The organism is Actinomyces urinae, assembly GCF_900119695.1.
Lineage (GTDB): Bacteria > Actinomycetota > Actinomycetes > Actinomycetales > Actinomycetaceae > Gleimia > Gleimia urinae.
Genome location: NZ_LT632546.1, coordinates 1 through 57,671, shown reverse-complemented (window position 1 = coordinate 57,671; position 57,671 = coordinate 1). Strand labels below are relative to the sequence as shown.

Annotated in this window: 46 protein-coding genes, 1 tRNA gene, 1 rRNA gene and 1 pseudogene (1 of these 49 running past the window's edge); 31 read left to right on the top strand and 18 right to left on the bottom strand. The window is 57.4% G+C overall.

What is annotated here, in order from left to right; genetic code table 11:
• On the bottom strand, positions 1–446 hold the beginning of the coding sequence (locus tag BQ7114_RS00750) for a nicotinate phosphoribosyltransferase (RefSeq protein WP_072340653.1). 901 nt of this gene lie to the left of the window's left edge; only the first 446 of its 1,347 coding nucleotides appear in the window; its start codon is at positions 444–446; the stop codon falls past the left edge of the window.
• A gap of 58 nt (positions 447–504) precedes the next feature.
• On the opposite strand from BQ7114_RS00750, the gene clpS reads away from it, so the two are divergent.
• Genes clpS through BQ7114_RS00730 form a run of 4 tightly spaced genes read left to right on the top strand, consistent with a single transcriptional unit; the run spans position 505 to position 3,015 of the window.
• On the top strand, positions 505–810 hold the full coding sequence (gene clpS, locus BQ7114_RS00745; RefSeq protein WP_072340650.1) for an ATP-dependent Clp protease adapter ClpS: 306 nt from the start codon (positions 505–507) through the stop codon (positions 808–810).
• Entirely contained in the window at positions 800–1,402 is a 603-nt protein-coding gene (locus BQ7114_RS00740; RefSeq protein WP_072340648.1) for a DUF2017 family protein, read from the top strand. The genes clpS and BQ7114_RS00740 overlap by 11 nt, the downstream gene beginning before the upstream one ends.
• A gap of 3 nt (positions 1,403–1,405) precedes the next feature.
• A complete protein-coding gene (gene murI, locus BQ7114_RS00735; RefSeq protein ID WP_072340645.1) occupies positions 1,406–2,221 on the top strand; it encodes a glutamate racemase in 816 nt (271 codons plus the stop codon).
• The gene (locus tag BQ7114_RS00730; RefSeq protein WP_072340642.1) at positions 2,218–3,015 is read left to right on the top strand and encodes an MBL fold metallo-hydrolase; all 798 of its coding nucleotides are present in this window, start codon (positions 2,218–2,220) and stop codon (positions 3,013–3,015) included. Before murI ends, BQ7114_RS00730 begins: the two co-directional genes overlap by 4 nt.
• Before the next feature lie 78 nt (positions 3,016–3,093).
• Here BQ7114_RS00730 and rdgB read toward each other — a convergent pair whose 3' ends face one another.
• Both rdgB and rph read right to left on the bottom strand, forming a co-directional pair.
• Positions 3,094–3,714, bottom strand: coding sequence for an RdgB/HAM1 family non-canonical purine NTP pyrophosphatase (gene rdgB, locus BQ7114_RS00725; protein WP_072340638.1), 621 nt, complete (start codon positions 3,712–3,714; stop codon positions 3,094–3,096).
• A gap of 92 nt (positions 3,715–3,806) precedes the next feature.
• Positions 3,807–4,571 carry a ribonuclease PH gene (gene rph / locus BQ7114_RS00720; RefSeq protein ID WP_072340636.1) on the bottom strand — a complete coding sequence of 255 codons (765 nt, stop codon included), beginning with the start codon at positions 4,569–4,571 and terminating at the stop codon, positions 3,807–3,809.
• A gap of 32 nt (positions 4,572–4,603) precedes the next feature.
• Between rph and nudC the strand changes: the two genes are divergently transcribed.
• Both nudC and BQ7114_RS00710 read left to right on the top strand, forming a co-directional pair.
• Positions 4,604–5,551, top strand: a complete 948-nt coding sequence (nudC, locus tag BQ7114_RS00715) for an NAD(+) diphosphatase (RefSeq protein WP_072340633.1) — start codon at positions 4,604–4,606, stop codon at positions 5,549–5,551.
• 276 nt (positions 5,552–5,827) lie between these two features.
• Positions 5,828–7,954, top strand: coding sequence for an ATP-dependent DNA helicase UvrD2 (locus tag BQ7114_RS00710; protein ID WP_072340628.1), 2,127 nt, complete (start codon positions 5,828–5,830; stop codon positions 7,952–7,954).
• A gap of 90 nt (positions 7,955–8,044) precedes the next feature.
• On the opposite strand, the gene BQ7114_RS00705 is transcribed toward BQ7114_RS00710, so the two are convergent.
• Complete coding sequence (locus BQ7114_RS00705) at positions 8,045–9,058, bottom strand: hypothetical protein (protein WP_072340626.1); 1,014 nt, start codon at positions 9,056–9,058, stop codon at positions 8,045–8,047.
• Between the two features lie 692 nt (positions 9,059–9,750).
• Between BQ7114_RS00705 and BQ7114_RS00700 the strand changes: the two genes are divergently transcribed.
• Positions 9,751–10,506, top strand: coding sequence for a DUF981 family protein (locus tag BQ7114_RS00700; RefSeq protein WP_072340903.1), 756 nt, complete (start codon positions 9,751–9,753; stop codon positions 10,504–10,506).
• 880 nt (positions 10,507–11,386) lie between these two features.
• On the opposite strand, the gene BQ7114_RS00690 is transcribed toward BQ7114_RS00700, so the two are convergent.
• Positions 11,387–13,009, bottom strand: coding sequence for a zinc-dependent metalloprotease (locus tag BQ7114_RS00690; protein ID WP_072340623.1), 1,623 nt, complete (start codon positions 13,007–13,009; stop codon positions 11,387–11,389).
• Positions 13,010–13,560: 551 nt separating this feature from the next.
• Between BQ7114_RS00690 and BQ7114_RS00685 the strand changes: the two genes are divergently transcribed.
• Entirely contained in the window at positions 13,561–14,718 is a 1,158-nt protein-coding gene (locus tag BQ7114_RS00685) for a YlbL family protein (RefSeq protein ID WP_230205927.1), read from the top strand.
• A gap of 441 nt (positions 14,719–15,159) precedes the next feature.
• Here the strand turns inward: BQ7114_RS00685 and BQ7114_RS00680 are convergent, their stop codons facing one another.
• On the bottom strand, positions 15,160–15,861 hold the full coding sequence (locus BQ7114_RS00680) for a PPA1309 family protein (protein ID WP_072340621.1): 702 nt from the start codon (positions 15,859–15,861) through the stop codon (positions 15,160–15,162).
• 176 nt (positions 15,862–16,037) lie between these two features.
• Here BQ7114_RS00680 and BQ7114_RS00675 point away from each other — a divergent pair, with 176 nt between their 5' ends.
• From BQ7114_RS00675 to BQ7114_RS00665, 3 genes are all read left to right on the top strand, one after another.
• Positions 16,038–19,082, top strand: coding sequence for a UPF0182 family membrane protein (locus tag BQ7114_RS00675; RefSeq protein ID WP_072340617.1), 3,045 nt, complete (start codon positions 16,038–16,040; stop codon positions 19,080–19,082).
• Positions 19,083–19,559: 477 nt separating this feature from the next.
• Positions 19,560–20,144, top strand: a complete 585-nt coding sequence (locus tag BQ7114_RS00670) for an O-acetyl-ADP-ribose deacetylase (protein WP_072340615.1) — start codon at positions 19,560–19,562, stop codon at positions 20,142–20,144.
• Complete coding sequence (locus BQ7114_RS00665) at positions 20,126–20,443, top strand: DMT family transporter (protein ID WP_072340611.1); 318 nt, start codon at positions 20,126–20,128, stop codon at positions 20,441–20,443. The genes BQ7114_RS00670 and BQ7114_RS00665 overlap by 19 nt, the downstream gene beginning before the upstream one ends.
• A 63-nt stretch (positions 20,444–20,506) precedes the next feature.
• Here BQ7114_RS00665 and BQ7114_RS00660 read toward each other — a convergent pair whose 3' ends face one another.
• Entirely contained in the window at positions 20,507–21,613 is a 1,107-nt protein-coding gene (locus BQ7114_RS00660; RefSeq protein ID WP_072340605.1) for a hypothetical protein, read from the bottom strand.
• A 384-nt stretch (positions 21,614–21,997) separates the two neighbouring features.
• Positions 21,998–22,651 (bottom strand): TM2 domain-containing protein, encoded by a 654-nt coding sequence (locus BQ7114_RS08965; RefSeq protein WP_230205926.1) that lies wholly within the window; start codon positions 22,649–22,651, stop codon positions 21,998–22,000.
• A gap of 272 nt (positions 22,652–22,923) precedes the next feature.
• Between BQ7114_RS08965 and BQ7114_RS00650 the strand changes: the two genes are divergently transcribed.
• Both BQ7114_RS00650 and BQ7114_RS00645 read left to right on the top strand, forming a co-directional pair.
• Positions 22,924–23,532 carry a DUF6318 family protein gene (locus BQ7114_RS00650; RefSeq protein ID WP_143236758.1) on the top strand — a complete coding sequence of 203 codons (609 nt, stop codon included), beginning with the start codon at positions 22,924–22,926 and terminating at the stop codon, positions 23,530–23,532.
• 91 nt (positions 23,533–23,623) lie between these two features.
• Positions 23,624–24,358, top strand: a complete 735-nt coding sequence (locus BQ7114_RS00645) for a hypothetical protein (protein WP_195906685.1) — start codon at positions 23,624–23,626, stop codon at positions 24,356–24,358.
• A 152-nt stretch (positions 24,359–24,510) separates the two neighbouring features.
• On the opposite strand, the gene BQ7114_RS00640 is transcribed toward BQ7114_RS00645, so the two are convergent.
• The 3 genes from BQ7114_RS00640 to BQ7114_RS00630 form a co-directional block, all read right to left on the bottom strand.
• On the bottom strand, positions 24,511–24,873 hold the full coding sequence (locus BQ7114_RS00640) for a YchJ family protein (protein ID WP_072340589.1): 363 nt from the start codon (positions 24,871–24,873) through the stop codon (positions 24,511–24,513).
• Positions 24,874–25,350: 477 nt separating this feature from the next.
• Positions 25,351–26,307: a hypothetical protein gene (locus BQ7114_RS00635; RefSeq protein ID WP_072340583.1), complete on the bottom strand. Its 957-nt coding sequence runs from the start codon at positions 26,305–26,307 to the stop codon at positions 25,351–25,353.
• Positions 26,308–26,887: 580 nt separating this feature from the next.
• Positions 26,888–26,964: transfer RNA gene (locus BQ7114_RS00630), tRNA-Met, on the bottom strand.
• Positions 26,965–27,246: 282 nt separating this feature from the next.
• On the opposite strand from BQ7114_RS00630, the pseudogene BQ7114_RS09105 reads away from it, so the two are divergent.
• From BQ7114_RS09105 to BQ7114_RS00615, 4 genes and pseudogenes are all read left to right on the top strand, one after another.
• Positions 27,247–27,630: pseudogene (locus BQ7114_RS09105) on the top strand (TSUP family transporter); the annotation flags it as partial.
• 1 nt (position 27,631) lies between these two features.
• Entirely contained in the window at positions 27,632–28,003 is a 372-nt protein-coding gene (locus BQ7114_RS08960; protein ID WP_230205925.1) for a hypothetical protein, read from the top strand.
• A 175-nt stretch (positions 28,004–28,178) separates the two neighbouring features.
• Complete coding sequence (locus BQ7114_RS00620; RefSeq protein ID WP_143236755.1) at positions 28,179–28,670, top strand: hypothetical protein; 492 nt, start codon at positions 28,179–28,181, stop codon at positions 28,668–28,670.
• Positions 28,671–28,769: 99 nt separating this feature from the next.
• Positions 28,770–29,279 (top strand): dihydrofolate reductase, encoded by a 510-nt coding sequence (locus BQ7114_RS00615; protein WP_072340577.1) that lies wholly within the window; start codon positions 28,770–28,772, stop codon positions 29,277–29,279.
• Positions 29,280–29,892: 613 nt separating this feature from the next.
• Here the strand turns inward: BQ7114_RS00615 and BQ7114_RS00610 are convergent.
• The gene (locus BQ7114_RS00610) at positions 29,893–30,408 is read right to left on the bottom strand and encodes an NUDIX hydrolase (RefSeq protein ID WP_072340574.1); all 516 of its coding nucleotides are present in this window, start codon (positions 30,406–30,408) and stop codon (positions 29,893–29,895) included.
• Between the two features lie 220 nt (positions 30,409–30,628).
• Between BQ7114_RS00610 and BQ7114_RS00605 the strand changes: the two genes are divergently transcribed.
• The 7 genes from BQ7114_RS00605 (at position 30,629) to BQ7114_RS00575 (ending at position 41,593) form a co-directional block, all read left to right on the top strand.
• A complete protein-coding gene (locus tag BQ7114_RS00605; RefSeq protein WP_072340571.1) occupies positions 30,629–31,879 on the top strand; it encodes an MFS transporter in 1,251 nt (416 codons plus the stop codon).
• A 396-nt stretch (positions 31,880–32,275) separates the two neighbouring features.
• The gene (locus tag BQ7114_RS00600; RefSeq protein ID WP_072340568.1) at positions 32,276–34,207 is read left to right on the top strand and encodes a choice-of-anchor M domain-containing protein; all 1,932 of its coding nucleotides are present in this window, start codon (positions 32,276–32,278) and stop codon (positions 34,205–34,207) included.
• Positions 34,204–35,916 (top strand): metal ABC transporter solute-binding protein, Zn/Mn family, encoded by a 1,713-nt coding sequence (locus BQ7114_RS00595; RefSeq protein WP_072340565.1) that lies wholly within the window; start codon positions 34,204–34,206, stop codon positions 35,914–35,916. The genes BQ7114_RS00600 and BQ7114_RS00595 overlap by 4 nt, the downstream gene beginning before the upstream one ends.
• Positions 35,916–36,929 (top strand): choice-of-anchor M domain-containing protein, encoded by a 1,014-nt coding sequence (locus BQ7114_RS00590; protein ID WP_083431671.1) that lies wholly within the window; start codon positions 35,916–35,918, stop codon positions 36,927–36,929. The genes BQ7114_RS00595 and BQ7114_RS00590 overlap by 1 nt, the downstream gene beginning before the upstream one ends.
• Before the next feature lie 35 nt (positions 36,930–36,964).
• A complete protein-coding gene (locus tag BQ7114_RS00585) occupies positions 36,965–37,774 on the top strand; it encodes a metal ABC transporter ATP-binding protein (RefSeq protein ID WP_072340562.1) in 810 nt (269 codons plus the stop codon).
• Complete coding sequence (locus BQ7114_RS00580; RefSeq protein ID WP_072340559.1) at positions 37,771–38,679, top strand: anchored repeat-type ABC transporter permease subunit; 909 nt, start codon at positions 37,771–37,773, stop codon at positions 38,677–38,679. The genes BQ7114_RS00585 and BQ7114_RS00580 overlap by 4 nt, the downstream gene beginning before the upstream one ends.
• A gap of 121 nt (positions 38,680–38,800) precedes the next feature.
• Complete coding sequence (locus BQ7114_RS00575; RefSeq protein WP_072340556.1) at positions 38,801–41,593, top strand: choice-of-anchor M domain-containing protein; 2,793 nt, start codon at positions 38,801–38,803, stop codon at positions 41,591–41,593.
• Positions 41,594–41,621: 28 nt separating this feature from the next.
• Here BQ7114_RS00575 and BQ7114_RS00570 read toward each other — a convergent pair whose 3' ends face one another.
• The 4 genes from BQ7114_RS00570 to BQ7114_RS00555 form a co-directional block, all read right to left on the bottom strand.
• On the bottom strand, positions 41,622–42,416 hold the full coding sequence (locus tag BQ7114_RS00570) for a thymidylate synthase (RefSeq protein ID WP_072340552.1): 795 nt from the start codon (positions 42,414–42,416) through the stop codon (positions 41,622–41,624).
• A 175-nt stretch (positions 42,417–42,591) separates the two neighbouring features.
• A complete protein-coding gene (locus BQ7114_RS00565; RefSeq protein ID WP_072340549.1) occupies positions 42,592–43,374 on the bottom strand; it encodes a hypothetical protein in 783 nt (260 codons plus the stop codon).
• A 40-nt stretch (positions 43,375–43,414) separates the two neighbouring features.
• Complete coding sequence (locus BQ7114_RS00560) at positions 43,415–43,837, bottom strand: OsmC family protein (protein ID WP_072340545.1); 423 nt, start codon at positions 43,835–43,837, stop codon at positions 43,415–43,417.
• A 106-nt stretch (positions 43,838–43,943) separates the two neighbouring features.
• Positions 43,944–44,429: a DUF2505 domain-containing protein gene (locus BQ7114_RS00555; RefSeq protein WP_072340543.1), complete on the bottom strand. Its 486-nt coding sequence runs from the start codon at positions 44,427–44,429 to the stop codon at positions 43,944–43,946.
• Between the two features lie 131 nt (positions 44,430–44,560).
• On the opposite strand from BQ7114_RS00555, the gene BQ7114_RS00550 reads away from it, so the two are divergent.
• Positions 44,561–46,021 carry a sensor histidine kinase gene (locus BQ7114_RS00550; protein ID WP_072340887.1) on the top strand — a complete coding sequence of 487 codons (1,461 nt, stop codon included), beginning with the start codon at positions 44,561–44,563 and terminating at the stop codon, positions 46,019–46,021.
• Positions 46,022–46,082: 61 nt separating this feature from the next.
• Here BQ7114_RS00550 and ligA read toward each other — a convergent pair whose 3' ends face one another.
• A complete protein-coding gene (gene ligA, locus BQ7114_RS00545) occupies positions 46,083–48,515 on the bottom strand; it encodes an NAD-dependent DNA ligase LigA (RefSeq protein ID WP_072340540.1) in 2,433 nt (810 codons plus the stop codon).
• A 257-nt stretch (positions 48,516–48,772) separates the two neighbouring features.
• Between ligA and BQ7114_RS00540 the strand changes: the two genes are divergently transcribed.
• Entirely contained in the window at positions 48,773–51,544 is a 2,772-nt protein-coding gene (locus BQ7114_RS00540) for an FtsK/SpoIIIE domain-containing protein (protein ID WP_195906684.1), read from the top strand.
• Positions 51,545–51,690: 146 nt separating this feature from the next.
• On the top strand, positions 51,691–51,939 hold the full coding sequence (locus tag BQ7114_RS00535; RefSeq protein WP_034509141.1) for a WhiB family transcriptional regulator: 249 nt from the start codon (positions 51,691–51,693) through the stop codon (positions 51,937–51,939).
• Positions 51,940–52,072: 133 nt separating this feature from the next.
• On the opposite strand, the gene BQ7114_RS00530 is transcribed toward BQ7114_RS00535, so the two are convergent.
• Positions 52,073–53,338, bottom strand: coding sequence for a phospholipase D-like domain-containing protein (locus BQ7114_RS00530; RefSeq protein ID WP_072340534.1), 1,266 nt, complete (start codon positions 53,336–53,338; stop codon positions 52,073–52,075).
• A 382-nt stretch (positions 53,339–53,720) separates the two neighbouring features.
• Between BQ7114_RS00530 and gatC the strand changes: the two genes are divergently transcribed.
• The 4 genes from gatC to BQ7114_RS00510 all read left to right on the top strand — a co-directional run.
• Positions 53,721–54,017 (top strand): Asp-tRNA(Asn)/Glu-tRNA(Gln) amidotransferase subunit GatC, encoded by a 297-nt coding sequence (gene gatC / locus BQ7114_RS00525; protein WP_072340531.1) that lies wholly within the window; start codon positions 53,721–53,723, stop codon positions 54,015–54,017.
• Between the two features lie 2 nt (positions 54,018–54,019).
• Entirely contained in the window at positions 54,020–55,552 is a 1,533-nt protein-coding gene (gene gatA, locus BQ7114_RS00520; RefSeq protein WP_072340527.1) for an Asp-tRNA(Asn)/Glu-tRNA(Gln) amidotransferase subunit GatA, read from the top strand.
• 3 nt (positions 55,553–55,555) lie between these two features.
• Positions 55,556–57,046, top strand: coding sequence for an Asp-tRNA(Asn)/Glu-tRNA(Gln) amidotransferase subunit GatB (gene gatB / locus BQ7114_RS00515; protein WP_072340524.1), 1,491 nt, complete (start codon positions 55,556–55,558; stop codon positions 57,044–57,046).
• 507 nt (positions 57,047–57,553) lie between these two features.
• Positions 57,554–57,671: ribosomal RNA gene (locus BQ7114_RS00510) — 16S ribosomal RNA — on the top strand; the annotation flags it as partial.

The window sequence follows — 57,671 nt, the reverse complement described above, 5'->3', positions numbered from 1 at the left end:
GCTGCGATCGTCATACGCGAGGCGGCTGATGCAACCGCGCAGTCATGGTTCAAGATTGACAGAGCAAGCGTTTCCAAAAGCACGGCCTCGGCAAACGTACCCTCAACGGTCAGCAGGGGAGAACCCTCAAAGTAAACTTCGCCCTCGGCATACCCAAAAATGTCGCCCGAAAAGCGGAAATCCTTCAAATAGTCCAACGCCACATCAGACACGATCTTGTTCTTATGCAAGTAATCGATCTGGTGGGTAGAGAAAGTGAAGCGCTCCAGCGCCTCCAATATTCGGCCCGTACCCGCAACCACGCCAAACCTGCGCGTTGCGGGCAAACGCCGCCCAAAAAGTTCAAAAACGGACTTACGCTCCGCTGTTCCCGCTTTCAAAGCGGCGTCCAACATAGTGAGCTCGTACATGTCGGTTAACAGTGCTGTAGATGTAGAAGCAGGCATAAGTCGAGTTTATCCCCAAACCGGCACTTTGCGCGCCTCAATCTCTTAGGCTGAAAACATGAGTGCAACCCCCACAACCGCCACCCGCGTCAGGGCTGATGCCGCCACTACGCGCGAAAACCACGCGCAGTGGTGCACCGTGGTGTGGGATGACCCCATCAATACGCAGGCGTACGTCGTTGGCGTGTTCCGCCGCCATTTTGGCTATACCGAAAATCGCGCCCGCACCCTCATGCTCCAAGTGCACCACGCTGGTAAAGCCATCGTTTCAACCGGCCTTCGCGAACGCATGGAAGCCGACGTTTACGCAATGCATTCCTACGGCCTTAAAGCCACTATTGAGCCTGCGACTAATGCTACTTAGCGAATTCAGATCCACACCCGACGGTTACGAAACAACGATTGACGAGGACGTAGCTGTCTTATTGCAGACCCTGCTTGGCGAGACGATCCTCATCCTCGACGCGCCCACCCAGGAGCCTTTGTTATCCGCTCTTCTGTCGGAGGATGAGCGTGATGAGCCCGATGATCCCACGCTGAAGATCCTCCTGCCCTCGATGAGTAGCGATCCCGAAGAGGCCAGCATCCTACGCGCACTTACCGAAGATGCCTTGCGCACGCTCAAGACGGAACGCCTGCAGATAATCGGCCGCAAACTTGCCGAGTTAGCCGCCAGCGAATCGCGCACGTTCACCATCGAGCGTGAGGACGTGTGGCAGTGGCTGTCCGGCCTCAATGATCTCCGACTAGTTCTAGCTGGTCGCCTCGAGGTGAATTCTCCCGATGACACGCAACACTGGTACGAGCGCACCGCCACGCTCCTCGACCACGATTCTGCTAAGCCGCGCAAGATTAGTGCGGAAGAGCTTGTGGGCCTCGTATTCGTACTCGTATCTTGGTGGCAAGATTCACTACTTCAGGCGGTCCAAGAGGGAGATACTGCTAGTAACCTCTAAACTATGGATTCCGCTCCAATCGGCATACTTGACTCCGGCGTAGGAGGCCTCACTGTTGCCCGCGCGGTCATGGATAAACTGCCGGGTGAACAAATCCTTTACGTTGGTGACACGGCGCATTCGCCGTACGGTACAAAACCCATTGCCTACGTGCGCGAACTCGCGCTGGACGTCATGGACCGCCTAGCCGAGCGCGGCGTGAAAATGCTTGTAATCGCGTGCAATACGGCGTCGGCTGCCGTGCTTCGAGACGCGCGTGAACGGTACGAGGTTGACGCCGGTATTTCCGTAGTTGAAGTTATCCAACCGGCCGCCCGCCGAGCCGCCCGCACAACTCGAACTGGGCGAATCGGAATCATTGGCACCGAAGCCACAGTTACGTCCGGCGCTTATCTGGATGCGCTCGCGGCTGTTCCCGGCCTCGAAATAGTGCAACAAGCAGCGCCCAAGTTTGTTGAATTCGCTGAAGCTGGCATCACTACCGGCGATGAAGTGCTGGAAGTTGCCCGCGAATACTTAGAGCCAATTAAAGAGGCCGACGTTGACACCCTGGTGCTCGGATGCACGCACTACCCGCTACTGACCGGTGTTATCTCCTACGTGATGGGGGAGGACGTGCAGCTAGTGTCTTCGTCAGAGTCTGCGGCTCGCGACGTTTACCGCCGCCTCGTTGAAGAGGATAAGCTGCGTGACCCGGACCTAGGCGAGCCCGTCCCGGAGTTTTACGTGACCGGAGATGAGCGCAAGTTTGCCCCTCTGGCTAAGCGTTTCCTCGGCCCGCAGGTGGGAGATATTTCGCGCATGGAGGTGCACTCGTGAGGCTAACCGTGGTTGGATGCACCGGCTCCATGTCGGGGCCTTACTCCGCGGCGTCCTCATATCTGGTGCAAGCGCAAGGAGCAGACCCCCGCACCGGTCAGATGCGTACGTGGAACGTGATGATGGACCTCGGGCCCGGATCATTCGGTGCGCTGTGGCGCTACATTGACGCGCGGAAGTTAGACGCCGTCCTGTTTTCACACCTGCACGCCGACCACATGGGAGACGTCATTTCGCTGCAGGTGCACAGACGTTGGTATCCCACCGGTCCGCTACCGCCTCTACTACTTGCCGGGCCGGAAGGCATGATGGATCGTGTGCGCGGCATTGATGGGTACGCGCCTGAAGAAACCTATGACAAGGAGTTCGTGCCGGTGCAACTGGCCGACCGGGAGCCGCTTCAAGTAGGCCCGCTCACCATAACGCCGTACGCGGCCAACCACACGGTTCCCGCGTTTGGATTTCGCGTGGAAGGCCCCTCCGAGGGGGATCCTACGCGTCGCGTGGAGCTCGCCTACACCGGAGACACGGACACCTGCGACAGCATTCAAGACATGGCAAATGGGGTCAGCCTACTTCTGTCTGAGGCTGGCTTCACCCGTGCCGACACCGCCCGGGGCATCCACCTAACGGGCGGGAGGGCCGCGAAAATAGCGCGCGAGGCAGGCGTGGAGTCGCTTGTCCTCACCCACATTCAGCCCTGGACCGACCCGAAGATCGTCATTGCGGAGGCGCGTGAGGAGTGGGACGGCGCGATATCCACCGCATACGCGGGAGCCACCTACTCGCTGTAAGGATCGGCAGGGTGGGCCAAGGAAGCTGAGCGCACCTAGAGCGGGTTAGCGGGCCCCTAAAGCGAAGAAATCCCTGCTTTAGTTAGCTTTTAGGGCCTCAACGATTCGCGGTGCAAGGGCCGTGAAAGCCTTAGCCCGGTGCGAAATCTTATTCTTCTGTTCCGGGGCAAGCTGGGCGTTTGTCTGGCTCATACCCTCGGGCACAAAGATCGGATCGTAACCAAAACCATTGTGGCCACGCGGCTCGTCAAGGAGCGTGCCGCGCATAACCCCAACCTCAACCGTTTCACTTCCACCCGGCGTTACTAGCGCGGCAGCACACACAAACTGGGCGCCCCGATGCTCGGCATGAACGTCGTGTAACTGCCCCAATAAGAGGTTCAGATTCCCCGCGTCATCGCCGTGGTGGCCCGCCCAACGAGCGGAGAAAATCCCCGGTGCACCGCCTAAAATATCCACGGCCAGGCCTGAATCATCAGCAACCGTAGGTAGACCCGTTGCCGCAGCCAGCGCCCTCGCCTTAATGAGAGCATTGCCCTCGAACGAGGTCGCGTCTTCAACTGGCTCCGGCACATCAAAATCGCGAGTAGTGGCAATCTGATCCGCCGTGAGCGCAGGCATCAGGGGAGTGAGGATTGCGAGTAGCTCATCCACCTTATGTCTGTTCCCAGTAGCTAAAACCAGCTTAAAATCGGGCATCGTCTTGCCTCCTGCACATTTGTTTCCAGCTTCTACCGATCTTCGGCAGGGCCCTTTTCCTCTTTGGACGCCTGCAATTTTGCGTTGAACCGTTACAGTTCCTCAGCTAACGCAGCCAACTGGATCTCACGCAGCTGCTCACAGCCAACCTGGGCCAAACCAAGTAGCTGGTCAAGCTCACCTCGGTCAAACGGGGCGTGCTCGGCCGTGCCCTGCACCTCAATGAACTTACCCGACCCGGTCATCACCACATTCATATCCGTGTCAGCGCGCACGTCCTCCTCGTACGGCAAATCCAACATTGGCACGCCATCGATAATGCCTACTGAAATAGCCGAAACCGAATCCGACAACACCTTACGATTTGCCTTATCAGGCGCGATCAAGCCCTTTTTCTGCCCCCAGCTAATCGCGTCGGAAAGTGCCACAAAAGCACCCGTAATTGACGCGGTGCGAGTGCCCCCATCGGCCTGCAAAACATCGCAGTCAAGAACAATCGTATTCTCACCCAAAGCCGCTGTGTTCACAACCGCGCGCATACTGCGGCCAATAAGACGGGAAATCTCGTGCGTACGGCCCCCAATCTTGCCGCGCACAGACTCGCGCTGCGAACGCGACGAGGTTGCACGCGGGAGCATCGCATACTCGGCCGTCACCCAGCCCTCGCCACTACCCGTGCGCCAACGCGGCACGCCCTCAGTCAAAGACGCCACACAAAGTACGCGAGTATTACCAAACTCGATCAGGCAAGACCCCTCCGCATTATCAATCCAGCCGCGCTGAACCCTAACTGGACGAAGCTCGTCAAGCGCGCGCCCATCATGCCTGACCATTGAAACATTCTTCGAATCACTCATACTTCAACCGTACCGCGTAATAGCGTGGAAACATGAACATGCCACTACCGCTCTCGCAAGGTAACTGGAATCCCTGCACCTATGCGCGCCCATTCATTGATCCGCGAGCAGTCGCCAAACGTGCAATTCCAGCCAAAACAATGTACGACACCATTGCACAACACTGCGGCGGTCTCCAGGTTGAAACCACCTTTGCCTACCTGATCAGTGAACGAGGCAGATTCATTCCCAACTCCCAAGGCGGAGCAAGGCACGGCCTCGACGGCGTGGATCCGCACCAGATCAAACGAGTTTTCTTTCTCGGAGCGCAGGGCGGCGCGGCCCTCCTCGGCATTCAACTACACCCCACCGACAGTGACGGATACGCCGACCTGCGTCAAAACACCCACCTTGACTCAACGGATGTGCAACTTTTGGCAACCTGCTCGGGGCTGGCAAACTGGCACGACAACGGCGCTTTTTGTGCGCGCTGCGGCGAGCGTACAACCTACGCAGCCGCAGGGTGGGAGCGCAAATGTCTGGGCTGTGCACGCATCGAATACCCGCGCACCGACCCGTCAATAATCGTTGCGATTCATGATCAAAACGATCGCATTCTGGTAGCGCACAACACGCGGTGGCGGCCAACATACGCCTCCCTAGTAGCCGGATTCATGGAAATGGGCGAAGCACCCGAACAGACCGTCGCGCGAGAAACACTAGAAGAAGTTGGGCTACACGTAGATCGGATCGAGTACGTCGCATCCCAAGCATGGCCCTTCCCCCGCTCCCTCATGCTCGGCTACCGTGCGCGGGTTGTGGATGGAGCCGGGCTGGAACCGGTTGTGGACGGAGTAGAGATCGACTGGGCCCGCTGGTACACGCGTGAAGAATACGGCGTTGCCCTTAAAAATGGGCAGATAGAAGCACCCGGCCCAATTTCCATCGCCCGCGCCATCATTCGCCACTGGTACGGACAGCCCCTGCCCGGCGACGAGTAGCCTCGTTGCAGGCGCGCCGCTTTGGTGGGCAGGTGCCACCCAAGCCTGACAGCGGCTTTGGTTTCCTCTGCCCCGAGTAGTCACCCCGGTGCAACCCAGGGGCAATAAAGAGCACCTTCACCATCGCGCGGTCAATCTCTAAAACCGTTATCCAACGGCCTAAAAACCATGGAAAACCACGCGAATGAAGCAGGTTATGCAATCCACAATCAACGCGCCCACAATTTGCTGTCCGTCCCATAACGCATAATGGTTGAGGACAGGAGGTAACGCAGATTGGAACATAATCCAGACGCCCTACTTGAAGCGCTCGACCCGGAACAACGCCAAGTGGCCATGCAAGTTACTGGGCCGCTATCTGTGCTGGCCGGCGCCGGAACCGGTAAAACCCGAGCCATCACCTACCGGCTTGCCTACGGCAGCGCTATAGGTGCGTTTGATCCCGGATCCGTCCTCGCTGTCACCTTCACCCAACGGGCAGCCGCCGAAATGCGCACGCGCCTGCGAGACCTCGGCGTGCCCGGCGCGCAAGCCAGAACTTTCCACTCCGCCGCACTACGCCAACTTCGTTACTTCTGGCCACGAGCCATCGGTGGGCCCATGCGGCCCATCATGGACTACAAAGCTCCCATCGTCGCCAACGCCGCCAGGCACCTAGGGCTATCCATAGACAAGACTGCAATTCGCGACATGTCAGCAGAAATTGAATGGGCAAAAGTATCCATGATTGGGCCTGACGCATACGTTGACGCCGCCACCACGCAGCTACGCGAAGCGCCCGCCGACCTCGACCTTGAAACCATGGCAACCCTGCTGGCCGCATACGAAGATTCCAAAGACGAGCGGGGCGTCATCGACTTCGAAGACGTCCTCCTCCTGCTAACCGGCCTTCTGCAGGAACGCGACGACATCGCGCGAGCCGTGCGATCCCAATACCGCAACTTCGTTGTCGACGAATTCCAAGACGTGTCAGCCCTGCAGTTCGCGCTCCTCCAAGAATGGCTTGGCGGGCGGCACGACGTTTGCGTAGTAGGAGACGTGGCCCAAACAATCTACTCCTTCGCCGGAGCAGACCCGGCCTACCTCGTAAACTTCGAAAAACACCATCCCGGAGCGCGGCGAGTGCAACTAAACCGTGACTACCGCTCTACGCCACAAATCGTTTCAATCGCCAACAAAGTCCTCGAAGGAGCCACAAACGCCCGGCGCAGGAGCGCCCTTGCGAGCAAAGGCATGCCCGAAGGTGCCGTTCGACTTAAATCGCAGCGCCCCTCAGGGCCGGCGGTGTCTTTCGCCGCTTACGCCGATGACCAATCCGAAGCCGCCGGTATCGCCGCCCACATCAAATCCCTAACGGAAGACGGCATCCCACTTCAAGACATTGCGATCCTCTATCGCACCAACGTGCAATCCGAGGCCTTCGAGCAAGCGCTCGCGGACGCTGGCATAGGTTTCATCATTCGCGGGGGAGAGAAGTTCTTTGAACGCGAAGAAATTCGACGCGCGATGGTTATCCTGCGCCAGCTGGTACGCATTAACCTGCCCAGCGCTGCCACGAATTCTGGAGGAGGGAGTGAAGCCAGAAATCTAGACGCACCCGGTAAACCAGAACAGGTGGACGCTAGCGGGCTGAGCCTAGAAGAAAACACTGTTGAAGCAGTTAAAAACGTTGCCTCCGGGCTGGGGTGGACGGTGAAACCTCCATCGGGGCAAGGTGCGGTACGCGAAAAATGGGAGAGCCTTGACGCCCTCGTGAACCTTGCCATTGAGCGCGAAGATTTACCACTTGCCGAGTTTGTGCAAGAGCTCAATGAAAGAGCCGAAGCTCAGTTGGCCCCCACCATTTCTGGTGTCACCCTCTCATCACTCCACGCCGCGAAAGGCCTGGAATGGGAAGCCGTTTTCCTCGCGGGCGCATCCGAGGGACTACTACCCATCTCGCTCGCAAAAACACCGGAAGCGATTGAGGAGGAGCGGCGTTTGCTCTATGTGGGAGTGACCAGAGCGAAAACGCACCTCGTGGTTTCCTACGCCAAATCGCGCGGAGCAGGCAGAAACAAGACGCGTGAGAACTCGAGATTCCTCGACTCGATTTGGCCTGTCGAAGAGTACAAGCCCGTCAAACCTAAACGCGTTGCTCCCAAGTTAAAAGACGAGCTGGCCGATGCTCCCGAAGACGTAAAGCGCCTATTCGAAGAACTCAGGCAATGGCGCTTGCAGCTATCTCGGGAGATCTCCAAACCGACCTACACCACATTCACCGATCGCACGCTCATGGCCATAGCCGAGGCGAAGCCCGAAACGCTGATTCAACTGCGGACAATCCCCGGCATTGGAGCCACTAAGAGCGAAAAGTACGGCGTCGATGTTTTGAAGATTATTCGGGACAACGCGGGGGAGTGAAACGCGGGTGAGGGCCGCTTGGTCGTTGCGGTCTCGTTGCTCGCCAGGAGGCCGAGAGCGAAAACCCGCATTGCGCTCCCCGCTACCACATTAGCGAGTCCTCGATTTCGGTGACTTATCCTCTTCGGCTTGATCCGATTTCTTCTGCACCGGAACCTTCACGCTGGCAGGCAGGCCAGTGCATGAGCATTCACGGTGGACCGGCCAACTGAATCTGCCCACAACAAAATTCTCGTCAATGAACCGCACCTCGCCCGGCGGCAAACCATAACCGTCAATCTCATTCGCAACCAGGCGCGCGGTCATCATCGCAGAGGCCGTTATCAAGTCAGGGGAGAGGCTAGGAAATGGTTGATGGCGGCACTGAATCTGCAACGCGGGCCACTCCTCGTCTACATCGCGCAAGTTTCGGTCCACACATTCCAGGCACGGGGATCCGCCTGTGCGGACAAACGGGCCGACCTGGACGTTATCCTCGTTAAAAACCACTGGCAGCAACGGGATTCCTGAATCTTGCCACTCGCGGATTAACGAGTATGACGATGCCCTCGCGAACAACGCAATAATGAAATGTGGTTCAGATGCCAACGGTTTGCCCAAACCAACACTCTGATTTAACGTTGTGCGAGAAGAATTGCCCATGTCATCGCCCAAATACCGCAGGTCAAGTCGTTTGATCGACGCGCCGCGAAGCGACTTCACGAGGGCTGACAAATAGGTCCTCATCTTGAGGAACTGCGTGGGGTCGCCACAACTGTGCACCACTATGTCAACGCGGATCTGTTCGCGCTTACCAAGGGCAATGGTGGTGCCGTCTCTTCGCATTAGTCGCTTGCTGTCACTGGTTGACTGTGCTTCTGCGGCAAGCTGGGTTAGATGGCGCTGTTTTAGTAGATCTTCAAGCTTGTGGACGCGAGCTTCAGAAATGTTGCGCTTCTTCGCGCGTGCATGTGTGGCCGTGTTGGACGAGCGGAACTTCAAACTCTGCAAGTAGGACTGCTCTACGGGTTCAAGACCGGTGAGCAGTGTGCTCGCTGGCCCCATACCAACTTGTACGTCTCCGTTAGCGCGAACAAAAATGGCTGTTCCTTCACGAAGCTGCATTCTTCCTCCTTGGATCCGTGTGGGGCTCTACTTGTACCAACCGGGCAGCAGGTTGACCGAGCTTGTGTCTTTCTATGGCTCTCACGATTCCAGAATGTGATGGCAGGGTCCAGGGGTGGGCCGCCGCTGTGGAAAACCCGCTCTTTCATCGATTCAGACCCAATATGACGGAAAGTAGCCTCCGATCCGGTGCTTTCCCTCACGGATGTGGTGAGGGGTTTCCACTCTTGCCGGTATTCAGACCCAAAGTGGCCGAAACGGGGTGCTGTGTGGTCAGTTCCCCTCACGGATGTAGCTGTAGCCGCGGCCTCGTGCGTGATTCAGACCCAATGTGGCGGAAAGCAGCCTCCGATCCGGTGCTATCCCTCACGGATGTGGTGAGGGGTTTCCACTCTTGCCGGTATTCAGACCCAAAGTGGCCAAAACGGGGCGCTGTGTGGGCAGTTCCCCTCACGGATGTAGCTGCAGTTGAGCCGCGTTGCGGTATTCAGCGATGAGCTGGCGGCTAAAGAGCGCAAAGATTGTAGCTCGTCCCTATGTCAGGGATCACCAGCCGGTTTAGTAAATTTTTCTCTCTTATCTTTAGGAACTGATAACCCATAGGGCATTCACGGTTTTTAATTTTTCGGGCTAGCATTGAAGTTTAACCACGGAGGTAATCCGTTAAATCGATGTTTTTTGTAGGAGGCATCATGGATGAGTTCTTTTGGGGCGTTGAGAGCCCTGGCATGATCGACTGGGCGACTATGCCGACATACAACACGATTATGGCGGTGGCGGCAGGTGCCGCGCTGATCGCTTTGGCGATGATGCTGGGAGACTTGAGGAAGTCGCTGCAGGGCAAGCCGTTTAAGGCTGATGGCTACTCGATGGCGTTCGGTGCTCTTGGACTGATTCTGGTAACTACCGGGTTCCACATGACCACTACTTGGCCACTAGCAGCTGGCGGCTTCGCTTATGACAACATCATCTTCGGTGAGACCTGCCTCGGTTTCGGTGCGTTGCTGATCTTCGCTTCTTTTTACCTTTGGAAGCGTCGTAGTGATCTTATGGAGTCTAAGGACGCTTACTCAGATCTGCTGAGTACCGCGAAACCGCTTTCCATTTTCGCAGGTGGTTTGGGCTTGGGTCTTTGGGGTATCTCCCTGGCCGGCGTCATGTACAGGCTGTTCACCGCGCCGCCTCAGGAACCAATCTCCGGTTTCTTTGCTACCTGGCCTTGGTTCGAAGCAATCTTCTTGTCGGTTTTCTTCTTCGTCATCGGCCTGGCTTGCTTGCTGTTCCCGCTTGGCGTTTTCCGGGCCTCGAATCAGGCCAACAGCGAGGCTAAGGGCGGCGGTCTGATGGCTCTCGTGATGCGTTTGTGGATGATTTGCGGAATTCTGATCGGTCTGTTCGGTTGCTTGAACTTCTACACGCACATCGGACTCATCGTAAACACGATATAGCATTTCGTAACTTCAAAAATGTGGGAGCTTTAGCTCCCACATTTTCTATGTCAGGACTGATAAGAGAGGTCTCGTCGAGACGCACAGAAGCAGTAACGCGAAGATTCTGGTGAGCATATTTCCCTTGACCTTTCGAGACGCCGGAGCTCCAACCAATCCGCCCATCATTGATGCCAGGGCGAAGGCGATGATTATCGGCCATTCCGTGGTGAAATTTTTTCGATGCTCGAGATCAAACCTCTTGCAGATGAAATAACCATGGACAGAAGAGAGGCGCCTAAAGCGTCTGTGATGTTGAAGTCTAGCGCGAGAATCAGCATCGGAACGACGATTCCTCCGCCCACACCGAAGAAACTGGTCAACGGCCCTGTCGGCTTGCGTACGCGGTGAACGCCAAAACGCCCTTTTTAGATTCGCCTTTCAACACATCGGTTGCTAGCTTCTTGCTTTTGAAAGCACTGCGGAAAGGAAGGTGCCGCCGATGGTTAGCAGAATCCGCAGAACTAGCATCAGAAGATTAGCGCTGACAAGTAACGAAAGCCTGGAACCGAAAGGATGGCAACGGTAGACAGGGCTCCAAAGATGAAGCCCTCTTCGCGTTGCACCTGGCTCTACAAGGACTTGGGAATTAGCGCTATAAGCAAGGTGCTTCCCATGATGATCAAAGATCCAACTGATGCCTCATGCGGAGGTTACTCCAGCAGGAAGACACATGTGGGTATCGAGAGGATTCCTGAGTCAGCGCCTAGGACACCGACGACGAGGCCGATGAGGAGGTCGATGCCGAGAGGCGCTGAAGCATTATGCTTCAACGCCCTCTAAGGGGACACAACTAATTTCGGAAGTCAGAGATGCCCGGTATTGCCCCTCATTGTCGGTTCTAGTCATCGCGAGAGGTAGCGTCATCATCGGAGTTGTCGCCCGGACCTTGTCTATCATTATCCGAATCCGATCCTTCAACGCCGGACGCGGACCCTCTACCCTGAGAACTCGATCCGCTATTATCAGAATCTGACGTATCGGAAACGGCGCTGGCGGATCCGACGCGCTTTGCGTCGCCCTCCGAATCCTGGCCCGGCTCAAGCCCCTCAGCCCAGCCGAGGGTACCCTCCAATAACTGCTCCAGCGCCGCGTCAATGTCTGCATCGGCGTCAGCTTTTTGCTTACGAGAAAGAAGGAAAGCCTCCGGATTCGCAAGCTCCGTAGCTGTTGGAGCAAAGTCGGGGTGATTCCAAAGAGCATCGCGCTCACTGCGGCCTCGTTCACTTGAAACAATCTGCCAAAGCTGCGCCGCATTACGCGCCTGACGAGGACGTAACTTAAGGCCAATCAGCTTTTCAAGCATCTGCTCCGCGGCGCCACCCGAAACGCGCCGGCGACGCATCAACTCGCGCAACTGTTCAATGTGCGGCAGGTACGGGCGGCCAGCTTCGAGAGTGATCACCTCAACCCAACCTTCTACGAGTGCCAGTTGAGTCTCCAAATCCTCGAGTGCCTTTTCCTGCGCGGGAGTGGGCTCCCCGTTGAACGCCCCGGCTGTCATCGCATCCTGGAGTGCCGCCATGTCTGTCGGGTCAATCGAAGTGGCAGCCTCGTAAATCGCATCTGTATCAATGCGGATCTCGGCCGCGTAGTTCTGCACGGACTGCAAGATCTCTGACCGCAACCAGGACACGGAATGGAACAGCCTGGCGTGCGCGACCTCCCGCAATGCGAGGAACTGGTAAACCTCATCCGTTGGAATATCAAGACCATCCACGAATGCGTTCACATTAGGCACAACGAGGGCAGTGCTACCTCCGTCGGTTAGTGGAATGCCCACGTCGGTTGAGCCGAACGCCTCATGAGATAGGCCTCCGAGGGCCTCGCCGATCTGGCCGGCAAAAACCGCTGCGGAGAGACGCTCCATCATGGGTTGCGCCTGGGTGAACATGGCAGACAGCCCCTCCGGCAATTCGCCGATTCCCTGATTCGTCATCTGGTCCATCTGTTGTTTCAACGCATCCGAGAGGGCGCGCGCCGCATTCGCCGCAACCGGCTCGACCATCTGCTTCCATGTGTCAAGGGTGTTGTCCACCCAGTCAGAGCGGCGCCATGCGTGGCGTTCACCTTGCGGAGGAGTTAAATCCGTGACCGCATCCAGCCACAAATCGCCAACCTGTAATGCTTGGCGGATACGCTGGCCCTCCGCGGCCGAAATCTGCAAGTCACCATCACCCCATGCGCGGTGGCGAGCGATCTCATGCGCCATCTTCCAGTTGATTGGACCGCTGCTTGAACTCATCATGTAGTTCAGCTGCCCAAGCATCGAGCGCATCTCTTCGGGAGTGCCGGGGAACTTCATGCCGGCGCCCATCGACGCGGGGTCAACGCCGCTCGCGCGCATTGCCTTTATCATCTCGTCAGCAGCCTCACGGCCGAGCATGCTTCGCAGCATGTCCTCCCACGGCGACCTCTTGGAGTCGTCGTTCGAGTCAAACATGTCCGGGTTGTTTTCACTCATGCCTTACAAATTACCGCCTCTTCTGAACCGGTGCGCTGAGAGAGCGTGGGATGAGGCTGTTTTGGCTGGTATTTAGAGGTTTAGCCCATAGCGAACTGGTTCTATACGTGAAGGGAAGTGGTGGAGAAGGAGAGGCGTAACTGTCGGGAATTGAACCATGGCGTTCACGTGCGTGAGGGGAAGTGCGCCCGCGCGGCCGAAATTCTTTCCGACCGACGCTGCCGTTCACGTGCGTGAGGGGAAGTGCCTGGTTTCGTGCTTAGACCCGTCACTTCCGGTCTGAATGCCAAAGGAACGCTTGGATGGAATCAGCTGCGTGAGTGGAAGTGGTCAATCAGACTCCCTTTTCGGCCACTTTGTATCTGAATACTCGTAGGCGAGTAGAGGCTCAATAATATCCGTGAGGGGAAGTGACGGTTTTGGGTGCTGAACCTGCCAGCTCCCCTCACGCACGTAGTGAACCCGCACCTCCTCGCACTTGGACAAGTTCGAGCCATTCACGCAAAATGGTTTCGGCGGTCCAGACAGTGCTAGGCCGGTGGGAGGAACATATGGCTATCGAGGATTACAACGCCCCCTTGGAAATGAAAGAGGACGGCGAGAATCGGCCCGCCCATGCGCGTTCCCTCCGCAGGAAAATAGGTCGGTGGGGCACATTAATAGGTGCGTTAGTTCTGGTCGGAGTCATTGCATTCGCGGTGCCGATGCCGTACGTGATTACGTCTCCGGGGCCGACGTACGACGTCCTCGGTTCTATGAATGGCGATCCTGTAATCGAAATTACCGCCCCCGACGTCGCGAAGCAGTCCGAGGGGCAGCTGCGCATGGTCACCGTGTCGAGTTTAGGAGGGCCGGATGCACACGTTTCCCTGGTGGATTTTCTATTGGCGAAGCTAGATCCGTCGAGCAATGTGAGGCCGGTGGAGGAGGTCTATCCGCGCGATCTTACCCGCGAAGAATTGGATGAGCTTAGCAAAATCCAGATGACGTCCTCGCAATCGACGGCCGCCTCAGTGGCGTTGGAGGCGCTGGGATACGACGTGGACGTGACCATGACGATTGCGGGCGCAACATCGGGATCGCACGCTGAGGGCGTGGTTGAGGAGGGCGATGTGCTCCAAGCGATCATCACTCCGGATGGGGAGAGGCATGCGGTTGACCGGCCGTCGGTTCCGTTCGCGCTTCCAAAGACCCTCCCGCCAGAGACGCCCGTGAAACTGGAAATCTTGCGTAACGGTGAGAAGAAAACCCTTGCCATGCGCACCTATCTGCCTGAGGAGACGGGGCCGGACTTTATGGGCTCGCGGTTCGGTATCTACCTAAGCGCGGACGTGAAACTACCAGTCGACGTAACAATTCACCTGGAGAACGTCGGCGGCCCATCGGCCGGTTTGATGTTCGCACTCGGAATCATCGACAAGTTCACCGGCGGCGATTCAACCGGCGGTGCGATCATCGCGGGCACCGGCGCCATAGGATACGACGGTGAGGTGCAACCAATCGGCGGCATTGTGCAGAAAATGTACGGTTCAAAGCGCGATGGAGCCCAGTGGTTCCTTGCCCCGAAGTCGAATTGCGACGAGGTAGTGGGAAACATTCCCGATGGTTTAGAGGTTTGGCCGGTTTCGACGCTCGCCGAAGCACGCGAGGCGGTGCAAGCCATCTCTAAGGGAGCCACGATCGATCACCCGGTTTGCGAGGCCAAGTGAGCCCTCGCCGGGCTTAAAGGCGCTTCGGGTTCTCTTCCATAGGCACAGGGGCTCAGCGGCGTACACCATTCCGACCCAAACTGGCATGAATCGGGGGTCGATTAGGCGCTTCCCCTCACAGATCCGACAGGGCGACTCCTCACCTCCCAGTATTCAGACGCAAAGCGGCAAAAACAGGGGCGTAGTTGCGCACTTCCCCTCACGGATGTGGTTACGGAGGTATCGGTTTGCGGTATTCAGAGGGGAACTGGCGGGTTCAGCACCCAAAAACGCCACTTCCCCTCACGGATGTAGGAGGCGCTTTCACTTCTTTGCGGTATTCAGACCTGAAGCGGCGATTATTACGCCGCTTCAGGTCAGTTCCCCTCACGCACCTTAACTAGCGCGAGGAGTGTAGAAAAACTAGCGCGAGACGTGTGGAACCGCCGAGAGAGCGGGAGGCTAGCAGCCGCAGTCGCCGCCCCCACAGCCAGTGTCGCCGCCGTGTCCACCTCCGGACCCGCAACGTCCTCCGGACCCGCAGCTGCAACCGCTACCGCATCCTCCGGACCGGCGCTCTTCGGCGGGCATGAACGTGGTGAACAGGGCTTCAACCAGGCCGGGAACGAGGTTGGTGCCTTCGGCGACCTCATCATCGTTGTCATGGGAGCGGGCTCGCACAGCACACCAGGACTCGCCGGTGCGCAGAACACCCGCAACAATGCGGACTTCGTCACGGTCAGGGTGGTTAGCGAAGAACTCGACGGCCTCTACCGGATTGGCGGGCGCCTGCTCCTGCACGGCGGGCGGAACCATAACTCGTTCTGTGGCAACTGCTGCGCCCGCAACCGACTCGGGCCAGCCCAGTTGCGCGAGGGTTTCCTCAAGGTCCTCGCCGGGCAAATCCTCCTGAATGACTGCAGTGAGTGCGGTCTCGGTGCCGTCCCAACTGGCCTCGAGGTGTGCGCGCATGTCGGCGGGGAGTTCCTCCAAAGCCAATAGCTCGCCAGTGGGTACCAGTGCGTAAACAGTGGAGGCGTGATCCCAACCCAAGGCCGAGGCCGCCCGCTCAATCTCGTACACAGCGTGTGTGAGCCCCAGCTGAGCGCCGGTTACGCCATTTGACTTGGGGGAGGCTGCTGCGCCCCCGTCCTCGTTCAACATTGTTCACTTCCTTTGTCCGTAGCGCGCCCTACACTTATACCAGAACGTTCAGCTCCGATCGGTAGAGCGTAAGGCGGGTGTGTTAAGCACCATTATTCCCGTGTGCCTTATGCCTCGCCAATCGATACACTGGACGGACAATGTAAGCAAACTCGCTAGTTTTCGAGAGGAAAAACGTGAGCGGTTTTCCATTCCAGGGCTTTCCTGAGCCGCCCAGGCCAGAAAAGTCCAGTCATCCTAAGAAAGGGATGACGCCTTTCCGGATCACAATCCTGGTGCTTGTGATTCTTGGGGTGTTCATCTACGTTGCGTCCGATTTGTGGACGCAGGTCCTTTGGTTCGACCAGTTGGGAGCCCAACGAGTGTTGTGGACCAAGTGGCTGTCGATTCTAGCGATTGTTGCTGTGGCAACGGTTGTGAACGCCACTATCGTTGGCCTGAACATGAACTGGGCGCACAAGAAACGTCCGCGTTCAATGCTTGGAGGCCGCAGTGAAAGCCTGATGCAGTACCAGGAGAAAATGGCTTCGCTCCGGCGCGTCATTTTCTGGGGAGTTCCGCTGATTATCGGCCTGTTTACTGGCCTTGGGCTTGCCGCAGATTGGCGGCAGATCATCATGTGGATGAACCGTACTCCGTTTGGGGTTGCGGATCCGCAGTTCAACACTGACGTTTCGTTCTACGTGTTCACGTTGCCGCTCTTGAAGATGATCCTCTCGCTGCTTACAACGGTGTTTGTTGTGAGCCTTCTCGCTTCCATCGTGGTGCACTACCTTTACGGTGCTATTCAGGTGGCTCCTCGTTTTCGGGTTACGAGGCCGGCTCGGCGCCAGGTTGGAATCCTTGCGGCAATCCTGTCGCTAGTGGTTGGCCTGCGCTACTGGATTGCCCCTTACCGAGCGCTGGTTGAGACCACAGGATCGCCTTCGGATGGCGCCCTGTACGCGCAGGTTAATGCTTACATTCCGGCGCAGCTGATACTCGCGGTTATCTCGGTGCTTGTGGCGGTGCTCTTTGTGGTTGCGGCCTTCCGCGGCACGTGGCATCTACCCGTGGCGGGCGTTGCTGTAACGGTGGTTTCCGCCCTCGTTCTGGGCATGGCATATCCTGCACTGATCCAACAGTTCAAGGTGCGTCCAAACGAGCGCGCCCTGCAGTCGCCCTACATTCAGCACAACATTGACGCGACGCTTGCGGCATACGACCTCGAGAATGTTGAAGTGCAGACCTACGCGGCAAGGACTGACACCGCTACTGGCCAGCTCCGTGATGATGCGGCGTCAACGCAGCAGATTCGCCTTATTGACCCGGACATCATTTCACCGACTGTTCGACAGTTAAAGCAGTCGCGCTCGTACTATACGTTCGAGGATCAGCTGAATGTTGATCGCTACGAGATTGACGGTCAGAAGAGGGACACGGTGATCGCGGTTCGCGAGATTGACCTCGAAGGCCTCGATAACAACGAACAGAACTGGGTTAACAGGCACACCATCTTCACGCACGGTTACGGCGTTGTGGCCGCTTACGGCAACAGGGTTGACTCAAAGGGCGAGCCGCAATGGTGGGAGGACGGTATTCCCTCCACTGGTGACGTTGGCGAGTATGAGCAGAGAGTGTATTTCTCGCCGAACTCTCCCGAATACTCGATTGTTGGCGCTCCGGAAGGAACCGACCCGCTCGAATTGGACTACCCCGATGAGCAGTCCGGCGGCCAGGTTCCAACAACGTTTGATGGTGACGGCGGCCCGTCCATTGGCAACTTCTTTAACAAGCTCCTCTTTGCGATCAAGTTCCAGTCGACGAACATCTTCTTCGCATCACAAATCAACTCTGAATCCCAGATTCTGTACGACCGCGACCCGGCACTACGAGTTTCAAAGGTTGCGCCGTACCTCACGCTTGACCGTAAGCCCTACCCGGCAGTGGTAGATGTGGATGGCGATCCGTCCACGCCTAAACGCCTCGTGTGGATCGTTGATGCCTACACCACGTCGAACCATTATCCGTATGCGCAGCACGTGAACGTTTCATCAGCAACTGCGGATGCCTCAACACAGGATTCAGCACTGTACGCGGCGCAGCCGAACATCAACTACATGCGTAACTCGGTGAAGGCAGTGGTTGATGCCTACGACGGTTCAGTTTCCCTCTACCAGTGGGATGAGGAGGATCCGATCCTTAAGTCGTGGATGAAGACCTTCCCCGGTCAGGTGAAGCCGCTCGCGGATATTTCTGGGGATCTGATGGCGCACCTTCGCTACCCACAGGACCTATTCAAAGTTCAGAGGTCGCTACTTGCCGCATATCACGTGACCGAGGCCGGCGATTTTTACACGGGTGGTGACCGTTGGAGGCTGTCCGAAAACCCGACTTCAGTGCGAAATGTTGATGGCTCCACGCCGGTTCAGCCGCCGTACTACTTGACGATGCAGATGCCGGGTCAAGAGAGCGCGGAGTTCTCACTTACCTCGGTATTCGTGCCGGGCGGACGTGCGGATCGAGAGCCGATGGCAGGCTTCCTCGCTGTTGACTCCGAGACAGGGTCCGAGGCAGGCAAGGTGCGTGAGGGGTACGGTCAGTTACGCCTGCTCGCGCTCCCATCCTCGACCACTGTGCCAGGGCCGGGCCAAGTGCAGAACAACTTCAACGCGAACGCGGAGATCGCGCGTGAGCTGAACCTGATGGACCAGGAAGGGTCTGAGGTAATCCTCGGAAATCTGCTGACCCTGCCGGTTGGTGGTGGACTGCTATACGTGCAGCCGGTCTACCTGCAAGGTACGGGCTCAACCAAGTACCCGGTTCTGCGTAAGGTCATGACCGCGTTTGGCGATTCCGTTGGCTTCAGCGAGACACTTGAGGGCGCCCTCGATATGACATTCAAGGGTGACTCGGCTGCAGAGCTGGCTGAAGGTACGGGAAGCAAGGACGGATCCGGATCGGGTGACGGTGAAGAGTCCGACCTGTCGACCCAGCAGAAGCTGACAAGCGCCCTGCAAGGGGCACGTGATGCCATCATGGCGGGTGAGGATGCGATGAAGGTTGGCGATTGGGCCGAATACGGTAAGCAGCAGCAACGCTTGCAGAGTTACTTGACTCAGGCGCTGCGTTTGCAGAACGAGCTGGACACGCAAAGCCAGCTCAGCCCTGAGGAGCTCACGGTTGACGCGCCCGAACCAACGGCCGCGCCCACCGAGCCAGAGGGCACAGCCGCTAAGTAGTGGCGCAAACCTGAGGCCTCCCGTCGGTCGGTAACAAGCTGGAAGGCGGGAGGCCTTGCTCTACCGTGGGGTGAGAGCCGCGCGGTGTTAGATCCGTAGATGAGGAGCTGATGGGGTCGGCCGAGGCTTATGCGCTTTTGGTGTGCCAGGCCTCTGCATACGGCTCGGATGCTCGGTTGGTAACTGTAAACCGCGTGCCCGACGGGAAACGCCCATTTTCGGTGGTAACTGTGCCGGTTTAGGTCGGAATGCTGTCATATGCGGATCGGCGGACCATCCTGCGTGAGGGAAAACGCCCGATTTCCCGTTGTTCTCGACGTTTTGGGTCTGAAAGCCAGTGGAGCGCTCGCGTGCTGAACGGTTGTGAGATGGAGAATGCCTCCATGATCAGGATTCTGTGTCACTTTGGGTCTCGCACGCAATCGAGACGTGTATGACGTACGGTTGTAGCTGGTAGTTAGGGGATGGGAGGCCGTTTTGAACTTAATCGTCGAGGTTGCAGATATAACGCTGCTCGAAGTCGATGTGATTGTGAATGCGGCAAACTCCTCGTTGCTGGGAGGAGGCGGTGTTGACGGTGCAATTCATAGGGCAGCTGGTCCAGGTTTGCTTAAGGAATGCCGCAGGATACGGGACACGGAGTTGCCGGACGGACTACCAACTGGGCAGGCCGTAGCTACAAGGGCATACGATCTGCACGCACTTTGGGTCATCCACACAGTTGGGCCGAATCGGCATGCAGGCGAGGATGATCCGCATCTGCTCGAGTCGGCATTTCGAAACTCTTTGGAGCTGGCAACACAGTTAGGTGCTCGATCGGTGGCTTTTCCAGCTATTTCTGCTGGCGCGTACGGTTGGGAGATGGACGAGGTCGCGCGCGTCGCGGCTTCAGCTGTGATGGCCTGGAGCAGTGCAGAGAATGGTGCTTGCAGAGCTTTGCAAACGATTGTTTTTGCGGTTATGAATGAGAATGCTCGCACATTGTTTGAATCGGAGCTAACTTTAGCGGCGGGCTCGTTCGAAGTTGATCAAGGAGGACACCGATGGCGTGGGTGGTTCTAGTGGTTTCCGCGATGTTTGAGTCCATGTGGGCGAGTGCATTGGACCGCATGGCGGGTGGTGCGCTCACTTTGCTAAATGCATTGAGCTTTGTGGTCGGTTCGATAATCTCTGTGGGTGGCCTGTATTTTGCGCTACGTGACTTGCCGGTTGGAACATCGTACGCGATTTGGGTTGGGATTGGTGCGGCAACCACGGTGTTGTGGGCGGCATTCGCTGGGGTGGAGACGCTAACAGCTTTGAAATTGGTCTTCATAGGCATGATTGTTGCGGGCGTTGCCGGCTTAAAAATTGTGTCATAGGGAGCGCGCGCACGAGCCTTGAGATGAGTTTCAACACGTGTAGTAGCGCTTCGTTTTCAATGTTCAGATGAGGTGCCTCGTTAATACTCCGGGAAAGTATCTGGATCTAAGTTTGCCGAGCCGAGTGGCGAGGCTCCCAGATTTGAACTCTCCCCAGGTGAACCGTTCAAGGTGTGGCAGCTTTTTGCGGATAATCTCTTCGCGTTGGCGCTCGTCATGCAGGGCAGTCTCGGGGTTTGCCAGGCTACCGTCGTATTTGATGATGCCGTCAAATTCGAGCGCGAGCCCCTTGGAGGGGTACGCGAAGTCCGTGAAGTAGCGGCGTCTGCCTTCTCCGATTTCGAATTGTTCGGTGGCGGGAGGAAATCCGAAACGATGGAGTTCGAGTCTTAGCAGTGATTCGCCGATACTTTCCGACCAGGGTGAGATGAGACGCAGATTGCGCCGTGCGCGTCGTTTTCCACGGTGATCTTTGCGGCTTGCCAGGATTGTTTCGAGCCTCAGAAGGATGATCCGAAAGGCTGCCTCGACGGTGGCCCGGTCACGTTTGTGCTCACGGACTCGTTGCTGGATGAACCAGTCGACAATGGGCACACAATGGCGCGCGGGGTGGCGCGCCAGTAGTTCCACGCAGAGGTAGTCCCACCTCAGCGTCTTCATGCCATCGATTGTTGTGTAGGCGGAAGTGGGAAGGGTTCTGGAGCTTCGTTTGACCACTGCCTCGCGGATTTGAGGCAGGTTGTGGCTGCGCGTTGGCGCGGATGGCTCGAGGCTCGTTCCAGGCGAACCGGACGGTACTTGTGCTGGCAAAATACCGAGGGCGTTGCCAAACCACTGGTAAGCGGCCTCGCCTACGAAACGTAGCTTGCATTTGGAGTGGTGGCGAGAATGCTTGACTCCCGTGATGAGCTCGATATCCCAAGTGTTGTGTGGGATTGGTGCACCGTGGATGAGGGCGGCGATGATTCCGTCTAGGGCCGTGCCTTCGGCAGACATGTTAAGTACGCGGCGGGCGCGCTCCTTTTGGACGGCTTCCCAGATTTCCCAAGGAGGGCCAGGTTGAATTTGAGCCCAGAGCCCGTAGGCGAGTCTGACGCGGCTACTGTTTTTGCGCCTCGTGATGGTGCGACCTGATTGCGCCCATGTTGTGATGTTGTGAAGGTTCTCCATGCATGAAAGGGCATCATGATGGTGATGTTCGAGGAGTGTTCGCCGGCGAGGGTTGTGGACGCCATGTGCGGAGCGATGCCTGGGGAAACCTGTAGGTCATGGAGAGCATATGAGCCGGGGCCGAGCGGTGCCTAGGGATACCGAGTGCGGAGGATTAGCAGGGGAGGCTAGGTGAGGGCATTCGGAGGCAGACCGTGAGGGTTTGGAGAGACATTCAGACGGAAAATGCCGGAAACCTGAGCTAGCCACGGCAGTTTAGGTCGGAATCGCGACGAAATTGCCTCTGTATGATTGCGATTCCGACGGGAAGTGGCATGTCAGGGGCCATCTTGTGGCACTTCTGGTCTGAATCGTGATTCGTCCTGTACCGCAAAGGAGGATCACCTAGTTGGCGAGAGGACGTCCCCACCCGTCGACTTTCCATTTCGGGTCCGAACCGAAGAGGTACATGATCCCCTCGAAAATTCCCCACATAGCAACTATGGGAGCGAGCCCGAGCGCAGATAGCAAGGTGATCAGCAGCTGGATCACCGCTAGCTTGTATTTGCCTAGGTAAAAGTTGTGGGTCCCAAACGCGCCCAGCAAAATGGCCAGCATGCCAGCCACGATCCTGTCTTTCTGCGGCTTGTTGTCGGCATCTCGGCGATTGTTGAGGCTGGTATTTAGGGTCTGAAAAGCATGTTTTATCTTCGTAACCACATAGGTTTCCGAGGTCACCGCCATTTCACTTGTTGTATCTGGCGAAGGTTCGGGTCGCTTGCCCTGGATTCCCTCTGAGTCATCCGTCGGCATAGGCGCCCGGCATGAATTGCGGTCTGCCTGCGAGTGGCTGGTATTGGCATTACCGATCACCCGGGGAATGCGTGGTGCCCGTGGGGAAGTGGCGGATGCATGATCGATGCGTGCAGTGTCTCCTCGGAAATCGTTGTCTCGAAGCTGAGGGAGGCTATGTCTGCGGGCATTTGGGGTCTCAGACTCGTTGTCCGCGTCGTTCTCGTCGATGTTCCAGTCTTTTTCAGGTTGCGGAAATGCGCTCATCGGGGCACCTCCTCTCCAACCGGTGTTTGGCTTTCACTCGCGATTCAGATCCATAGTGCCAGAAGTTCTCATAAATCTTTTCAAGGCGTGCCTTCGACACGCATATTGCTATCTTTTTGAAAGTGGCATAACACCGAGCTGGACAAGCGCTCGTTCTGGTCCGAGTTATTCACAGTTTTTGAGACGGTCTATGAATTGGCGCGGTTATGTCGTACTTTCCTTGTACAGGTTTCACATGCGAGGAGTTCAGTGCGATGCGCCATCCCAAAACCATGACAGCTGTGGCCATACTAAGTTTGTTTAGCGTGGGCATCGTAGGGTGTTCTTCACCGGAGAAGAATGGGGCCGAGGATGCCCAAACTTCTCTTGCTTCCCAAACCGCAACTGAAGCGTCAAGCACGGCCCCGACAATCCCACCGGCAGACGTGCTCTACCCGCACCCCAAGCCAGAAATGCCGGCCGAGGCACACGAGCACTCCGTACTAGGAGCGCAGGCGTTTTCTGTGTATGTACTGGAAATGTTTGGATATACAGGCGCTACTCAGGATATTGAGGCATTTGCATCGTTATGTATTGAAGACTCTGCATCATGCAACAGCTTTTTAGATCGTATGAGGAAAGTCATCGAAGAAGGTTCGTACTATGAAGACTACGAGCTTCAGGTCACCAAGGTGAACGGAAGCTTAGACGGAGGGAGTCGCCCTGAGGCAGAGTATGGTACTCAGCTAGCAGCTTTTGTCCCGAAACACGTCCTTCACGAGGGCCCGACGGGTGAGATAGTCAGATATGAGGACGCAGACATCATAGGTGCTGTAGAAGTTGTCTGGCGCGACGGGTGGAAAGTCGTGGAGCTTCAAATGAAGGATGCAGATGATGATTAATCCAACGGTGAGAGTGCTCTTAGGTTTCATCTTGGTTATATCGCTAGGAGCGAGCAATGTGTCGTTTGCACAAACCAACGGAAGAGATCCCTTGACTGGAGCTACCGAGCCGGGAAATGCTCTTCCCTCGTTGTCGTCGCCAATTTTTCCGCATGTCGGCATCTATGATTTGGGTTTGGTTCCTGATGGTTCTAAGGGCGTTCGGTTTGATTCGGCTGGCAAGGCGGGCTGGGACACGCTTGAGGTGTGTGGTTTGCGCCGGTTCTCTAATGGCAGTCATGCGCATCAGCTGTGTTTTGATCCGGTTACTGGTCGAGTTCAGGCTCCAACCGGCGGTAGCACCTCCGATGGTGAGGTTGAGTATCGTCCGGTAGATCTGTCACAGATAGTTGCGAAAGCGGTCGATGATACGAACTTGGCAGGCATGCGAGTTAACGTTCAACCCAATAAGGGTTGGGTTTTTGCCACGGTGCCAACAATTGTGTATATGACTGGGGAGAAGCCGACTAACTCGGTAAACGTCGATGGGTTTGACGTTACCGTAAATTGGAGCGTTCGAGAGCACCAGATCCAGTTCAACGAACCTGGCGGAGGTGCCTCTGAGCTGGTTGTTTCCACCGATGGCGCGCCATATCCGAACGAGTCGATCACTTGGACCTACCGTAACGAAGGCCGAACTCACGTGTCCGTGACTACCGTGTGGGACGCGAAGGTTAGTGTGGCTGGTTCCAGTTTCGATATGCCAAGGCAGCGTACTACCACGTCTACCAGCAGCGAGTTCGAGGTGCGTAGGCCCATCATCTCACTTACAAAACCTAGCTACTAGACTCCAAGCGTCCGGATGAAACCCAGACCGTTGACAGGAGCCTACCGGGCCTCATTGATCCTCAGTATGCGCGAGGATCGTGCTGCCCAGGTTAAGCAGATCGCAAGCGAAACTGAGGCGTGGCGCGAGGGGGCCAGCTTCGTCCTCAAAAACTAATCGACGTATACCCAAGGGGAGCCATCCTCTGGGCGGATGAATCGTGAGCGTTCTTCCTGTACGCCCGGGCCTTGCGGGGTGAGGTAGTGCGCGCGGAAGTGGACCATGCCCATGGAGTCGGGTTGCTGTCCCCTCACGGTTTTGATGATCTCGAGGCCTGTCCATGTAATGGAGTCGTCGAAGGTGAGGGAGTTCGGTCTGGTTCTGGGATGCCAGGTGTGGAGCAGGAAATCACGGTCTTTACGCGCAAAGGCACTGTACCGGGCACGCATAAGGAGTTCGGCAGTGGGCGGGTTGCCTCCCCGATGGAAAGGGGCGCAACACTGATCGTAGGGTTTTTCAGAACCGCAAGGGCACATGGGTTTCTCTCTCTGCCGGCATTCAGACCTAAAGTGACTCTACCGAATGCTTTCCGCCCTGGAGGCCTTGACGAGGTGGAGCTGGTCGGCTTCTCGTCATGTCGAGCAGCATCTACCCAATAGCTTGTTGTGGGGAATCGATTCAGACCCGAAGTGGCTAAAACAGGCACCTAAACGGGCAGTTCCCCTCACGATCGGGACTAGAGCCTGCGACTTGCGCATGATTCAGATAGGAACTGCCAACAAACCAGCAGAAACAGGCGCTTTCCCTCACGGACGTGGTTGTGAGCCATGTCAAGAGGCCAAGCTGAGACGCCCTATGCCGTATGGTAGGTTCGGTCTCGCAACGGAGAGTACGCAAAGTGATGCGCATGCCAACGGCGCGCTCATATCGCTCAGGTACTGTCGTTAAAATAGAGGGAGTAGCGGGGAGGCAGGACTAAGTTACCAGCCTCCTCCAGGTAGGGCCGCAGGCCGTCAGTTGCTGCAAGGATTGCTGTCGGGTTTGATGCTGGCGCACCCTTCACTTTGCGCGTCCTGGATAGCGCTGTCCAGATCCCAACCGTTTGACGAAAGATACTGGATTTCCTTGTAGTTAGTACACTGCTTTCCAACTACGATGATGTCGTTGCAAGAGGACCTGCGTTCCTCTTCTTCGCGACGCTTCTTGGCCTCATCTTGCTTCTTCTGCTCTTCCTTTTTCTTGTCTAGCTCGTTGCTGTATTTGTCGATGGAGCCTTTGAGCGCGGCGGAGTAGTGTTCGGCATTAGATTTTATTTCGCTTATCCGGTCGAGCGTAGCGTTGGCCGTGCGCAGATCGGCAATACTGTTCAGCTCACTGGGCACCTCGGGTATTTCGGGCGGTGAGTCGACTAGGCGTTGCGCGTCCATCAGAAGGTTCAGTGATCCTTCGACTTTCCCGTATCCTTCGGAGGAGTTTGCTTTCGCTAGGCTCGCTTTCGCGCTAGCCAGAGCCTCGGTAATCGCGGTTCGGTATTCGCCGTTCTTCTCACTGATAACGGGCGCTGCGCAGTTTAGTACGCCTTCGGTGAGTTTTTGGACCGATTCGATGAGGGTTTTTGTGCGCGCTTCGACGTCGTGAGCAGTACGAGTGATTGCTTTCGCGTCGGCAGCGGAGGAACAAGTCGCAACAGCCTCGGGTGCTTCGTTCAACGCTTCTCGGGTTGCTTTGATGAGGGGAGCGGCTTCGTCGCTGGTGGCGTACCCAAAGGAGTTTTCATCGTTGAAAAAGTTTAGTAATTCCCGAGCTTTCGCGGCTTCGGTTTCGTACTGTTCTACAGCGGCGGCGTGGTTTTCGCTGGCCTCAGCGCAACTGTTTTGCGATTTTGTCAGGTAGTGAAATGCGATGAAGCCGAAGCCAAGCACCAGCGCCGCGACGAGTAGCGCTGAGACTAAAATCTTTCCCGTTTTCATGGTCTTGACCCTTGGCCGCCACCTTTCTGTGAGCGTTCTTAGCACAAGGATAAACAGTTTTCGCGAGGAACGGTACATCTTTAGATTCCTCGCGAGGACGGCGTGCTGATGATTAAGCGCTGAGATTTCCTCTAATTCATTGCGCGAACGGCGGGGCGGAGTGAAGAGGATCGGGCCGAGGGAGCGTGATCGGGCGCTGCGGCGGAGGAGCGGTGCTACGACCGTCCGTGAGGGGAACTGATCATCTGGGAGGGTGTTTCAGGCACTTTGGGTCTGAATACTGCTCGAACCCGACAGGTGGATGACCGTTTGTGAGGGGAACTGCCCGTTTTGTCTGCCGGTTTCGCCACTTTGGGTCTGAATCGCGCTGGAGGTGGTAGATAAGAGCCTAACCGTGAGGGAAACTGGGGTTATAGGACCTGTTTTAGCCACTTTGGATCTGAATCGTTGACGAAGGAGGAATGAGCTCCGGTTGGGATGCGGTTTGATCGGACCGCCCGTTCAACCTCAACCTGGTGGCTATTGGGGGTGCCGTAGAGCAATAAAAATCTCGCCACATCGAAATGTGACGAGATCTAAGTGGTAGCGGGGGCCAGATTTGAACTGACGACCTCCGGGTTATGAGCCCGGCGAGCTACCGAACTGCTCCACCCCGCGTCGGTACTTCAACTTTATGAAACCGGTGGCCGGAATTCAAACGCTTAGCGGGTGCTTTTCGTCACCACTGGCTAACCAGGGTTCAAAACAGCAGTTCCCGACGAGTAGTACCCAATTCCGAGGCCGATAGAACCTCGCAAATCATTAAACGAGGCGCAAAGTTGAACAGAGCCTAAAACGCGAGGGGCTTGCTAGGTATACGGGGCGCTTGCGCTGCGAAGCGCGGCAGCTGCCGGCTGACACACTGGGCGCGAGGAAGTAGCCGGGAGTAGGGTGAGGGCCATGGGAATGGCGTGGGCGCTTTTGGTGATTGTGGGCGCAACATTGGTGGCGTCGGGCGTTCAGAGCATTGCTGGGATGGGCTTTGGGCTGGTGGCGGCCCCGGTTTTTATCGCTTTGTTTGGTCCCGCAGAAGGGGTGCTGTGGGGCAACATAATTGGTTCAGTTACGGCTGGAACGTTACTAATCGAGAAGCGTAAGTACGTGGACTGGGTGATCGCGATTCGCTTCTTCGTGGCGGCGGTGCCGGTGATTTTCGCGACGGTGCTACTAACCCGCAACTTGGATGCATCCCTGATGGACATTGTGGTGGGGCTGATAATGCCGGCTCTCGTTGCGTTCACCGTTTTTGCGCGAAATATGCCTCGGATGCAAGGGCGTCTTCCCAATGTATTTCACCGGCGGAATGGGTGGATTCTTGTCCGCATCGGTGGGGCAGGCGGGGCCGGTCCTTACGGCCTATGCGCGGGCGGCGCAGTGGTCGCAACACAGTTTCGCTGCGACATTGCAGGTGTATTTCTTGGCAATGAACGCGGTGAATATTCCTTTGAAACTGGCAGTTGGGTACGACCCGCACGACGGGCGCCTGGCGGTTGCGACCCTCGTTGCAGGTCTTGCTGGGACGGGGGTTGGTACCGTCGCGGCGCGCAAAGTCTCGTCGCACATTACTAAGCAGCAGGCGCGCAATTTCGCGATGATCGTCGCCAGCGTCGGGGCCACCCTGGTATTTGCGCGCGGACTCGTTAGCGTCCTCGGGTAGAGGAGCAAAGTGAGGCAGTTCCCATCACGTAGCGCCAGACAGCAACCGTCCGGGCGTTCTTGATTGATGAGGGAGGTGGCCGCTCCCTCCTGAATAAAAACCTCATTGAGCGGGGAGCGCTGTCGGGACGAAACCCCCTGGGGTATTGTGTGGTGGGTGAGGGAGGGGGTGAACCATGGAGAACTCGACGGTAAAGGTGCTTTCGCAGCCAATACCCCAGGAGCTCGGCGCCGACTACATTGGTGCGACCGGAGCGAGGAGGGCGGAGCGGCGCAAGCGCCTACTGATCGCGGCAGCGTGGGCGGTAGGGGTTTTGCTTTTCCTGGGACTGCCAACGGACCTGATCCCCAACCCGATTTTTGGGTGCGAAGTGCCTATTCGCTGGTGGGAGTACCCGGTTGTGGGTGCAACGACGGCACTCACGTTCACGTGGTTTGCCGTGCAGGCCTCGCCGATAGAGTTTCAAAAGAACGGGCGCCTGCTGGGTGGGGTGATGCTCACTTTGTTTGCGGTTGCGTGCCCGGTGTGTAACAAGATTATTTTGTTGTTGCTCGGCACGGCTGGAGCCCTCGGGTTTTGGGCCCCATTGCAGCCTTACATCGCGGTGTTTTCGCTGGCTGCGTTGATGCTTGCGCTCTACCTGCGTTTGCGAGCAGCCCGCCGTTGAGACGTCTTGCCCGAGTTTTCGCGGCATTGCGTTTGTGGTGGCCTCGAACGGGTAATAATGGAGGTTGGCGTTGTAAACGGATGAAACGGGGGGTGTCCCATGACGATCGCGATGATCTGGGCGCAGGACAAGAATGGCGTCCTCGGCAATGGGAAAGAAATGCTGTGGCACGTGCCGGAGGATTTCAAGCATTTCAAGGCGGCAACGCTCGGGCACCCGGTGATTATGGGGCGAGGTTCCTGGGAGGCGATTGGTGGAAAGCCTCTGCCCGGCCGCTTGAACGTCGTGATTACGGGGCAAGAGGATTATGTGGCCGAGGGGGCCAAGGTCACTCATTCGCTCGAGCAGGCGGTCGCGGTGGCACAAACTTCCGCGGAACTCGTGTGGGTCGTTGGGGGCGCGCGGGTTTACGCTGACGCGATGAGTATCGCTGACGAGCTTGTGGTGACAGACCTGGATCTTGAGGCTGCCCCTGCTCCCGACCTGGTTTACGCGCCGACTATTGATACTGAATCTTGGTGGGCCGATCCGGCGCGGTCGGACGCGCAGTGGCGGCCGCGGTCTGGTGATGCGAGATGGAAAGTGACGACGTACCTGCGACGTCGGTGAATTAGAGGTCCGCCGACCGGGGTTGCTTGCCTCTGTGTAGTGGCGCGTCCGGCGACGCCACTTGCGTGGGCGGCGCTATATCGATTGAGACCCAAAGTGTCGGTTTGGTTGGCAAAATGGGCGTTTCCCCTCACGAATGCGCCTCGAGGTGGCGACTTCTGTAACGATTCAGACCCAAAGTGTCGATTTTGAAGCTGTTCTTGCCGCTTCCCCTCACGCTCGTGTTTAAGGGCCGATTCCACCCCGTGAGCTGCACTCGCGTCTGTGAGGTATCTGCCTGTTTGCAAGGGGTGAGATACCGGTTTGGGTCTGAAAACCGTGTAGGTGCTCGGCGTGTAAGAGGGTGCGTGAGGGGAAGTGCCAGGTTTTGGATTGTTTCTCGTCAGTTCGTGTCTGAATACCGGTTGAGAGGGGCACATGCTGCAGTGACTGTGAGGGGAACTGCTGGATTTGGGTGCAAAAAGGGAAGTATGGGTCTCGCGCCGGACAAAGCGGCAGTTCAGGTCTGAATCGTTGTGGGCGAGGGCGCCTGAGTGCAGGCTATCGCAGCGGAAACAGGAATAGGTTCGAGCCGGGCTTGCGGCTCGCGCGGAGATCCCCGGAGTTGAGCGGCTTATAGGTCGGGAATTTCCGCGGCTGCCTCGGCGGCGGCCGGGTCGAAGCTGAATAGTGTGGGCTGCGGGTCGGCGAGGGCAACGCTGATCGCGTGTTTGAACCGCTCGTTCATCTCAGGTAGCGCATCGATGGGGAACCAGTGCACTTCGGAATTCTCACCGTCAATTGGCCTTGGCGTGCCACTGATGTAGCGCATGTGCAAAGAGATGTCGAGGTAGGAGCTCACATCCCCATTCGGGTAAGTGACCGGCCCAACTGTGCCGATGGAGAGGACGCGGGTTGGCTCGCACATGATGCCGGCCTCTTCGATGGCTTCACGGATGGCGGCGTTGGCGGGCTCCTCGTCGGGGTCGATGATACCTGTGACGGGTGTCCAGTGGCCGTTGTCGGAGCGCTTCACTAGCAGCACTTCGGTGGCCTCGTCGTTCGTGATAACCGCGGTGACGCCCGACAGCCATAGCGGTGCATGTCCAACGTGCTCGCGCAGGTCTGCAACAAATCTTGGTATAGCCATGCATTCAGTCTATGCCTCGGATATGTGAGGACGGGTTGGCAGTTCTCCTCACGGACAGGTCACGCCAGCTCGCAGTCGCATCCTCGCCTCGCAGCATTCCGGTCCGTAGGCGGACCTTCGGAGGTCCTTGCTTCTCGACGCAGTGTGTTGTTGACGATGTTCGTGGTCTTTTGCGAGTGCAGTTTTGGAGGGCCGCACGCCGGCTTCGTATGCTGAATGTATGACTGATGTTAAGCGTATGTTGCGGGCGATTGTTGCGATTGTTTTCTTCACTTACATTGGTCAGTTTTTATTGAATGCCGCGATTGCTCCATTGTCGAGGGCGCTAGGTCTCGCGGAGTGGCATATGGGTGCTGCGCTTTCGTTGGCTGCGATTATGGTGACTTTGTTGAGCCAGCCGTGGGGGAGGGCTTCGCTTTCGTGGGGGCGCCGGCCGGTGCTGTTGTCTGCGCTGGTTTTGGCTCTTTGCGCAGGGTTGTTGTTCTCTTTGACGGTTTGGCTCCGCACAGCGGCGCTGATCCCGGCGGGCCTGGCGGCGTTGGGAATTATTTTGGCGAGGGGTGGTTTCTTCGGTGCCGCGGTGGCGGCTGTCCCTCCTACTGGGCAGGCGTTAATCGCGGAGATCACCCCCGACGAGGCCTCCCGCGTGCGCGGAATGGCGGCATTCGGGTCGGCTTTTAACGTGGCTGCGATGGTGGGTGCGCTCCTGTCCGGCCTACTGGCCGCATGGTGGTTGATGGCGCCGGTGTACGCAACTCCGGTGAGCGTAGGTATTGCCCTCGTTATCGCACTGGTGACGCTACCGAAGTCCACGCGGCGTGAGGGAGGGGTGAAGCCTCCAAAAATGTCCGCATTAGACCGGCGTGTGAGGCCGTATTTAGCGGCGGGTTTTGGTCTTTTCTTCGCGATGGGGATCGTGCAGATTTGCATCGGGTTTGTGGTGCAGGACCGTTTTGGTATTGCACCGGAGAGAGCGGTGCTGCCCACGGGACTCGCGATGCTTGGTCAGGCGGCTGGCGCGATTTTCTCGCAGCTGGTTTTGGTGCCGCGGTTGGTGTGGCCGCCGCGCAGGTTGTTGCGCGTGGGGTTGATGGTGGTTGTGCTGGCCGTGGCTGGTATTGCGCTGTCGTCTTTGCTGTGGGTCACGATAATATGCGTTGCGCTCATTGGCATTGGGTCTGGGCTTGCGGGGCCTGGCTATAACGCGGGAGCGTCGCTGAAGGTTGGTCCGGATGAGCAGGGATCTGTAGCCGGGCTTCTCTCCGCTACCGGTGGTTTGACTTGGGTTTTCGCGCCGATTACTGGCACTGCGTTGTATGGCGTGTCGCCGCTGGCGGCGTTGTTGTTGGCGGTTGGGGCGGTCTCGGCCTCTGCAGGGATAGCGTGGTTGCACCCAGAGTTCAGGTCGGATCGTTGGGGTGAGCGCCTGCGTTCTCGATTCAGGAGGAGCAAGCGGGTAGGCCGCGACTAGACGCGCACCCCCGTCCCTCCCTCCTCGTTTAGAAGCGCTGTTTCGAGGTGCTGCCCGGTTTTGTGGGTCAACGCCAGCGTGCCCACCTGCGTCCGTGAGGGGAACTGCCTGTTTTGGGCGTCGGTTTTGCCTGTTTGGGTCTGAATGCTGTGGCGTGTAGTTGCGCATGACGGTATTCAGAGGGGAAGTGGTGAATTCGAGGGTGCTTTTGTCTGTTTGGGTCTGAATACCGTATGAGGTGGTAGCGGCCTTTGCGTCCGTGAGGGAAAGTGTCTGCTTCTACAGCTGTTTCTGCCAGTTTGGGTCTGAATGCCGTTGGGGGCGCGTCCGGGGAGGGCGCAGGTCCGCCGACACATCTGCTTGATAAGAATAATGAGAAGCGTTATCATGTAAACCATGCTTAAACGACCCCTCACCTCCGCCCTCGTTGCCTCGGTGTTCGCCGCCGCGGCAGTGTTCGCCGGCGTTCCAGATGCCCAAGCAGCCCAGCCTCGTGTAGTGCAGCCGGGCGCGCAGCCGCATAGTTTGCAGCTTCATCCCGGCCAACCTGAGGCTGTGCAACTCCCGGGCGCAAAGGCCGCGACACAACCGCGCGCGGCGCAAGCTGGGTTCCGTATGCAAAACAGGCATGCGCAACCCGCCTCCTCGGATATGGAATCGCGCGTGGTGCTAGACCGAGGGCATGTGGACGCGTTCGCGGTGGATTTCGATGGTGAGGAAGTATCGCTTGCGGTGAAGGAGGATGTGACAGGGTCGCATGTTCGCCGCGCGGCGGAGGACGTGCTACTTCACGTGAAACAAGAAGCCTTCACGGATGTGCCGGCCAAAATCGCTGGCATTGAGCGCGCTGGTTACGCGCTGCCACAAACCCAGTCGCAGAGCCTGTTGTGGCCGGGATGGGATTCGATGTCGGTGGCGGATAGGGCGCCAAGCGCGGTGGTGACGATCACGATTGATAAGCTCACCGGCCCGGGTGAAGTGTTCTTGTGGCAAGACACTTTCTCTGGCAAGCCGCAGGCTGTCACGGCCGAGGGGCCGCGTTTGCGTGCAGGTGCTGTGATCTCCGAGGAGTCTCCCGCTCACGTGCACGCGAACTGGCTGTTCACGAAGCCGGGCGCATACCAGATGACTGCGCGCGCCTCGATAACTGCTCAGGGGCGTACCGTGACGTCCGAGCCGGCGACGCTCACCTGGATTGTTGGAGACCTTCAAGCCGGCATTTCCAGTCTGAATACCCAATCGCCCGATAAATCGAGCAGCCCTGGTGCCGAGGTCTCCAACGGATCTAACGGTTCCGAGGAACAGCAGGAGCCCGGAAAGTCAGGGGCAAACCGACTCGAGGGCGGCTCGCACGAGAGTGGCAACCAGCAGGGCGGCCAACCTGGGAAAGAGGGCGAAGCTGGGCCCGCAAAAACCGCGGGTGAGCAACCCCACGGGCACAAGCCAGGCGCACCATCCACAGCAGGTAGCCAAGCAAACCCTACGCAGCCGGCACCTGCGGTAGAACAATGCATCCCAACAGAAGTGACGGTTCCAGCGGCAGGCTCGGCATCGGGAAGTCACACTATCCCGGCTAACACCCACGTTCACCCAAACTGGGTGTTCTCGAAGGAGGGTACCTACCGGGTTACGCTCACGCAGACGGCAACCATGAAATCGGGAAAGAAGCTCAGCGCAACGGGCACCCTTACCTTCAATGTTGGGGGTAGCGGAAATGCGACGTCAGGTCACTTTGATGTTGGATCGGTAGTCGAGTCGGGCCAACTCAAAATGCTGGTGAAGGATGACCGTTCGCAGCCGGCAACTTGGAGGAACCCGGGCGAACTCGTATTTGGACTGTCCGATGCGGCTAAGGTCGCGGCGCCGGTGGGTATTGAGTTTGTGGCACCTCAAGGTACGCCAGTTTGGATTATCAGTTCCACGCAAATGCAGGGTGTGCCATGGGTGGGGGCAAATACACAGCATCCGTCACTTTCGCAATCTACGACCGGCCCGGTTACTTGGACAGTGAATAGTGTGCAGGGGCCCGGAGCGATGGCAGTTTTTGAGTCCGGATCATTCGGCCAGATTGTTGGTAAACGTTGGTTTGGTGCGTCCGGCAATGGCAGCGCAAAGGTGTTCGTGGGGAAAACCGCCTCGGGAGCAGACTGCGAACTAAGCCCTGAACAGATAGCTGAAATCGAGGCTGCGGGCGGTGTTGTAGGAGGTCGCCTCGCTACGACGGGCTCTGAACCAGCCCTGCTCTGGCTTGGCGCAGCCCTCAGCATGATTGTTGCGGGTGCTCTTCTCATCAGGGTCGCGAGGCCGGCCTCGCCTTCAGTCTCATGATTAGCAAGCCACTGGTCGTAGTAACGGTTGCGGCGCACCTACTTGGAGGATGCACGCCGGCGAATGCGTCGAAGGATGGCCGGATTGAGGTGGTTGCATCCACGCCTATCATCGCGGATCTGGTACGCAACGTGGCTGGGCAGGACGCATCGGTCACCAGCCTTGTGCCGGCCGGAGCGGACCCTCATTCCGACGAGCCGCCGCTCCGAGCAGTGCGTGACGTGGCATGGGCAGACCTTGCGTTTGAAAACGGGCTTCTGTTGGAATCTGGGGCTATCCGCCACACGATGAGGGCAAACTTGCGCGAGGGCGTGCCGCTGATCAGTTTGGGAGATAAGGCTCCCGCGTACGGCGGGCGCCACATTCGCCTGGTGGAGGATTTTGCTCTGTCGACGGTGTGGCTCGGATTCAGATCAGACCGGCTACCAGGCCCTTGGCAGATCCGCGCCACCTCGATGGAAGGCCCGGGCACTCTGGCGGCGTTTACCACCGGAACGTTTGGCGAGGGGCGCCCGTACATCACGTCGTCTGACGGTTTTGGCTCGGCAGATGCTGTGGCACTGCCTCCCGACGCTCATACCCACATGTCGTGGGCATTCAGCGAGGCCGGCACTTACACTCTGAACCTCGTGCAAGAGCCGCATTTGGGAAACCAGGAGCCTCTTGCGGGGCAGCAGGATACTTCGAGCGGTGAGAGGGAGCCGGCCTCAAATGGATCCGAGACTCAAACTGACAAGTATGAGCCGCGCTCGCTCTCCCATACCCTAAGTGCCAATAGCTCAAATCCCACCTCCGCGACCCAAACTGACGGAGAACAACAGACGTCCACCTCGAAGCCCCCAAGTGCCGCGCCGAAAGACGAGGTCGTGATCCGTTTCGCGGTAGGTGTAGAGCCTGACACTGGCCTCGTGCATTTGGACGCGGGACACGTGGATATTACGGCGACGTCTCAAGGAATCCGCCTGCTTGCGGACGAGGACGGCAAGCCTGTTTATTACGACCCACAGGATGTGCAGATCGTGGTGCCAAACCGGACGCTAGCCAAAGTGCCGCAAGGAAACTGGGCGTTTTTGGGAAAGCCAGGTGAGGACACGTGGATTTTGGCACAGGCGGTTCTAGGTGAGCACATTCACGGTGAGATCGATCCGCACCTGTGGCATGACGTGAACAACGCGATCGCGTACGTGGATGTCATTGCCGAGGAGCTTGCAAAGGCTGACTCGGAGCGCGCGCGGGCCTATGCGACTCGCGCAAAAAAGTTCAAGGCCGAGCTTCGTCAGCTTGACCAGTGGACCGCCGCGGTGCTCGCTTCCATCCCCGCACAAAACCGTAAGCTCGTTACCGCTCATGACGCCTTCGGGTATTTGGCCTCACGATATGGCCTCGAGGTCGCCGGTTTTGTTGCCCCAAACCCGTCGATAGAGCCCAGTTCGCGCGACATGGCGATTCTGTCCCGCCAGCTTAGAAACTTGCACGTACCGGCGGTTTTTGAAAACCCGGCGTCGGCGGCGCATCAGGCGGAGCTGCAAAGCGCGGCCGAAAGCGCTGGAGTGCGTCTGTGCTCGATCTACGCGGACAGCTTGACACAGCAAACACCAACGTACGTAAGCCTCGTCGAAGCGAACGTTACCTCTTTGAAGGCTTGTCTGGATCCCACGTCACAGGGGGCGTGGCCGCGCGCCTCTCAACCAGTTTTGAAAGGAATCTGATGAAAACTGCAATCTCAAGTCTTGTTGGGGTTACCTTGCTAGCGACGTCGGTGATGCCCACCCTTCCTGAACTCACCCCCGCGTTGTTGAATACGACCGCCTTTACTTCTGCCGCGCCCGTAGCTGGGGCTGGCCTGCCCGTGATGCCGGCCGATTCCGATGTTGATCCGGCGCTTACACAGACTGTGACAGGCAACGAGAAGGTTGCCCCAAAGGGTGAGCGGGTTGAGATTTCGGCCGGACACGTGGACATGGGGGCGACGCTTTCGGATTCGTTTGAGCTGATGGCGCGCGACGATACGACCCCGGAGCCAGTTTGGCGCCACCTCGACGATGTTGTTTTTGTGATTGGCGAGGAGGGAAAACTGACGGTTCCCGATGACCCCGCGTATGCGTTTACTAAAGCCGAGGGGCAGGCTTGGGTGATCCCGCAACACGAGATTGAGGGAGTGCCGTGGCTTGGCTGGAATACGCAGCATCCGCAGCTGGTTGAGAAGGCTCCGGGCGGTGTGGACCTGATTTTCGAGGGACACGAGGGGCCGGGTGTCCTAACCACTTTCGTTGAAGCTGGGAACTTCTCCGGTCCGCAGGTGATTTGGGATTCCACTAAGGAGCAGGGCCAGCTGATCCACGTTGAGCCGTCCACGCACACGCACGTTTCGTGGGTTTTCACGCAGCCGGGTGAGCACCTGGTTCGGGTAACTGCGCAGGCCACTATTGATGGCGAGCTCGTCTCGAACACTCAGACGTTGCGTTTTGCCGTTGGCCCAGATGCCAGCGTGGAGGCTGCGCATGAGCTCGCGTGGTCGACGCAGAATCCTGTAGGCGGTGCCGATCCTAAGAACGAAGGCGAGGCCGGCGATAGCGCGGCAGCCAGTAGTGCACAGCAGTCGGACAACGGCTTGGCACTTTCGGTCGGAATCGGTGTAGCTATTGCCGTGCTTATCATCGCGGTGGCAGCTGTAGTTATGGGGCGCATGAGCCGTAGCCGTAAAAAGGAGGCCCTGTCTTGACGCCTCTCAAGCCTGTAACAACGAGAGTCCGGCCGGTGGTACTTTCCGTCTCGGACGTCAATGTCAGCTTCGGCAATCAGCGAGTGCTGCAAGACGTCTCATTCAGCATCAACCGCGGAGAACTTGTTGGGCTACTTGGGCCCAACGGGGCGGGTAAGACCACTTTGATCCGCACCATTCTTGGCCTTCTTCGTCCAGACAGCGGCACTATCGCCACGGCCGGCCCCCACACCCTTGTTGTCGAACCCTCTAAGCCCACGTCAAAAACCCCTGCGTTTGCCGAAGCCTCATTCAAGAGGGGAGGTCGTGCAATCGGCTATGTGCCGCAGAAGCAGGAGGCGAGGTGGGAGTATCCAATCACGGTTGAAGAAGTCGTGATTTCGTCGCTCAAGCCTCGATTCCTCGCCGGCGCGCAGCACTGGCGTGCAGCCTACGAGGCCCTGGATGCTGTGGGGATGAAGGAGTTTCGCTCTCGCCCAATCTCAGCGCTTTCTGGTGGGCAGCGCCAGCGCGTCCTTATTGCCAGGGCTTTGGCTCCAAAACCGTCACTTTTGCTCTTGGATGAGCCGTTCACCGGCCTCGATGAGCCTAACCAAGAGGCGCTCGCGAAGATGGCGATGGAACTTACTAACAAGGGAATCTCTATTCTCATGTCTACCCACGACCTCGTACAGGCCGCGGGTATGTGCGACCGTTTCATCCTGTTGAATCGCACGGTGCGCGCAGCAGGCCCGTTGCAAAACGTAGCTGCGCCTGAACTTTGGGCATCCACCTACGAGGTGTCCGAGAACGCGGCGCTGGTGCGCGCCGTCCAATCGCTAACTGAGGTGGAGGTCGGAGCGTGAACCCGATGGAGTTTCTTGCCGACCTGGCCAACCCGCAACTTGCATTCTTGAGCCGCGCTCTCCTCATGGCGATTCTTTCGGCTGTACTGTGTGGAATTGTGGGCTCCCATATTGTGGTGCGTGGCCTGTCTTTCGTGGGTGACGCCCTCGCGCACGCGGTGTTCCCCGGCATTGCAGTTGCTTTCGCAACGGGCACGTCCACACTCCTTGGTGGCGCTATCGCCGGCGTGATCGTTGCGCTACTCATCGCCCTGTTCTCGCGCAACAAAATGGTGGGTGAAGACTCCATCATCGGCATCTTATTTGCCGCGGCATTTTCTGTCGGACTTGTAATTGTCTCCAGAATGCCCACGTACACCGGTTCGCTCGAGTCTCTCCTTTTCGGGTCTCTAACTGGAGTGACTGGCGCAGACCTCCTCGCCGTCGCTATTAGTGCAGCCCTGATCCTCACCGTCCTGGCGATCTTCCACCGCGGCATCGTGGCGGTTAGTTTCGACCGCGAATACGCACAAACACTCGGATACCGCGCCGGTCTTATCGACGTTGTCCTCTACGTCGCCACAGCCCTGGCCGTGGTAGTTTCCGTCTCAACCGTGGGTAACATCCTTGTTCTTGCGCTTCTTGTAGGTCCGCCAGCAACAGCTCGCCTCCTGAGCCGCCGAATCAGCGCAATGATGGCGCTTTCAGCCATGCTCGGCACCCTCGCGGCACTGGTAGGCCTGTGGGTGTCGTGGTCATGGTCGGTACCAACAGGCGCGGCCCTGGTCTTAGCGATCACGGCAGAGTTCATCCTCGTGTGGATCTTCCAATCACCCCATGCAGTCCGAACTAGTCTCAAAACCTTCCAAAAACGACTCGCCAAATTAATCAATGCGAAGAAGAAGTCCGAGGCCGTAGCTCGCTAGCAGCCCGCCGAACTTCTCCTTAGCAAAAACAACTGTAGAGATTAACCAAATGTATTTAGCAGCCTCTCCTAAGAGCCAAAACGACATGACAATTCGCCGAGGTTTAGAAAGGAAACCGAATATGCGACGACTCGTTAGCGCCGCGATTGCCGGCCTCGTCCTCGCAGCTGGAATAACGCAACCTGCGATAGCTGGGCCCGATATGGGCAAGAAGATCATGTACAACGCACATGTCGATTCGCCAAAAGTCTACTGGCAGGGCAACAACTTCACACTGAATTCTGATGCGGGAGGCCAGTCCACCCCGATAGAAAACACGGTCAATTGGCTTGGCCGAGGCTACTCGATCACGGGCTCGCAGCTGTACTCAATGGATGCGCCCGAAAACGGTGACCTGTCTTTTATCGGGGCTGAGGCCGGTGACATGCTGTATGTGGCCCCCGCAGTGAATGGTCGTAATAATGGGCCGATCTGGGCGGGGTTCGGTGCGGACACGGACATCCCTATCGAGAAATTTCGTGACAACAAGTTTGACCTAGAGATTGTGGGCTTTAGCGGGCCTGGTCGGATGGAGATGCTGACTTACTACGAGGGCTATCCTATTCGCCGCCTCCTGTCTTCTCATGACCCGCACCTGCGTCAAACGTGGGTGGATCCAGGAAACCACACGCACAATCAGACTCTATTCACCAAACCGGGGCGTTACGAGGTGGTATTCCGGGCGACGGCTCGCGACCACCAAAACCGCGTGGTTGCTTCGGCTCCGCAGACGCTGGTGTGGCAGGTTGGTGGCCCTAATCCTGAGTCCGAGACCCTAACTGACGTCGTTGCGGCATACAACGCCTCGCCCGAAACAGGTACTGGCGAGTTTGCCCCGAAGTTCACAGTGGAGCCTAACCAGGATGTGAAAGCCGATGGGGACGAACGCCTCACATCGCTCACCTTCAGCACTGGCAACGCAGCCGATACCGGAACAGTTGTTTTCTACACTGACGGTTTTTACTTAGGTGAGGTAGCGCTCCAAGCCGGGGTTGCCCGTTGGAATGAGCTTCTTGGCTCGCAAGATCTTTCGCTACAGGCCGTATTCGTGCCTGCTAAGGGGGCGCCCTCGCCTCGTTGGATTACCGCGCCGGTCGAGATTTCGCGCTCTATCCGTAGCGGTTCCACCACAGAACTTGGCCAGTTCCCGCAGCAGATCGTGCGTGACCCTGCTCCCGCATTTTCAACGGCAGAATACGTGCCTTCCTCGCCGGTTGTGAGCTTTGAGTTTAAGGCCAGCGAAGATGCTGCCGAGCTGTCAGTGCTTCCACGGGACAAGAACCTCTGGTTCAAAGTTGTAGGCGGCGCTTACGAGCCAGGAAGCGCCTACCCGACTTGCGACATTGAGTTTGTGTCCACGCCTACGAACCGAAAGTGGAGTTCCGGAGACTGGTGGGATTGCATTGGTGACAACATGGAGGTGCGGCTCAATCTGATCACTCCAACAACTGTTTCCCTCTCGGGCGGTAAGGCGGTATTCCCCTTGAATGAGACGCGACCGAAACCGATAAAACTAGGGGAAAACTCCGAAGGTGAAAACCCGGGAGATTCGCAGGAATCAGATAAGCCGGCACTGCCACCTTCAGATTCGACAGAAACTCCCGATCCCTCGAAGCCGTCCGATCAGCCTGATCCGAGCGAGCCCGCGGATCCCAATCCTCCCGTTGAGAATCCAGATAATCCCGGACAGAGCAACTCCGGCGACCTCGCAAATGATGCCGTCACTATTTCGCGTGGTCACGTGGATATAGGCCCGGCAGTTGTTGACGAAAAGGTGAGTGTGATAGTCAACGATGATTCGCGCGAGCACGCAAAAACTTCGGTTGCGCGCACCCCTGATTCCGTTACGCTCCAGCTTTTGAAAAATTCAAAAGTCAAGCGCTCACCGAAGGTATTCAGCGACCCGGTGTTTGACTTCATGGGGCCGCAGGGAACGGAGCTCTTTGTCTCTCCGATGCAGCAAAAGAATGGAATTGTGTGGCCGGGATTTTCTTCTGAACACATTCACCGGGCCAAATTCCCCGGTGGCGTTAAGTTCGATATTGCTCAAAAATCAGCTCCAGCTGGCGGCTCGTGGTGGTTGTTCACGCACGACTCTTTCAACGGCCTTGACCTGATCGCTTCCACGCAGAAGCCCGGCCAGATCGATGCGCCCGAACCTCTTCACAAGCACGTTTACTGGGCCTTCACCAAGCCAGGAATGTACGTGTTGACTGTTTCAGTGTCGGGGACTGACGCAGGAGGTAAAGACTTCCGCTCTTCGGCTGACATTCGTTTCAAAGTAGGCGACAGGGAAGAACCTGGTTCCTCTGAAAATGAAGGAAATCCCGATGCGCCTGCAACACCTGGCGATAGCGGCGCGGGAGATGGTAGCATCCAGCCGGGTGGCGCGGGCGAGGCTCCGGGCGGAAAGCCCGAAGGCCCAAAGCCTCATGGTGCCACCGAGCCGGCTCGCCCAGGCAGTGAAGGAACAGCCTCAAACCGTGTGCTTCCTCCGCACAATCCTGCGCAGGGCGGTGCAAACGGCTTTGGGTCTGGCTCAGATTCGTCTGCGACAGTATCTCGCGGTGGGGGAGCTGCCGTAGCTCCCTCGGGCTTGCAGGCGCTTTCGAGTTTGCCTGCGGCTGAGGGCCTTCAGTCAGATACCGCCTCTAACGCTGAAACGACGGAAACCGGTGAAACCGCGGGTTCAGCATCGCCGCTGGATTCTGATGCGAGTGACGGGTTGGCGCAACCCATGTTCGGGGCGTCGCCGGTTTCAGGCGATGGCCAGGGTAGCCAGATAAGTATTCCCCTGATCATCATCGTGGCTTCATCGATCGTGGCGCTGACTGCAGGTGCCGTTTTGTTGAGAAGAAAGTTCGCAACAGCCTAACCCGGGGCCAGCGAGGCCTGTCGTCGGCTTAAACGGCGACAGACGCTTTGATGGTGGGGTGATGCCGGTAGTTCTCTACGGTGATGTCGTCGAAGGTGTAGCTAAAGAGGTCTTTCGCTTTGCGCAGCGCAAGGGTCGGGAAAGGATATGCTTCACGCTCAAGTTGGGTGCGCACTTGCTCAAAGTGGTTGGTGTAAATGTGGCAGTCGCCGCCCGTCCAAATGAGGTCGCCAACTTCCAGGTTGGCCTGCTGCGCGATCATGTGCGTAAGGAGTGCGTATGAGGCGATGTTGAAGGGCACGCCGAGGAACAGGTCAGCGGATCGCTGGTAGATCTGGAGCGACAGTTTGCCATCTGCCACGTAAAGCTGGAAGAAAGCGTGGCATGGTGCGAGTGCCATTTTGTCCAGTTCTGCAACATTCCACGCGGATACGATCATACGCCGCGAATCAGGGTCGCTCTTAAGCGTTTCGAGCACGCCAGCCAACTGGTCGATGTGATCGCCGTTTGGCGTGGGCCAGGATCGCCATTGGACGCCGTATACCGGCCCAAGCTCGCCATCCTCGTCCGCCCATTCGTTCCAGATACGGATCCCATTTTCTTGTAGCCAACGCACGTTTGAATCGCCCTGCAAGAACCACAGCAGTTCCCCAACTACCGACTTTAGGTGCACGCGTTTGGTGGTGATTAGGGGGAAGCCTTCTTGCAGATTGAACCGCAGCTGCCTGCCAAATACCGATACGGTGCCGGTTCCGGTCCGATCACCTTTGGGCGTCCCGTTACTCTTGACATCTCGGAGTAGGTCTTCGTACTGCGTATTCATTGGTCCTCGATATTTCGATTTTGGAGGCGGTCGCGGGGCTCACTTTCTCAGATTATCCACATTTGCGGGGATGATCTAAAAAATCGCTAGCTCGTCCACTGCTTGAACGCGGGCGCTTGGCCGGTCCTCGCCACCCGGAGGTAAACATCAACGTGCCCAGGGCGGCCGCAGGCTTTCACTGGTTCATGTTAATCTCTTGCGGGTTCGCTTCGACATCGATGGTGACGGGGTAGCTGAAGGTTGCGGGAGGAGTACCCAGCGCATTGATGGCCCCGTCAATGACGTTGCCCGCCATGGACCGTCCAATCACCCAGCCGAGGCCCGCGCCTATTCCGTATGGCATGAGCCTTCCTAGCATCGCGGTCGTGCCTTTGCGTGCAGCTCGTTTAGCGGCCATCTTCGCCAGTTTTCGATTGACCTGATTAATGGTTTGGCGCTGCACGTCGCTAGCGTAACCCTTGAGTGCGGTAAGCGTGGTGAAGCCAAACTGCGAGGTTGCGATTTGTTCACCTTGTTCGCCCATCAGTGCGGTCAAGACCAGGAGTCGGCGTTTGTCTTTGTCTTCCAAGGGAATGCCGTGAATGTGAGCGAGAGTGAGCACGTAGTAACCAGCTTCGGATACGAAACCGGTTAGTTGTGCGGAAGAAAGGCCAAGCGCGGCTGCGGTTCCAAGGCCTGGTACAGCTGCAGCCGCGCCCGCAGCTCCGGACGTAGAGGCTGCGAGTTTGCGGAACTGTTTGGTAACTATCTCCTGTATTTCGGCGGGCGTGGCGCCGGGATGCTTGGCGCGTAGTTGATTGACTTTGTTCTCAATCCGCGAGGTGGGTATATCGATCATCGCGTCTATAACATCCTGGATGGAGTTAGCTCCCCGCAAGTCTTTAACAAACCGCCGAGTGGTCGCGAGCCCTTCGGCCACGGCCCGGGTGCCGTTCTTTGCTTTCTTGACAATGCCCATGACGTTCCTCCTCTTTAGAACAACTGTCGCGTAGTTGGTGTTACTCGGCGCTCTCGCAGGTGATTACCGCGCTGTTTTCCGCACCGTGTCGTAGCGTATTGCCGATGGTGCAGCGCTTCTCGATGGCGCGGTGTACGCGGCTTTCTAGTTGTTCGCGCTCCTCGTTGCTGAGTCCGCTCATGTCAGTCACGATCTCCACAACGAGCTTAGTGAAGCGGTTCTCGGCCTCATCGTAGTCGCTCTCAACCCCCACGGTGGCTTGATAGTCGTCACCAAGTGCGGCGGCGAATCGAGAATCTGAACTCGTCGCATTACAACCGGCGAGGGCAAGTCGAAGCAAATCCCCAGGGGTGAATTCGTCCTCGCCATGTCCGATGGGCACGGTGAGTCCGCGCGAGTTCTTACCTAGGTATGAGCCTTTTCCTACTCTCTCTAGCCAGAGATATTTTTCTTGATCACTCATGGTCTCCTCTTCCCGTATGTGTAAGTGTGTGGTTTCAGCGTGCGGTTGGTGCCTCGAGGCGTACATACTCGTAGCAACAGCGTCAAGCGTGCGCTGCACATGGCGGTCACACCAAGTATTGGCTGGCAATCTCTTGCTCATGCTTGGCGATTTTAGAAACCTCCGCAACCGCCTTCTGCTCAAGCTTGCCTCCGATGATCGGCACGTTAACCTTCAGTTTTCCGTTGACATCACGCCTCACGGCCTCGTCTTCTTCAATGAAAGCACAGGTGGCGGACATCGAAACCGGCAGGCTATCGGCATGCACTTGGATAACGCCCGTGTTGTCGCTTGTATTCCAGGTTTCGGTTATTGTGATTTCAATCCCTGAGGAGGGAATGAATCGCTGCGCAACCGCCGGCAGGTCGATGACGGCCGCATCAATGCGGGCCTTGGTGGTGACCCGGATTTCACTGATGAGGGCCTCGACGTGCACGGATTCCACTGAGGCTGGTGAGCCAGCGGCACGCGCCTTGAAGAAGTCCTCGCTTTGGAAAAGTCGCTGCACGGCGGCGAGGTTGGCCGGGTAACAAACAGATGTATGAAAGTCCATGGCGTTCCTCCAAGGGTAGATTCGAACGCGATTTATATCCATTATCGTGGGGGCAACTACGTTTCGCATGGGATGGCCGAGTAGTAGGCCGTGTGAAGGTGCGTGGGACCTCATTGTTTTAAGGTATGACTATGCATACGTTGACTGATCTTGCGCAGGTCGCTGCTCGTTCTAATCTCCACCACGAGGATTTGGATTGGCTTCACCTTATTCTCGCTGATTGGCAGGTGGTTTCGGACCTGGCTGGCGCTGATCTGGTGATGTGGGTGCGCACGCATGATGGGCGTTTCCTTGCGGTCGCTCACGCGCGCCCGGCTACGGCTTCAACGATCCACATGGATGACGTGGTTGACATGTATATCCAGCCGTCCAGGCAAACGCTCCTGGAGGAAGCGATGGAGACCTGCCAGATTGCATCGCCTCCTGGCGCACGTTGGGTGGGGACGTATTCGATGAGTGAAGTTGCGATCCCGGTGGTCCGTAGTGGACGTGCAATTGCAGTGATTACGCGGGAAACCAACCTGTCCTCGCCCGGTTTCTTGGGGGGAGCGGAGACTTGGACACCTCACGCGGCAGATATGTTGTGCAAGATGATTACCTGCGGTGAGTACCCGTATGACGCAACGCCGGTTTCGGTAACTCACGGCCAGCCGCGCGTGATGGATGGTGCGCTTCTTTTAGATTTCGAGGGCGTGGTGCAAGAGGTGACACCGAATGCGGTGTCTTGTTTGCGCAGGCTTGGTATCCGGCAAAACCCTGTTGGTCGTTTGCTGATTGAAGATGTGACGGACGTATTGAAGCAGGATCAGACTATTGAAGAGACGCTCGCGGTTGTCGTCACGGGTAAAGCGGCGTGGAGGACAGAGGTGGAGTCTACGCGCGCTACGGTCACAATGCGCGCGTTGCCGCTACTTGAAGGTGATAAGCGTGTGGGCGCGGTTTTGTTAACGCGTGACGTGTCGGAGATGAGACGACGCGAGCTTGAACTGATGACAAAAGATGCCACGATTCGCGAGATTCATCACCGCGTGAAAAACAACCTGCAGACGGTTTCGGCGTTGATCAGACTGCAGGCACGACGCTCCGATAGTGAGGAGGTGCGCGCAGCGCTTTCAGAGGCAGAGCGGCGCGTGACCACCATCGCTACGGTCCACGCGGCGCTTTCGCAAAATGTTGACGAGACCGTTGATTTCGACGAGGTTGCTAAGAAGGTTTTACACCTGGCGGTAGTACTGGCTAAGACTAACCAGCAGGTGAGCGTTGATGTGCGAGGCCACTTCGGCAAGGTAAATGCAGATGCGGCGCAAGCCTTGGCAACAGTATTAACGGAGCTGGTGACAAACTCGGTTGAGCACGGCTATCGCGACTATGGCGGCCTGGTAAGTATTGAGGCCGAGCGTAACGGGCGCAGGCTTGAGGTGACCGTGTCTGATGATGGGCTCGGTATTGAGCCGGATAGGGCCAAGTCGGGGCTGGGAACCCAGATCGTGTCAACGGTAGTTGCCGGCGAGCTTGCGGGCACTATCACTTGGGACAGGCGCAAGCACGGACCGGGCACAATAGTGCAGGTGACCGCAAACCTGGACAGCTGACAGCAATGATGCAGAAAGTCGCCGCTCGTTCGTGTTCCTTTGGTTTCTAGGCTTCTAGCGCCTATTCGCCTGCGTCATCTTGAAGCCCGACGGCTTGTACCCCTCCCGCAAGAAGTGCATCGAAGAGGTTTGAATCGATAACTGGAATCCCAAGTTCTTCGGCTTTGGTTTCCTTGGATCCTGCTCCTGGTCCTGCAACTACAAGGCTCGTCTTCTTGGATACTGAGGAGGTGGCTTTGGCTCCTCGCGCGGTAACCGCTGCTTTGGCGCTTTCGCGATCGTAGTTGGGAACGGTTCCAGATACGACGATGGTAAGGCCGGCGAGGGTTTGCGCAAGCTCTTCGGTTTGTTTAGCTTCCATGCGTACACCTGCAGCACCCCACTTTTGAACGAGGTCTCGGTGGGCTTCGAGCATGAACCAGTCGGATACGGCGCCTGCAATCTCAGGCCCTATTCCGTCAACTTGAGCGAGATCCTCAACCGGTGTGTTCACGATTTCGTCTACCGAACTGAAGCGGTTTGCAAGTGCTTGGGCAGCTTGGGGGCCAACGTGTCTGATAGAGAATGCAACGAGTACCCGCCAAAGCGGTTCGTCTTTGGCGCGCTCGAGTTCGCTGATGATCTTTTCGAAGGTTTTTGTGGGACGCGGCTCGGTTTTCCAACCTCCGCCGGCAGCGTCGCGAACGCCCGCAGTGTAGAAGTAACGAACCTGCTGCCAGCCTTCTTTAACGCCAACTTCTTTCGCGATGTTTGTAGGGAACGCGCGCCTTCTCCAGACGCACACATCTCGCACGGTCTCGGCATTGAGGTCGAAGAGGTCAGCGGCTGTAGCAAGAGCCGGTTTCTGTGGTGTCGGCAAAAGGCTTTCCGCGGCGGTGATCTCGTCCGCGTGACCAAGCGTTTCAACCTGGGATGAGTCAAGCTGGAGCACGGTTCCATCCGCAAGTAATACCGCCTCCCCAGAGACCAGGGCCGCTGCCACCTCTTCTCGATCTAACTCGGGCTGAGTGAGGGCAAGGGAAGCCTCTTCGCCGAGCCCCTCGATATCAAGGGCTTTGCGAGAGCCGATGTACGCGATCCGTTCGGTTAGCTGCGCCGGACATTTTTCGAAGTTGAGGCAGCGCAGATCAATGTCTCCTTCTTTTGCGGGAGCTAAATGGGCCCCGCATGATGGGCAGTTGGAGGGCATGATGAACTTGCGTTCGGTTCCGTCGCGCGCGTCCTCAACGGGCGCAACGATTTCGGGAATGATGTCTCCGGCTTTGCGAAGCACGATGAGGTCACCAATTAGCACACCTTTGCGTTTCACTTCGGACGCGTTGTGCAAGGTAGCGCGAGACACGTGGGAGCCGTCAACCAGCACTTTTTCCATGACTCCAAATGGGGTGACTCGCCCCGTGCGGCCCACTTGGGTGCGTATGTCAAGCAGGCGTGTGTGCACTTCCTGGGGTGGGTATTTGTAAGCGGTTGCCCACCTGGGAGCGCGCGATGTTGTACCCAGCGCTTGCTGACTCTCCCTCGAATCAACTTTGAGTACAACACCATCTATGCCGTAGTCCAGGCTGCTACGCTTTTCGCCGTATTCGCGAATGAAATAATCAACCTCGTCGTGGCTTCGCACCACTCGTGTATAGGAGGAGGTGGGGAGTCCCCAGCTAGCGATGAGCTCGTACCACTCGTGCTGGGAATGTGGGGTGCGCTGCGAGCCCTCAAAAACGCCTATACCGTGACACACCATGGCAAGAGGCCTCTTCGCGGTTTCAGCCGCATCTTTTTGGCGAAGCGACCCGGCAGCGGCGTTGCGCGCATTAACAAACTGTTTGAGTCCAGCCTCGGCTCGCGCGCTGTTGTATTCCTCGAAATCCTTAGTGGGAAAGAAAATTTCCCCGCGCACCTCCACCCGCTCGGGCACGTTTTCGCCACTGAGCTGGGCTGGCACTTTCTTAATGGTGAGGACGTTCGCGGTGACATCCTCACCAACGCTTCCGTTACCACGGGTTGCCGCGCGTTGTAGCTTGCCATTCACGTAGAGGATTGAAACGGCAAGGCCGTCTACTTTAACCTCTGCGGTCATTGGCATGGTTTGCACGCCCAGTGCATTCATACAACGGTCCATCCACGCGTGGGCTTCTTCTACAGAGAACACGTCATCCAAAGAGAGCATCGGTATCTCGTGAGTGACCTTGCTGAAAGCATCGGATGCAAAGCCGCCAACCGATTGGGTAGGAGAATCTTGAGTTTGAAGAGATGGATACTGCCGCTCAAGATCCTCCAGCTCGCGGTACAGCGCGTCGTATTCAGCGTCGGCGAGCGTGGGGGAGTCTTCCTGATAGTACGATCCACGCGCCTGCTCAATAATCTCTACGAGCTCACCCCACCGCTCGCGGGCACGCTCACTGGGCGTCCCGCCTTCACTTGTGGTTTTTGGGGTTTTCTGTGAGAACTCGCCGGATTCGTCGCGGCCGCTCAGTGGTTCCAACGTGCTTTCAGTCATGCCCTAATTCTTACCTCAAACCACGGACATAGAAACCGGTAACCACTCATCCCTTATTCACAGGCGAATGAAGTGAAGCAGTTTCCCCAGCTGTGAAAGACCTTCTGGCCTTGGCCGTTAGCGCAGGCTTGAGTGTAAGCGTGAATGATCTGCTCTCTTCCCCGCTTCATGTGCTCTGCATTGCCGGTCCTGACGCTGGTTTAGGGTTCCCCGTGACCTCTAAACCGGTGATTATGGGCCGAAGTGGAGATGTGCAAGTGAAAGACCCACTCACTTCACGCAGACACTTGCAGGTGGACGGCATATACAGTCGTGGCGGTTTCGAGGTGGCGTTGCGAGATCTGGGTTCCGCGAACGGTTTCGCGGTCGGTAGAAAAGCCGCGCTACTGCCAGGGTTTGCTCGGTCGTGGGTTGTCTTGCGTTCAATAACGAGGACACCCGATAGTTCCAATGTGGATTTAGCTTCGGCAAAGGTGGCCCCTGGCCGGGTTTTCTCCGTGGGAGGCAACCTCTGGCAGGTTCGCTCGCGCCCTTCGACAATGAACTTACAGAAGGCGCTCGAATGGGGCGGAGCGCGGCCAATGAACAAGCGCGGGTTTCTCCTGCTGCTACCACTGCTTTCGTTGATTTGGCTGATAGGTCGCCTGTGGGGATGGCAAGCAGCAACCATGGTTGTTGTGCTGATGGCATTCGCGATCAGCTACGTTGTACTGGCGTTGCGAAGCCGACGTAAACCGCACTGTCGTTGGGGTATTCTGTACGGTCTTTCAATGCCTGCGCGGGGGCGAGCCGGCGCGGCAACTTCGTCGTCAGAAAAGGCGCCTTCTTGGGGTAGCTCGAAGGAGATGGAGATAGATTTTTCTGCGGCGCCGACATGGACGTCATGCAGCGTTCCCTTGTTGAGAAGGCTTCGCTATGTGCTCGGAAGGTTGCACTTCTCGCCGGGCGCGGTGGTATCGGTTCGTCTAGGTGAGTCGCTCGCTTTGTCAGATGGGAAAGAGTGGGCGCCGTGGGTACTGTCTCAAGCACTCGTATACGCGCGAGAAAACGGTATTGACGCCCAGGTCCTAAGGCAATCCCAAAGCGTGTTGAGGGACGAGGATGGGGCGGCTCTACTCACAGTTTTGACCGCCTCGGAACACGTGGCAGACCATCGCGTCGAATGCCCGCCGGGAGTTCCACTGCGTCCGGTGTTACCAGTCCGCGAGGGAGTATCTGAGGCGCAGATACCAACTCGCGTGCTCGTTGAAGATTTGCCAGCGCCGATAGCCGGGCCAGATCTGTCGGTTCCGATTGGAAGTAGCGAGGCCGGAATAGAGTTCGTGGATTTGGTGAAGGACGGGCCCCACGCCCTCGTGGCTGGAACAACAGGGTCGGGAAAATCAGAGGCGCTTCGCACGTGGATCGTGCAGATGTGCCGCAAGAAGGACCCGTCGAAGTTACGGCTGGTATTGATCGACTACAAGGGAGGGGCGACATTTCGTGATCTAGCGCAGCTACCTCACGCCGAGCAGCTCCTCACAGACCTGGCTCCCGATGACACAGCGCGGGCGATAGCCGGGTTAGATGCGGAATTGCGGGCGCGCGAGGAAGCTCTCGCGGCGCGCCAATTCGTAAGTGTTGACCAGTGGGAGCAGCTAAGCCCAAATGACTGTCCGGCGCGCATTGTGTGCCTGATTGATGAGTTTCGCGCGATGATTAGGACGCATCCGGAAACGCTTGAAAGCCTGGTGGATTTGGCGGCTCGAGGGCGCTCGCTGGGAATGCATTTGATTGCGGCAACGCAAAGTCCGGGCGGTGTGGTTACTCCGTCAATGCGCGCAAACCTGACCCTTCGCGTCTGTCTGCGTACGGCCAGCGTGGCTGATTCTCTGGAGATGGTGGCAAGTGGTGCGGCTTCCGAGCTGCCACGAGTGCCGGGCCGCGCAGTGGTGGACGCTGGTTCAATAAAAGAGGTGCAGTGGGCTTACTTGTCGCATTTGGAATCGAACCTGGGGGCGCTTCAAGAAACCGTCAGCGAGGGCGCGGTGCCTGCGCTTTGGCGGCCTCGGCTTCCCGAGCTGGTTTCACCAGGTTTCAGTGCAGATTTGGCGCGCGAGGTCGATTCGCCAAGTGTCGGCCGTGAAGGTGGTCCGATTATTGGGTGGCTGGACGACGTTGCGGGCAGGACATATCGGCCGCTGCGGCTGGAGGAGGAGAAAATCGCGGTCGTCACCGACGAGGGGGAGCTGTTAGAAAAGATAGCAAGTGCGTGCGGGGCGCTATATATACCGGCGCAGCAGCAACAGGTGTTTGAAGCGCTCCATCAGATGGATTTCGCCGCGCGCAAGCGAGTACCCGTGGTGGTTGCGGATTTAGGCGCACTGCTTCGCGCCATTGATGACTTAGGCTTTGCTCAAGGTCAAGAATGGTTGCGTGAGTGGATGGAACGTGCAGCAGGGGTTGTGGCACGGGTTAGCGCTGACGATTATTCATTGGTGAGGACGTGGCGGCGAAGCCTCGTGAAGGTGACTGCACAACAGGCTCGAGGTATGGGGCTGGTGCGGACAGGAGCTAAGGGTTTAATCGCTCACTCATGGGGCGGGTTTGAGGGCGCCGCGGTCAGCATTGTGGATTCGGAAGGCGCCGCCATGCTGGAGGTGGTGCGTCCGATCAGCCCCGCAGAAAGCATATTGACCCGCGTACAGAAGGGTGCTCTTTCGACCGGAGGTAAAGTGCTCTTGGCGCATGAGGGCAACTCAGATGAGCGCGTATGGTTGTTGGGTGAGTGCCCGCCTGATCTGAAAAATCAGGTCCTATTCGAGGCGGCGAGGAGCGGTCGTGAGGTAGTGGAGGTGAATGAGACGGTCTTGCTTTCTGGTGGATATCAGCCAGTGAGGGGTGAGGTTTCGGTGGTGGGCAGGCTTGCGAGGCACGTTCTACGCGCGGCATCACTACCTCTGTTTGTGAAGCTCGGTGCAGCGGAGAACGCAGTGTATTGGGCGGGTTGTTGTGAGGTGTGGTACAGAATCGATGCGCCTGCGCGTTAACGTGACTATTTGCACACGGTTCTAAAGTGTGAAACGTTTCCATAACCCTTGTGTAACTTTGCCCGGTAGGTGAGACTAAATAGCGTCATTGAAATGTTGTTTGTGTTCGCGGGGTTTGCCTGCGGTGTCGCTCTTTAGGAGTATTGATGGATTGGCGTAGTCGCGCGGCGTGTCTGAGTGTTGACCCGGAACTGTTCTTCCCGATCGGTAACACTGGTCCCGCAATTGCGCAGGCGGCAGAGGCAAAGCAAGTTTGTGCTACTTGCGAGGTGCAGCAGGTGTGCTTGCAGTGGGCGCTGGAAAATAACCAGGACGCCGGTGTTTGGGGTGGCATGAGCGAAGACGAGCGCCGCACGCTGAAGCGTCGCCGCGCTCGGGTGCGCCGCGCTAGCTAGTCGTTTTAGTTTTCGAGGAGGGGCCCAACCAGTTGGTTGGGCCCCTCCTCTTGCTTGTTCCGCCTCGTCTATATTGGGCTTGAGCCGATCAGAGTAGGGCTTGAGCCCGCTAGATTCGAGCGGACTTGGATGCCTAGATGAGTACGCCCAGCGGTTTGAGGAGTTGTTCAACGCCTCGCGTGATCATTGATCGGGCGCGCCACTCTTCTTCGCGAAGCTTGGATGCAGTGCTGAGGTCGTTTTCGAAGATTGTTTCCATTTGCGCTGCGTGTTCGTCGGACCAGGTTTGGACGTTAATTTCGTAGTTCCCAAACATTGAGAGCCGGTCGATGTTTGCGGTGCCGACTGTGGACCAGCGTCCATCAACGGTTGCGGTTTTTGCGTGGATCATGGCGTGTTCGTATTGCCAGATTTCGATGCCAGCACTGATTAGGTCGTCGTAGTATGCGCGAGAGATCCAGTCTGCAACCACGTGGTTTGAGCGTTTGGGTACAAGCACTTTGACTTTGACTCCGCGTTTTGCCGCGTCAACTAGAGAGGCGAAGATTTCGCGGTCGGGGATGAAGTATGCGGATGTGATGAATGCGTGGTCGTTGGCGCGTTCGAGGGCGTCGATGTAGAGGCCTCGGATAGGGAAGAGCATCTTGTTCGGCTGGTTGAGGGCCGCGTAGATGGAGGAGTTCCACGCGCGTGCTCCTTGGTCGGGGAGTTTGGGCATGTGGTTCCAGCGTTTCGCGTTCCAGTAGTCGACGAACGCCATTTCGAGTTCCCACACGGCTGGTCCTTGGATGCGCACGTGGGTGTCTCGCCATTCTGTTTCGTAGAGCGTTCCTATGTTGTAGCCGCCGATGAATCCGATTTCGCCGTCGGTGACAAGGACCTTGCGGTGGTCTCGTCCGGTTTTTCGCGGGTCGAGGGTGATTACACCGGAGCGAATGGCGGGCAGGATGATGACGTGGAGGTTGGGGTGTTTAGGGAAGTGTTTGAAGGCGGGGTTGACTACGAGGTTGCCGAAGCCGTCGAAGGCGCAGAAGACTTGTACGCCTCGGTGTGCAGCGCGGATGAGTGCTTGTTTGAAGCGCTGACCGACTTTATCTGATTTCCAGATGAAGGTTTCGAAGTAGATGTAGTCGGTGGCGTTCTCGATCGCTTCGAGCATGTCGGAGTATAGGGAGCGGCCCTCCGTGTATGTGCGAATGGTGTTATCACCTAGGTTTGTATCTAGCGGGGGGAGGGCGGGGAAGCCGCCGCCTCCGGGGGCGCGACGTTTACGGACTTCGTCAACGGCTGTGAGCGTGACGGCCGCTGCGATTTGTGCGCTTACGGTGGTGATGCCGGCAATTTTGGCGACCCGTAGTGCTTGGCTCGCATTGAGTAGGTTCTTCCCGCGTTTCCTCATGTCTTCACTCTAATGCAGGCCTGAGGCCGGCGCGGCTCGCCGCATCAGGTAACCGCTTATCTACGTGCCCGACCCAAACTGCCCTGCCCGCGGCGCTTTCTCCACGTGCCCGACCCAAACTGGTACCTAAATCTGCTACCCAATTCGCATCCGTGAGGGGAAGTGGCAAAAAGTAGGGTTAGTTTTGCCGGTTTGGGTCTGAATACCGTGTGAGGCTGCCGGTCTTGCTGCATCCGAGAGGGGAAGTGGCAGAATAGGCCGCCGGTTTTGCTCCTTTGGGTCGGAATCGTGTTTTCCCCGCAATCCTGCCATTTTTGCTCTTGTTGCGGATTTTTTTGGACAGGTTTCGCATCTGTGTTTTTGTGGGTTTTATACTGAGCGCATGTCGAATATTTCTAGGGAAGAAGTCGCCCGTATTGCAAAAGTGGCTCATATTGTCCTGACCGATGAGGAGACGACCGGGTTCGCTCGTGATCTTGGTGCGTTGGAGGAGCGTTTGGAGCGCCTCGCAGCGTGGGAGACGCAGGGCATTGCGGAGACGGTTAATCCGATTCCTTTGGTGAACGTGTGGCGTGATGACGAGGTTGGTCAGACGCTGGATCGTGAAGAGGTTTTGGCGCAGGCGCCTGCGGCTGAGGATGGCATGTTCCAGGTTCCGCAGATTTTGGGTGAGGAGTAATTATGGCGAAGTCTGATTTGGTTTTCCGCTCGGCGCTTGAGCTCGCGCAGATGTTGCGTGAGGGCGAGGTTTCGTCGGTTGAGGTCACTCGCGCGATGCTGGATCGTATTGCTGAGGTTGATCCGGTGGTGAATGCTTTCCTGTTTGTTGATGAGGAGGGCGCACTTAAGACGGCTCGCGAGGTGGATGAGGCTCGCGCGGCGGGCGAGCAGTTGCATCCTCTGGCGGGTGTGCCGATTGCTCTGAAGGATAACGTTGTGACTCGGGGCGTGCCAACAACGGCTGCGTCGAGAATATTGGAGGGCTGGGTTCCTCCGTATGATGCGACGATTGTCGAGAAGATTAAGGCCGCGAAGCTTCCCATCGTGGGTAAGACGAATATGGATGAGTTTGCGATGGGTAGCTCAACCGAGCATTCGGCTTTTGGACCAACGCATAATCCGTGGGATTTGGAGCGCATTCCGGGTGGTTCCGGTGGGGGTTCGGCGGCTGCGGTGGCGGCGTTTATGGTGCCGCTTGCGATTGGTTCGGATACGGGTGGTTCGATCCGTCAGCCTGCTGCAATGACGGGCACGGTTGGTGTGAAGCCGACGTATGGTGCAGTGTCGCGTCAGGGCATTATTGCTCTTGGGTCCTCGCTGGATCAGGCGGGCCCGGTGGCACGTACGGTGGCGGACGCCGCGGCGTTGCAGGATGTTATTGATGGTTTTGATGATCGCGACGCCGTGTCGTTGGATTATGCGTGGCCGTCGATGGAGGAGGCCGCCCTGGCGCCTGCGAAGGCAGGGGATCGCCCGTTGGAAGGCGTGAAGCTTGGCGTGGTTAAGCAGCTGTCTGGTGACGCGTATGAGGACGACGTGGTGGCAAGCTTTGAGTCCACGCTCGAGTTCTTGAAGGGCAAGGGTGCGGAGGTTGTGGAGCTTGATCTTCCGCTCCTTGGCATTGCTTTGGATGCGTACTACGTGATTATGCCGGCTGAGGCCTCGTCGAACCTCGCTAAGTTTGACGGCGTTCGGTATGGTTTGCGCGCTGAGCCAGAGCCCCCGGTCACATCGGAGCGTCTGATTGCGGCTAGCCGAGGTGAGGGTTTTGGCTCCGAGGTGAAGCGTCGCATTATTTTCGGTACGCGAATGCTGTCGAAGGGCTTTTTCGATAAGTATTTTGTGCAGGCGATGCGCGTGCGTACGCTCCTGCAGGAGCAGTTGATGGAGGCGTTTGAGTCTGTTGACGTGATTGTGTCGCCAACTTCGCCGACCACGGCATTTAAGCTTGGCGAGAAGGTGGATGACCCGACGCTCATGTATTTGAGTGATATTACGACTACACCTGCGAACTTGGGTGGTATGCCGGCGATGTCTGTGCCGTCTGGTGTTGCTCATGGTCTTCCGGTTGGTTTCCAGGTGACTGGCCCGGTGCGGGGTGACGATGTGATGTACCGCGTGGCGGCTGTGGTTGAGTCGCAGGAGGATGTGGCGCATAAGAACCCGATGATTGAGGGCGTGGATGGTGTAGTTCGCGAGGGAGAGGATCGTTAGGTCATGGACAAGTTGATGAAGTACAGCGAGGCTGTGGAGAAGTTTGACCCGGTTTTGGGTCTTGAGGTTCACGTCGAGCTGGGTACGAAGACGAAGATGTTTGACCAGTCACCGAATGAGTTTGGTGGCGATCCGAACACGAACATTGCGCCAGCTTCGATTGGTTTGCCGGGTGCTTTGCCGACGATTAATAAGACGGCGATCGAGTGGGCTATCCGTCTAGGGCTTGCTTTGAATTGTGAGATTTCAGAGGTGAGCCGGTTCGCTCGTAAGCATTACTTCTACCCGGATTTGGCGAAGGCCTACCAGATTTCGCAGGCTGCGGTTGCGGTTGCGCATAACGGCTGGGTGGATGTTGAGCTGGATGATGGCGATACATTCCGGGTCGAGATTGAGCGTGCTCACGTGGAGGAGGACGCTGGTAAGAACACGCATATTGGTTCGGAGGATGGTCGTATTCAGGGTGCGGCATACTCACTGGTGGACTTTAACCGTTCGTCGGTGCCTCTGATCGAGATCGTGACGAAGCCGATCGAGGGGGCGGGTGCTCGCGCTCCGGAGATCGCGTCTAAGTATGTGCAGGCGTTGCGTGATATTGCGAGGGCACTCGGCGTTTCTGAGGCTCGCATGGAGCGCGGTAATCTGCGTGCGGATGTGAACGTGTCGCTTCGTGAGACTCCGGATTCGCCGCTTGGTACGCGCACCGAGACAAAGAATGTGAACACGTTCCGCGGTATTGAGAAGGCTGTGCGTTATGAGATCTCTCGCCAGGCGCAGGTTCTTGCTGATGGCGGCGAGGTAGTGCAGCAGACGCGTCACTTCCATGCGGAGGATGGCACAACCTCGGCGGGCCGTGATAAATCGGATGCGGAGGACTACCGCTACTTCCCGGATCCGGATCTGGGTCCGATTGTGGCTAGCCCGGAGTGGGTTGAGCGTTTGCGCGGCGAGCTTCCGGAGCTCCCGGCTGTGCGTCGCCGTAGGTTGCGAGACGAGTGGGGCTTCTCTGATCTGGAAATGCGCGATGTGGTGAACGCAGGCGCTATGGATTTGATTGAGGATACGGTGTCGGCTGGCGCCTCCTCCGCTGCGGCTCGTAAGTGGTGGATGGGTGAGCTGTCCCGTGTTGCCCGCGAGGCGGAGGTTGAGCTCGAGGAGCTCGCGGTGACCCCGGTTCAGGTGGCCGAACTTCAGGTGTTGGTTGATGACGGCAAGATTAACGACAAGCTTGCCCGCCAGGTGCTTGAGGGCGTCCTGGCTGGCGAGGGAGACCCCGCTGAGGTTGTGGATGCCCGCGGCTTGGCCGTGGTGTCCGACGATGGTCCTCTGATCGCGGCTGTGGAGGCCGCGATGGCTGATAACCCGGATGTCGTGGAGAAGATCCGCGGCGGCAAGATGGCCGCTATCGGCGCTTTGATGGGCCCGGTTATGAAGGCAACGCGAGGTCAAGCTGACGCGAAGCGCGTTCGTGAACTAATCATGGAGCGTATTTAAGATTCGCGAGGAGGTCGCTAGCTTGTGCGTTAGCGGCTGACTGGGGGGATTCCTGAAGAGGGAATCCCCCCTGTTTGTTGTCAGTACTGACCGAATGTCAAGGTGCGCCAACTCACGCGCTCGAAATTTGATTCTGGATTAGGGAAGTGACTAATTTGGTCTCGGTCCTGATCGGAGCGATCCGACTGGATGAACTACAAGGTAGTGCGGATCACAAAAAGTCAGTTGACAAGGGATTCAAAACCTACTAAAGTAGATTCTCGGTTCCGCAACGAAGCAAGTAGTTGAAACGGAACCTTTTTCAACGCTTTTCGTAGATTTCCCGAAATGTTTGGACTCATAACTGAGACCAAATGGTGAGAAAAACGATCGTGTGGGTGTTGTTTGTGAACTCGATAGTGTGTTTTTTTGTTTTGTCCTTTTTTTGTTTTGTTTTGTTTTTGTTTTTTGGTTGGGATCGCTGGGCTGGCTTGTTTGGGTTGGTTCTGGTTTTTCTCTTTTTGTTTTTGTTTGGAGAGTTTGATCCTGGCTCAGGACGAACGCTGGCGGCGTGCTTAACACATGCAAGTCGAACGGGATCCAGGGCGTTTTTTACGTTTTGGTGAGAGTGGCGAACGGGTGAGTA

Coding starts and splice junctions, on each gene's coding strand:
- clpS (WP_072340650.1), top strand. CDS start 505: ATGAGTGCAACCCCCACAACCGCCACCCGCGTCAGGGCTGATGCCGCC.
- BQ7114_RS00740 (WP_072340648.1), top strand. CDS start 800: ATGCTACTTAGCGAATTCAGATCCACACCCGACGGTTACGAAACAACG.
- murI (WP_072340645.1), top strand. CDS start 1,406: ATGGATTCCGCTCCAATCGGCATACTTGACTCCGGCGTAGGAGGCCTC.
- rdgB (WP_072340638.1), bottom strand. CDS start 3,714: ATGCCCGATTTTAAGCTGGTTTTAGCTACTGGGAACAGACATAAGGTG.
- rph (WP_072340636.1), bottom strand. CDS start 4,571: ATGAGTGATTCGAAGAATGTTTCAATGGTCAGGCATGATGGGCGCGCG.
- nudC (WP_072340633.1), top strand. CDS start 4,604: ATGAACATGCCACTACCGCTCTCGCAAGGTAACTGGAATCCCTGCACC.
- BQ7114_RS00705 (WP_072340626.1), bottom strand. CDS start 9,058: ATGCAGCTTCGTGAAGGAACAGCCATTTTTGTTCGCGCTAACGGAGAC.
- BQ7114_RS00700 (WP_072340903.1), top strand. CDS start 9,751: ATGGATGAGTTCTTTTGGGGCGTTGAGAGCCCTGGCATGATCGACTGG.
- BQ7114_RS00690 (WP_072340623.1), bottom strand. CDS start 13,009: ATGAGTGAAAACAACCCGGACATGTTTGACTCGAACGACGACTCCAAG.
- BQ7114_RS00685 (WP_230205927.1), top strand. CDS start 13,561: ATGGCTATCGAGGATTACAACGCCCCCTTGGAAATGAAAGAGGACGGC.
- BQ7114_RS00680 (WP_072340621.1), bottom strand. CDS start 15,861: ATGTTGAACGAGGACGGGGGCGCAGCAGCCTCCCCCAAGTCAAATGGC.
- BQ7114_RS00665 (WP_072340611.1), top strand. CDS start 20,126: ATGGCGTGGGTGGTTCTAGTGGTTTCCGCGATGTTTGAGTCCATGTGG.
- BQ7114_RS00660 (WP_072340605.1), bottom strand. CDS start 21,613: ATGGAGAACCTTCACAACATCACAACATGGGCGCAATCAGGTCGCACC.
- BQ7114_RS08965 (WP_230205926.1), bottom strand. CDS start 22,651: ATGAGCGCATTTCCGCAACCTGAAAAAGACTGGAACATCGACGAGAAC.
- BQ7114_RS00650 (WP_143236758.1), top strand. CDS start 22,924: ATGACAGCTGTGGCCATACTAAGTTTGTTTAGCGTGGGCATCGTAGGG.
- BQ7114_RS00640 (WP_072340589.1), bottom strand. CDS start 24,873: ATGTGCCCTTGCGGTTCTGAAAAACCCTACGATCAGTGTTGCGCCCCT.
- BQ7114_RS00635 (WP_072340583.1), bottom strand. CDS start 26,307: ATGAAAACGGGAAAGATTTTAGTCTCAGCGCTACTCGTCGCGGCGCTG.
- BQ7114_RS08960 (WP_230205925.1), top strand. CDS start 27,632: ATGTATTTCACCGGCGGAATGGGTGGATTCTTGTCCGCATCGGTGGGG.
- BQ7114_RS00620 (WP_143236755.1), top strand. CDS start 28,179: ATGGAGAACTCGACGGTAAAGGTGCTTTCGCAGCCAATACCCCAGGAG.
- BQ7114_RS00615 (WP_072340577.1), top strand. CDS start 28,770: ATGACGATCGCGATGATCTGGGCGCAGGACAAGAATGGCGTCCTCGGC.
- BQ7114_RS00610 (WP_072340574.1), bottom strand. CDS start 30,408: ATGGCTATACCAAGATTTGTTGCAGACCTGCGCGAGCACGTTGGACAT.
- BQ7114_RS00605 (WP_072340571.1), top strand. CDS start 30,629: ATGACTGATGTTAAGCGTATGTTGCGGGCGATTGTTGCGATTGTTTTC.
- BQ7114_RS00600 (WP_072340568.1), top strand. CDS start 32,276: ATGCTTAAACGACCCCTCACCTCCGCCCTCGTTGCCTCGGTGTTCGCC.
- BQ7114_RS00595 (WP_072340565.1), top strand. CDS start 34,204: ATGATTAGCAAGCCACTGGTCGTAGTAACGGTTGCGGCGCACCTACTT.
- BQ7114_RS00590 (WP_083431671.1), top strand. CDS start 35,916: ATGAAAACTGCAATCTCAAGTCTTGTTGGGGTTACCTTGCTAGCGACG.
- BQ7114_RS00575 (WP_072340556.1), top strand. CDS start 38,801: ATGCGACGACTCGTTAGCGCCGCGATTGCCGGCCTCGTCCTCGCAGCT.
- BQ7114_RS00570 (WP_072340552.1), bottom strand. CDS start 42,416: ATGAATACGCAGTACGAAGACCTACTCCGAGATGTCAAGAGTAACGGG.
- BQ7114_RS00565 (WP_072340549.1), bottom strand. CDS start 43,374: ATGGGCATTGTCAAGAAAGCAAAGAACGGCACCCGGGCCGTGGCCGAA.
- BQ7114_RS00560 (WP_072340545.1), bottom strand. CDS start 43,837: ATGAGTGATCAAGAAAAATATCTCTGGCTAGAGAGAGTAGGAAAAGGC.
- BQ7114_RS00555 (WP_072340543.1), bottom strand. CDS start 44,429: ATGGACTTTCATACATCTGTTTGTTACCCGGCCAACCTCGCCGCCGTG.
- BQ7114_RS00550 (WP_072340887.1), top strand. CDS start 44,561: ATGCATACGTTGACTGATCTTGCGCAGGTCGCTGCTCGTTCTAATCTC.
- ligA (WP_072340540.1), bottom strand. CDS start 48,515: ATGACTGAAAGCACGTTGGAACCACTGAGCGGCCGCGACGAATCCGGC.
- BQ7114_RS00535 (WP_034509141.1), top strand. CDS start 51,691: ATGGATTGGCGTAGTCGCGCGGCGTGTCTGAGTGTTGACCCGGAACTG.
- BQ7114_RS00530 (WP_072340534.1), bottom strand. CDS start 53,338: ATGAGGAAACGCGGGAAGAACCTACTCAATGCGAGCCAAGCACTACGG.
- gatC (WP_072340531.1), top strand. CDS start 53,721: ATGTCGAATATTTCTAGGGAAGAAGTCGCCCGTATTGCAAAAGTGGCT.
- gatA (WP_072340527.1), top strand. CDS start 54,020: ATGGCGAAGTCTGATTTGGTTTTCCGCTCGGCGCTTGAGCTCGCGCAG.
- gatB (WP_072340524.1), top strand. CDS start 55,556: ATGGACAAGTTGATGAAGTACAGCGAGGCTGTGGAGAAGTTTGACCCG.